At 35.0% G+C, this 41,819-nt stretch carries 31 protein-coding genes and 1 tRNA gene; 15 read left to right on the plus strand and 17 right to left on the minus strand.

Annotated elements, in window-relative coordinates:
- The 5 genes from traM to BUC23_RS16465 form a co-directional block, all read left to right on the plus strand.
- Nucleotides 1–1,336 (plus strand): conjugative transposon protein TraM (gene traM / locus BUC23_RS16440; protein WP_341868415.1); only part of this gene is annotated, 1,336 nt, incomplete at its 5' end.
- 19 nt (nt 1,337–1,355) lie between these two features.
- Entirely contained in the window at nt 1,356–2,201 is an 846-nt protein-coding gene (traN, locus tag BUC23_RS16445; RefSeq protein WP_073211628.1) for a conjugative transposon protein TraN, read from the plus strand.
- 25 nt (nt 2,202–2,226) lie between these two features.
- Nucleotides 2,227–3,030, plus strand: a complete 804-nt coding sequence (locus BUC23_RS16450) for a hypothetical protein (protein WP_073211549.1) — start codon at nt 2,227–2,229, stop codon at nt 3,028–3,030.
- A gap of 329 nt (nt 3,031–3,359) precedes the next feature.
- On the plus strand, nt 3,360–3,797 hold the full coding sequence (locus tag BUC23_RS16460; protein ID WP_073211555.1) for a hypothetical protein: 438 nt from the start codon (nt 3,360–3,362) through the stop codon (nt 3,795–3,797).
- A 55-nt stretch (nt 3,798–3,852) separates the two neighbouring features.
- Nucleotides 3,853–4,143, plus strand: coding sequence for a MerR family transcriptional regulator (locus BUC23_RS16465; RefSeq protein WP_073211558.1), 291 nt, complete (start codon nt 3,853–3,855; stop codon nt 4,141–4,143).
- Between the two features lie 150 nt (nt 4,144–4,293).
- Here the strand turns inward: BUC23_RS16465 and BUC23_RS16470 are convergent, their stop codons facing one another.
- From BUC23_RS16470 to BUC23_RS16535, 14 genes are all read right to left on the minus strand, one after another.
- Nucleotides 4,294–5,514 (minus strand): site-specific integrase, encoded by a 1,221-nt coding sequence (locus BUC23_RS16470; protein WP_073211560.1) that lies wholly within the window; start codon nt 5,512–5,514, stop codon nt 4,294–4,296.
- A 261-nt stretch (nt 5,515–5,775) separates the two neighbouring features.
- A tRNA-Ser gene (locus BUC23_RS16475) sits at nt 5,776–5,863 on the minus strand.
- Between the two features lie 168 nt (nt 5,864–6,031).
- On the minus strand, nt 6,032–7,165 hold the full coding sequence (ribB, locus tag BUC23_RS16480; protein WP_073211563.1) for a 3,4-dihydroxy-2-butanone-4-phosphate synthase: 1,134 nt from the start codon (nt 7,163–7,165) through the stop codon (nt 6,032–6,034).
- Nucleotides 7,166–7,174: 9 nt separating this feature from the next.
- Nucleotides 7,175–8,608, minus strand: coding sequence for an LptF/LptG family permease (locus BUC23_RS16485; protein ID WP_073211565.1), 1,434 nt, complete (start codon nt 8,606–8,608; stop codon nt 7,175–7,177).
- 7 nt (nt 8,609–8,615) lie between these two features.
- A complete protein-coding gene (locus BUC23_RS16490; RefSeq protein WP_279625720.1) occupies nt 8,616–9,326 on the minus strand; it encodes an outer membrane lipoprotein periplasmic chaperone LolA1 in 711 nt (236 codons plus the stop codon).
- Nucleotides 9,310–11,757 carry a DNA translocase FtsK gene (locus BUC23_RS16495; RefSeq protein ID WP_073211568.1) on the minus strand — a complete coding sequence of 816 codons (2,448 nt, stop codon included), beginning with the start codon at nt 11,755–11,757 and terminating at the stop codon, nt 9,310–9,312. The genes BUC23_RS16490 and BUC23_RS16495 overlap by 17 nt, the downstream gene beginning before the upstream one ends.
- Nucleotides 11,758–11,774: 17 nt before the next feature.
- The gene (locus tag BUC23_RS16500) at nt 11,775–12,149 is read right to left on the minus strand and encodes a diacylglycerol kinase family protein (RefSeq protein ID WP_073211571.1); all 375 of its coding nucleotides are present in this window, start codon (nt 12,147–12,149) and stop codon (nt 11,775–11,777) included.
- Nucleotides 12,150–12,158: 9 nt separating this feature from the next.
- The gene (gene tpx, locus BUC23_RS16505) at nt 12,159–12,656 is read right to left on the minus strand and encodes a thiol peroxidase (protein WP_073211574.1); all 498 of its coding nucleotides are present in this window, start codon (nt 12,654–12,656) and stop codon (nt 12,159–12,161) included.
- Between the two features lie 218 nt (nt 12,657–12,874).
- Nucleotides 12,875–13,132 (minus strand): DUF6952 family protein, encoded by a 258-nt coding sequence (locus BUC23_RS16510; RefSeq protein ID WP_073211635.1) that lies wholly within the window; start codon nt 13,130–13,132, stop codon nt 12,875–12,877.
- 132 nt (nt 13,133–13,264) lie between these two features.
- On the minus strand, nt 13,265–13,573 hold the full coding sequence (locus BUC23_RS16515; protein WP_073211577.1) for a thioredoxin family protein: 309 nt from the start codon (nt 13,571–13,573) through the stop codon (nt 13,265–13,267).
- Between the two features lie 83 nt (nt 13,574–13,656).
- On the minus strand, nt 13,657–14,295 hold the full coding sequence (locus tag BUC23_RS16520) for a peroxiredoxin (RefSeq protein WP_073211580.1): 639 nt from the start codon (nt 14,293–14,295) through the stop codon (nt 13,657–13,659).
- A gap of 139 nt (nt 14,296–14,434) precedes the next feature.
- The gene (locus BUC23_RS16525) at nt 14,435–16,045 is read right to left on the minus strand and encodes a glycoside hydrolase family 3 protein (RefSeq protein WP_073211583.1); all 1,611 of its coding nucleotides are present in this window, start codon (nt 16,043–16,045) and stop codon (nt 14,435–14,437) included.
- A gap of 108 nt (nt 16,046–16,153) precedes the next feature.
- Complete coding sequence (locus BUC23_RS16530) at nt 16,154–17,422, minus strand: MFS transporter (RefSeq protein WP_073211586.1); 1,269 nt, start codon at nt 17,420–17,422, stop codon at nt 16,154–16,156.
- A gap of 29 nt (nt 17,423–17,451) precedes the next feature.
- Entirely contained in the window at nt 17,452–18,984 is a 1,533-nt protein-coding gene (locus BUC23_RS16535) for a glycoside hydrolase family 10-like protein (RefSeq protein ID WP_073211589.1), read from the minus strand.
- 249 nt (nt 18,985–19,233) lie between these two features.
- Here BUC23_RS16535 and BUC23_RS16540 point away from each other — a divergent pair, with 249 nt between their 5' ends.
- Both BUC23_RS16540 and BUC23_RS16545 read left to right on the plus strand, forming a co-directional pair.
- Nucleotides 19,234–22,149, plus strand: a complete 2,916-nt coding sequence (locus tag BUC23_RS16540; RefSeq protein ID WP_073211592.1) for an FAD-binding and (Fe-S)-binding domain-containing protein — start codon at nt 19,234–19,236, stop codon at nt 22,147–22,149.
- A 304-nt stretch (nt 22,150–22,453) separates the two neighbouring features.
- Nucleotides 22,454–24,385 carry an amino acid permease gene (locus tag BUC23_RS16545; RefSeq protein WP_073211595.1) on the plus strand — a complete coding sequence of 644 codons (1,932 nt, stop codon included), beginning with the start codon at nt 22,454–22,456 and terminating at the stop codon, nt 24,383–24,385.
- A 136-nt stretch (nt 24,386–24,521) separates the two neighbouring features.
- Here BUC23_RS16545 and BUC23_RS16550 read toward each other — a convergent pair whose 3' ends face one another.
- The gene (locus BUC23_RS16550; protein WP_073211598.1) at nt 24,522–26,678 is read right to left on the minus strand and encodes a prolyl oligopeptidase family serine peptidase; all 2,157 of its coding nucleotides are present in this window, start codon (nt 26,676–26,678) and stop codon (nt 24,522–24,524) included.
- A 362-nt stretch (nt 26,679–27,040) separates the two neighbouring features.
- On the minus strand, nt 27,041–28,267 hold the full coding sequence (locus tag BUC23_RS16555; RefSeq protein ID WP_073211601.1) for an aminotransferase class I/II-fold pyridoxal phosphate-dependent enzyme: 1,227 nt from the start codon (nt 28,265–28,267) through the stop codon (nt 27,041–27,043).
- A gap of 286 nt (nt 28,268–28,553) precedes the next feature.
- Between BUC23_RS16555 and BUC23_RS16560 the strand changes: the two genes are divergently transcribed.
- The 4 genes from BUC23_RS16560 to lpdA all read left to right on the plus strand — a co-directional run bounded on the left by BUC23_RS16560 (nt 28,554) and on the right by lpdA (nt 31,126).
- A complete protein-coding gene (locus tag BUC23_RS16560) occupies nt 28,554–29,012 on the plus strand; it encodes an Lrp/AsnC family transcriptional regulator (protein WP_073211604.1) in 459 nt (152 codons plus the stop codon).
- Nucleotides 29,013–29,068: 56 nt separating this feature from the next.
- Nucleotides 29,069–29,314, plus strand: a complete 246-nt coding sequence (locus BUC23_RS16565; RefSeq protein ID WP_073211606.1) for a hypothetical protein — start codon at nt 29,069–29,071, stop codon at nt 29,312–29,314.
- Nucleotides 29,304–29,594, plus strand: a complete 291-nt coding sequence (locus BUC23_RS16570) for a type II toxin-antitoxin system RelE/ParE family toxin (RefSeq protein WP_073211638.1) — start codon at nt 29,304–29,306, stop codon at nt 29,592–29,594. The genes BUC23_RS16565 and BUC23_RS16570 overlap by 11 nt, the downstream gene beginning before the upstream one ends.
- Before the next feature lie 128 nt (nt 29,595–29,722).
- A complete protein-coding gene (lpdA, locus tag BUC23_RS16575; protein ID WP_073211609.1) occupies nt 29,723–31,126 on the plus strand; it encodes a dihydrolipoyl dehydrogenase in 1,404 nt (467 codons plus the stop codon).
- 79 nt (nt 31,127–31,205) lie between these two features.
- On the opposite strand, the gene BUC23_RS16580 is transcribed toward lpdA, so the two are convergent.
- Nucleotides 31,206–31,583, minus strand: coding sequence for a DoxX family membrane protein (locus BUC23_RS16580; RefSeq protein WP_073211612.1), 378 nt, complete (start codon nt 31,581–31,583; stop codon nt 31,206–31,208).
- A 365-nt stretch (nt 31,584–31,948) separates the two neighbouring features.
- On the opposite strand from BUC23_RS16580, the gene BUC23_RS16585 reads away from it, so the two are divergent.
- From BUC23_RS16585 to BUC23_RS16600, 4 genes are all read left to right on the plus strand, one after another.
- Nucleotides 31,949–33,235: an anthranilate synthase component I family protein gene (locus BUC23_RS16585; protein WP_073211616.1), complete on the plus strand. Its 1,287-nt coding sequence runs from the start codon at nt 31,949–31,951 to the stop codon at nt 33,233–33,235.
- Nucleotides 33,236–33,262: 27 nt separating this feature from the next.
- A complete protein-coding gene (gene tilS, locus BUC23_RS16590; protein WP_073211619.1) occupies nt 33,263–34,573 on the plus strand; it encodes a tRNA lysidine(34) synthetase TilS in 1,311 nt (436 codons plus the stop codon).
- Entirely contained in the window at nt 34,573–36,591 is a 2,019-nt protein-coding gene (locus tag BUC23_RS16595; RefSeq protein WP_073211622.1) for a protein-disulfide reductase DsbD family protein, read from the plus strand. The genes tilS and BUC23_RS16595 overlap by 1 nt, the downstream gene beginning before the upstream one ends.
- 648 nt (nt 36,592–37,239) lie before the next feature.
- The coding region (locus BUC23_RS16600; RefSeq protein ID WP_139259965.1) for a beta strand repeat-containing protein at nt 37,240–41,819 on the plus strand (4,580 nt) is incomplete at its 3' end.

Raw genomic sequence — 41,819 nt, forward strand, 5'->3', positions numbered from 1 at the left:
TATTATCACTCACAATTTAAAAAATAATATCATGGAAGAAAAAAAGAAATCACCAAAAATGTTGAGACAACGCAAAATACTTTTAGTGATGCCATTAGTAGTGTTGCCCTTTATTACAATTTTGTTTTGGGTCTTGGGGGGAGGAAAAATGGATGCAGCGAATGCTTCGGTTGTGGAGGAAAAAGGATTTAATATAAAACTTCCGGACGCAAACTTGAAAGAAGGCCCTAATTTGGATAAAATGCATTACTATGATCAGGCAGCACTTGACTCAATTAAACTAGAAGAGCTAATTAAGAAGGATCCCAACTATTTCAGTCAGACTTTTCAAGAAGATTCAACAGAAACGGGCGCCATCTCTACTAATCGAATCCCTTCCGGAAAAGGCGCTACAGGCTTAAATGCCCTTATGTATCGTGATCCTAATGAAGTGAAAGTACATCAAAAGCTGGAAGCGTTACAAAGAGTAATAAATGCTCCCATTGCGCCCGTACCAAGTCGAAATTCAAAAAATTTTGCCAGTAGAAATGCAAATGCGTTGGAGTCTGAAGATGTTGACAAAATGGAAGAAATGATGAAATCGATGAATACTCAAAATAATGAGCCAGACCCTGAATTGAAGCAACTCAGCGGCATGTTGGAAAGTATATTAGATATTCAGCATCCTGACAGAGTACAGGAAAAATTGCGAAAAGTTTCCGAATCCAAACGGGGACAGGTATTTTCCATTACTACTTCAGCAACGGAAGACTATATTTCTTCCTTGCAAACTACTTCTTCAAATGGTGCCGTATCTAGTAAGAAGCTGAAAGGAAATACCTTTTATGCTTTGGATGACCCAGCAACAGCGGATTATGTTCAAAATGCAATAACTGCTGTAATGCATGAAACGCAAACTATTGTAAACGGTTCCACAATAAAGCTGAGGCTGAGTCATGCTATTTTTATTAATGGAGTTGAAATCCCAAAGAATAATTTTTTATTCGGAATAGCATCCTTACAAGGGGAAAGACTCCAAATAAAGATCAATAGTATTCGATATGAGAATTCGCTATTCCCTGTTGATCTCACCGTTTACGATTTGGATGGACTCATCGGTATTTACATACCAGGAGCAATTAATCGTGAAGTGGCTAAAGCATCTGCAGACCGCGCTGTTCAAGCACTAGGCGTTGCATCTCTGGACAATTCATGGGGAGCACAAGCAGCTGGGGTAGGGATCGAGGCGACTAAAACACTTTTCAGTAAAAAAGCAAAGCTTATCAAAGTAGTGGTCAAGGCAGGCTATGAGGTATTGCTTCGGGATGAAAATCAAAAACAAAAGGATTCTAATTAAAAACCAAAAAATATTAACTATGAAGAACTTAAAAACAGTGGTAATGATCTTTACTGTACTCTTTACCATCGGTGCATTTGCACAGCAGACAAACAGAAATCGTTTAACTAAAATTGAGTCAGATTCTGTAGCTATTGGGTATTCAAAAACAACCAATATTGTATTTCCCTATGCTATTAAGAGTGTTGATCGCGGTAGTCAGGATATATTGGTTCAAAAAGCCAAGGGACTTGAGAATATACTTCAGATTAAGGCTGCACAACGGGGGTTCATTCAAACCAATCTTACCGTAGTTACAGCAGATGGAAAATTGTATTCTTTTGTTCTAAATTATAATGAGCAATCCCCTCAACTGAATCTCTCTGTGAATAAAATAGAACTGGAGCGACAGGAAATTTATTTTTCAGAGGAAAGTGGTAACAAGGAGGAGATACAAGAATATTCCAAGTTAGCTTTCTATGAAAAGAACAAGATACGAGGTGGAAAGGAAAATAGACATGAAATCAAATTTCAATTAAATGGAATTTTTATCCAGAACGATATAATGTATTTCAGGCTAATAGTCGAAAACAGTTCTAAAATAAAGTATGATATTGACCAGCTCCGTTTTTTTATTCGGGATAGTAAAAGAGTAAAACGAACCGCCACACAGGAAATCGAAATTAAACCTACTTATATTCTCAATGATGTTGCAGCTATTGAGGGAGAGTCAGAAAATACATTTGTGTTTGCGCTATCTAAATTTACGATTCCAGAGGATAAATACTTGGCAATCCAGCTGATGGAAAAGAATGGAGGTAGACATATGGAATTGGATGTAAAGAACAAAAAAATTGAAAAAGTCATAGTCTTACCGACTTTGTAGTTAGTAATCATTTAAATAAAGAGTCATGAACGAGAAAAATTTTGAATACTTAAAAGACCAAATTAAGTACACCGGTTTCGGTGAAGCACTGGAAAATGAGTTAAAGGAAAAAATGCAGCAACAAACTTCGAGTTTTACGTTGAATCACGATGCTCATTACGGAAACGATATTGCAGTAGCAACATTGAATTTTAAGAAGTCGGATCAAAGTGATATGTATTTCTTTAATTCCTATAAGGTGGATTTGCAAAAAGACAATTCTAAGGAGTCATTGGAGCAGACCTTTTATATCAATAAGGGTAGTAATATTACTATGAAGGAAGCTTATAACCTTATGGAAGGAAGAGCAGTGTATAAGGACCTGACAAGTAAAGAAGGTCAGGTTTATAATTCTTGGGTTCAAATTGACTTTAAGGAATCTGACACTTCGGGCAATTTCAAACTGAATCAGTACCATCAGAACTATGGCTACGATCTGGAGTCAGCACTGTCCAAACATCCAATCAAAGAATTAGAAAATGCTAAATTTAAAGAAGATTTGATGGATTCCCTAAAAAAAGGAAACCTGCAATCAGCTACTTTCTTACAGGATGGTAAAGAAGTCAAGCATTATATTGAAGCCAATCCTCAATTCAAAACCATCAATGCATACGATGGGAATCTGAAACGTATTGATAACCGTCAAACTAAAGAGGAAAAGCAATCTGAAGGGCAAAGTACAGCAATGAAGCATGATAATAAAAGACAGAGCCAAAGTAGCGATGATGATGGGCCTGCCGCTCCGCAGGAAGCTAAAAAACGAAAAAAAAAGCAGTCTAATTCAATGTAGATTCTTATGGAAGTATTAAAACCCTTATCCGATTTTTTTAATGCAATAGAGAATGATTACCGAATTAGCATCACGCATATCGGTATATATGTCGCTCTATTGCAGTTTAGAGCAGGTAAGGGTTTTATTAATCCAATACGGGCTTACAGATACGAGATTATGGACATAGCCAAAATTTCTTCCCCTAAAACATATTATAAATGCATGCGAGAATTAAGCGAATATGGTTATATCAAGTATGAGTCAACTCGTAAACGAAACCAGGGGAGTACCATTTATTTCCTTTAACCTATATCTAATATACGAAGTCAAATTTAAGATTTAGAAAGATGAAAAAGTTAACAATTGCGGAACTTCCCAATGCAGTGGAAACGTTATATGGAAAGATGGAATCTATCGAAAAATTGTTAAATGAAAGAAATCATATTTATGGGCATAATGATAGGAAAAAAAGATGTTTCATACAGGAAAAATGCAGTACAAACTTTAATAAAAGTGATTTGGCACAATTCTTCTACATTCTTATGGATGAAGAAATTTTATTTTTTAGAGCTAAAGGTCGAAACTGCAATCGGAGCAAAATGCAGCATTTTATACAAACAAACTTTACCTATAGCGGGGATTCTAATTTACAAGTCGAAATCGACACTATCAGCAAACAATTTTCTGAATCTAAAGGCTTTACTTATCGAGATAAACAGTTGCGATTTCTAGATAAAATTATTGCTATTTTACAAGAAAGAAAGCATAAACTAACTAAAAGGTAGTTTTTTATAGTTTTGTTATCCCATTGCATCTTCATTCATCATAAAAAAATGTCTTATGTCAAAACAAGGAAAAGAAAACAAATTCTCTTATTTAGCGGCAATCAAGCAATTGTTAGATCCTTTGTATACTCGATTGGAGAAAATTGATGGTAAGATTAAAGCCGAGAAAATCAACGAATCTAATCGCTACTACAGGAATGAGGATTTGAAAAAACTATTCGGATTATCAAATAATACTATTATCAAATACCGACAGACCGGAGTACTTCCTTTTACCAAACTGGGTGATATATATTTGTATGAATCTACTAAAATTAAAAAAATATTATCCGAAAACGAGAAATAAGAGGCAAATTAAATCTGTTTTTTGGCAGGTAAATAGTAAGTCTTTCTTCATTTTTTTGATGGATGTACACTTAGAAATAACAAAAGGATTCCAATTGGAGTCCTTTTGTTATTTAATTGAATTTTCTTTTAAGTATCTTGTATCTGGTGATCAGCTGTATTTTTGTTTTAGCTTAGTCATATCCTCCATCACATTTACATCTAATACTTTTGCGTAATGTTGTGTCTGCTTAATATTAGTATGACCCATCATTGATGAAACATTTTCAATCCTCACTCCATTCCCAAGCGTTACCGTTGTTGCAAAGGTATGCCTGGCCACGTACCACGTTAAATTTTTAGTTATACCGCACAAGTCAGCAATCTCCTTGAGATAAGCATTCATTTTTTGATTGGAAATCTGAGGTATAAGTCCAATTTGAAGATTTTTGTATTTATTAATGATCTTCAGGGTGGGAGGTAGAATAGGGACGTTAGCTCTGATTGCTGTTTTGGCTCTATTAGTCATAATCCAAAGTGAATCACTGCTATCTTGGAATATATTACTAGCCGTAAGATTAGAGGCATCAACGGGGGCATAACCCGTGTAGCAGCTAAAAAGGAATACATCCTTAACCCGTTCCAAACGTTCCACTGAAAATTTCTTATTTTCTATTCGATCTAATTCTTCTTGGGTTAGAAAAACAGCGTCTTTAATACTTAACTTTCCATCGTAAAGATTAAATGGATTCTTCTCCAGTAATCCCATTCTGATGCAATAATTACATGCAGTTTTGTACATTCTCATATATTTTACCATTGAGTTGTTTCTAATGCCGATTCGTCCTTTAAAATTGCTTTCATACTTTAGATACGATTCGAGATTGAAAACAAAAGCGCTGGAAACCTCATTTGAAGGAAAATCTTCGACGCCGTACTGCTGTTTCATAAAGTTTACGAGTAATTCCTTAGAACGTCCATACTTTTGGAATGAAGCTTTAGATCGCTCTCCAGCCGTTACTTTTTTTTCAAAGTAAACATTATGCTTATCCATAATTTCTACAATGCTTGCTCCTTTTGTTTGACTAGTAGTTTTACCGTTAAACTCATTTTTAACCTGCACCAATGAAATATCGGGACTTACTTTGGTTAATTCATTAAATTTCTTTTCGAGATTCAATTGAAAAAGATCTAAACTGTGTTTTAAAACCTTTTCTTTTTCAAGTTTTAGCACTGTTCTTAGGTTTTTGGTAAATAGCCACCGTTCTTTTAGGATTGATTTGCCGGTAGTCATCGTGATTGACTGCTGGTTGTAAGATACACGGGCAAAAATAGGAGATTCTCCTTTTTTGTTGGCCTTTCCGGCCTTGAGGTAAAAAATTACTTTTAACATAACTTCTTGTTTTTAAATTAATAATCAAATTGATTTAAAAACTTTGAAAGTTACTAGTGGTGGCGGGGAATTCCCGGGGAATTCTTCCGATTTAGTGACCCTATTTTCTCTAAAAAGGCAGAAAATGAAATAGGGTCACCAATAGGGTCACTGTTCTTTGATTCTATATGTGCTTTTTGACACATTATAAAAAACGAAAAAGCCTTTAAATACTACTATTTAAAGGCTTTTGATTTTTAAAGTTTCTTTTGAAACCTTATGTGGCGGAGAAAGAGGGATTCGAACCCCCGGACCTGTTACAGTCAACAGTTTTCAAGACTGCCGCATTCGACCGCTCTGCCATTTCTCCAGTATGTCGCTTTCATTACCTGATTGCGAGTGCAAATATAAGAACCTTTTTTGGTTATGCAAATGTATTTTTATAAAAAAAGCATCTATTTTTAGGACTATTTTTTAAATGTTTCATTTACTTGGCTTTACAATAAAATTATTTAAAAAAAAATAATGCAAAACGGGTTTAATACTTTACATATTCGGTTATTTCTAGCCCGTAACCTATCATTCCAACACGTTTGGTTTGCTCAGCATTCGATACTAATCTGATTTTTGAGATATCAATATCATGCAGTATTTGAGCTCCAATTCCAAAATCTTTACTATCGATAACAATTTTAGGTGCTTTCATTGTGCCTTCAGCCTGTAAATTCTTTAATTCAGAAATGCGGCTAAGAAGATTTACAGACTGCATATCCTGATTGATGAAAATAACAGCGCCTTTTCCTTGCTCGTTAATCACTTTAAACATATCATCAAGTTGCTGGTCGGCATTATTCGTTAAAGTACCCAATAAATCATTATTGACCTGAGATGAATTTATTCGGGTTAAAATAGACTCTCCCAAATTCCAGGTTCCTTTTGTTAACGCAATATGTATTTGCTTGTTGGTTGTTTGTTGATAAGCTCTTAATCTGAAAGTACCAAAACGAGTTTCCAAATCAAAATCCTCTTTTTTAATAATTAAACTATCATGTTGCATTCTGTAGGCAACTAAATCTTCGATTGAAACTAATTTCAAATCGAATTTTTTAGCCACTTTTACTAATTGTGGTAAGCGAGCCATCGAACCATCTTCGTTCATGATTTCTACAATAACTCCCGCCGATTTAAAACCTGCTAATCGAGCAAAATCAATAGCAGCTTCAGTATGTCCTGTTCTTCGTAATACGCCTCCTTGTTTAGCGATAAGAGGAAAAATATGTCCTGGTCGCGCTAAATCATGTGGTTTGGTTTTCGAATCTACCAGCGATAAAATAGTTTTTGCTCTGTCAGCTGCTGATATTCCTGTTGTAACTCCATTTCCTCTTAAATCAACCGAAACCGTAAAAGCAGTTTCCATAGGATCTGTGTTATTACTAACCATAACATGCAAACCTAATTCTTTACAACGGCTTTCGGTCAATGGCGCACAAATTAATCCGCGTCCGTGGGTTGCCATGAAATTAATCATTTCAGGTGTTACTTTTTCGGCTGCAGCTAAAAAATCACCTTCGTTTTCTCGATCTTCATCATCAACAACTATAATAATTTTACCTTGTCGAATATCTTCAATGGCTTCTTCTATAGTGTTGAGTTGTATTTTATTTGTAACCATGATTGGTATTTATTTTTGAGATGGAAATAGTTTTTTTACTAGTTTTTGAAATGGTGCTAAAATAACATCCATGTTTATTAATCCGATATCATTTGTAGCTCGATAGGACAGAAGGACGGCTAATGGTGTTAAAATAAAAGAAGACATCCATGCACCCATAAATGGAGACAAGCTATTTTCCTGAGAAATTCTTTTACCAAAAGTATTTATAAAATGAAAGGTGATGAATATCAAAACTGCAAAAATGATAGGAAGTCCTAATCCGCCTTTTCTGATAATAGCTCCTAAAGGTGCTCCGATAAAAAACATTAAAAAGCAGGCAAATGCAATTACAAACTTATCATAAAACGCCAATATGTGATTGTTTATGTTTTTTTGCTTCAGTCTGAATTCAGTATTACTGGCATCAATTGAATATTTTGTACTCGCTAGATTACTGATAGCTATATCCAGTATTTTTATTTTTTTATCATTTGTGTATAAAGACAATATGTTATCAGGAAGCTTTTTATTTTTTTTAGCAGATTGTAACTTGTTATCTTTTGGAATTCCAATTCGTTGATTTATGTTTTCCGAGAACGAAATAACATCTGTCTTGAATGTTTTGTGAAGCGAATCCAGCGTGTAGTTTAATTCGCTAACATTCAACATCGTGTTGGTGTTAGCGATACTTTCATCATTAGTATCCGTTTTATTCAATTTTGATAAATCGATATTAATGATATACTTTTTGAAGGTGCTTTTTGCAAAAGGCATTTTGCTGCGATCTTCATATTTTTTTGGAGTAATATCTTCATAATAGTACCCATTATTCAATACCAATTGTAGAATACTGGACTTTTCATTGCTAATCAATAGGCCGTCTTTGGCTTTAATCACCGTTTTGCTACCATCGCCAAAATTAGATTTTTTATGAATAGTAATTCCGGTAAGCGTGTTACCATTCTCACCGGATTTTTTATTGACTTTAATATTATAAAAGCCAACATCGCTAAATTGGCCTTCTGTTATTGCAAGAGCAGGTTTAGCTTGTGCTATGTTTTTTCTGAAATTGATGAACTTATATTCAGCAAATGGAATTACATTATTAGAAAAGAAAAAAGCAATAATACTCAATAAGAGGATAAAAACAGTCAAGCTTTGCATCGCTCTTTTTAGCGAAACACCAGCAGATTTCATTGCTGCTAATTCATAATTCTCTGACAAATCTCCAAAAGTCATTATAGATGCCAATAAAACAGACAACGGTAATACTAACGGAATAATCCTTGGCATCGAAAAAGCTAAAAACTTGATAATCATTGGAAAATCCAAATCTTTACCAGCCAATTCAGATATAAACAGCCAAATGGTTTGAAGTATGAATATGAAAAAAAGGATTACAAATACAGTAGTAAATGTAGTCAGAAATGTTTTTAATAAGTATTTGTCAAGAATTTTCACCTAAGAATTAATCTAATTTATTGATGTAGTAATTTGGATATTTGCTTTGGGTAAAGGTAAATTGATTTTTTGACAATGGTTGGTTCGTTTTAAAAGAATTAACCGTTAAAGTGGTTTTAGTACCTTTTTTACCCGTTTCAATCAAATTATAGATGTGTTTTGTTTGTACATCAATACCTAATAATACTTCTTTTCGTTGGTCTTTACCGCTAGTAGGAATAAGTTTGATGTATTGAATTTTTCTACCTTTTATATCTTGTAAAATATCCATAGAATATCTGTACCCAGTGTTGAAAAAAGTAAGCATTTTTGAAGGTGTGATTGCATTATCATCTTTTTCATTTACCTTAGAAATGGTGATTTCTTCGTCTTCCGGTACAATTGTATAAGTTTTATTTCCGTCAAAAATTTTAGTAATGCCCATAAAATTCAATACATATTGATTGCCCTTCATGGTTACATTTCCTTTACTGTCTTGATTGATATTTTCTTTAGCATTGTTTAAAGAATATTTAAAATCAATTATTATTGAGTCGTAGCTTTTAACTTTAGCAGTAACCTGATCTAAAAGGTCTTTCGCTTTTTTATCTTGAGCTTGGGCCAAAAAGGTGAAAAAGAGTAGGGCTGTGATTAATACGTACTTTTTAGTCATGTTTTTTATATTGTTGTTTTTGAATTCTGAATTCTTTGATTTCATGGTATTAATTGTTTTGTTCATTGTTGAAAAATTGATCAAGAGAACTCATGTCTAGGATATTTACACTACGTGCTTTACTTCCTTCAAAAGGGCCTACGATTCCTGCAGCTTCGAGTTGATCGATCAATCTGCCTGCTCTGTTGTAGCCTAATTTTAGTTTTCTTTGTAACAATGAAGCCGATCCCTGTTGTGCATTTACAATTATTTCAGCGGCTTCTCTAAACAAAGTATCTCTGTCGGAGATATCCATATCAAGATTAATGCCACTTTCCTCCCCAACAAATTCCGGAAGTAAATAAGCGGTTGCGTATGCTTTTTGAGATCCAATGAATTCCGTGATTTTTTCAACTTCGGGCGTGTCTATAAAAGCACATTGTACACGCACCACATCATTCCCGTTTGTGTAAAGCATATCACCACGTCCTATTAATTGATCCGCGCCTTGAGTGTCAAGAATAGTTCTTGAATCAATTTTTGACGTAACTCTAAAGGCAATTCTGGCTGGGAAATTGGCTTTTATCAAACCTGTAATTACGTTTACAGAAGGTCTCTGTGTGGCAATAATTAAGTGAATTCCAATGGCACGTGCTAATTGTGCTAAACGGGCAATAGGAACTTCTACTTCTTTTCCAGCAGTCATTATTAAATCGGCAAACTCATCTACCACAAGAACGATATAGGGTAAAAAACGATGTCCGTTTTCAGGATTTAATTTTCTAGCCTTAAATTTATCATTGTATTCTTTGATGTTACGCACCATTGCATCTTTCAATAAAGAATAACGATTATCCATTTCTACACAAAGGGAATTCAACGTATTGACTACTTTTGCGTTATCAGTGATAATAGCGTCATCCATATCTGGAAGTTTGGCTAAATAATGTCTTTCAATTTTATTAAAAAGCGTCAGTTCTACTTTTTTAGGGTCAACCAAAACAAATTTAACTTCGGCAGGATGTTTTTTGTATAATAGGGAAGTCAGAACGGCATTCAAACCAACTGATTTTCCTTGTCCAGTTGCTCCCGCCATTAGTAAGTGAGGCATTTTGGCTAGATCGACAACAAAAGTTTCGTTCGAAATTGTTTTTCCAAGAGCGATTGGTAATTCCATTTCGGCTTCTTGAAATTTGGCTGAGCCAATAACACTTTTCATAGAAACCATCGTTGGGTTCTTATTAGGAACCTCAATACCTATCGTTCCTTTTCCTGGAATAGGAGCGATGATACGAATTCCTAATGCCGAAAGAGACAATGCAATATCATCTTCTAAACTTTTGATTTTTGAAATACGAATTCCCGCTTCCGGTACAATTTCATATAAAGTAACCGATGGACCAACGGTCGCTTTTATTTGAGCGATTTCAATTTTATAATTGCGAAGCGTATCTACAATTCGGTTTTTGTTTTCTTCTAATTCTTCTTGATTTATGGTAATTCCTCCAGTTGAATATTCTTTTAATAAATCAATTGTAGGGAATTTATAATTGGATAAATCCAAAGTTGGATCAAATAATCCAAAATCAGCAACCAATCTTGAAGCTAAATTTTCTTCTATAATATCTTCTTCAGGTGCTGTTTCGATTACAAATTCCTCTTTGTGAGTTGCAATAACTTCAGGGAACGGCGGTGGCGTAACCATCATAGTTAATGGTTTTGCAACAGGATCCAAATTGATTTCCGAAGAATTACTTATGGTTGGTTTTAATGCTTCTTTGTTAATTTCGAATTGAGAACCATTTGTTTTTAAATGTATTTCATCTAGTTCCTCTTCAGCAACTGCAAATTCTTCTAAATTGTAAGCGTTTTTGCCATTCGAGATCGAATTAGTAGCTAATTCAGCTCTGATTTCTTTTTTAGTAGAATCAAAAAAGGATTGGATATTTTCAGGAGAAATTTTCAGTTTAAAAATTACGTAAATAATTAATCCAAAAAATAAAATTAACAGAGTCCCTGTCTTTCCGATGTAATCCTGTGAAAAGGAATTTAATTCATATCCAATAGTACCGCCTAACTCCGGAACTGAAGTTGCAAAAAATCCAAATAAAACAGACAGGATAATAATTACAAACAAATCCCAGAACCAAATGTTTTTTAACTTTTTTAAAGGCAATCCAAGAACCATATATATTCCAGTCAGAAAAAACAAACGGACGAATATAAATGCAGCGAGACCAAAGCCTTTGTATACAATTAAATCAGCTAAAAAAGCACCGAATTTCCCCAACCAATTACGAACAATTTCAGATCTGTCATTCAATTCAACAACTGCGCTTTGATCTTGTTGTCCATAAATATAAAAGGAAACAAATGCGAGTAATAAAGCAATTGAAAACAATACCAAAAGACAACCCAAAACGATTTTGTGTTGTTTGGTTAATATCAAAGGATTATTTACCCCCGTTTTAGAAATGTTTTTTTTATCTAAAGGTTCTTTTTTTGTTGTTTTTGCCATTCTTGTTTTTTTGATACCTAGAAGAATAGTGGTATATATATAATTAAACCGATTGCGATTGCCGTCATCGCAGCAAAAAATACTGCTCCTGCAGCAATATCTTTAATGAAACCAATTCTTTCGTGGTAATTTGGATGAATGAAATCTGCCATTTTTTCTACAGCAGTATTTAATCCTTCAATACTCATTACTAAACCGATTGCAAAAGTTTGAAAAAGCCATTCCGTTTTAGAAATACCAAAATAAAAGCCAGCAATAGCCATCAATATTCCTAAGGAAAATTGCACCATTACGCTGTGTTCTGTGGTGATTAATTTTACTGCTCCTTTAAAAGCATAAGTGACACTTTTTAATCTTCCGCTAAAGAAAGTATTATCTTTTTGAAATTCCATCCGTAAGTATTAAAGTACCGCTAAAGCAGCTTCGTAATTTGGCTCATCTGCAATTTCAGTAACTTGCTCCGTATGGGTAATTATTCCGTTTTCATCAACAACAATTATTGCTCTTGAATGCAATCCTGCCAAAGGTCCGTCAGTGATTTCCAGCCCATTTGCTTTACCAAAACTACCTTCTGGAAAATCAGATAAATTAACTACATTATCAAGTCCTTCAGCACCACAAAAACGTTTTTGGGCAAAAGGTAAATCTCTGGAAATACATAATACATTTGTATTTTTTAGATTGCTGGCACTTTCGTTAAATTTTCTAACAGAAGCTGCGCAAGTTCCTGTATCGACGCTTGGGAAAATATTAAGGACTAATTTTTTACCGGCAAAGTCGCCTAAGGTTGCAACTGAAAGATCAGTTTTAATTAATTTAAAATCAGATAGTTTTGTACCAACTTGTGGCAATTCTCCTGTTGTATGTATTGGATTTCCGCCTAATGTTATTGAAGCCATAATAGATGTTTTTTAATGAGGTTCAAAAGTATGAAAATTATTTAAGATTTGGTCCCGAAAATTCGGGATAAAGTTTGTCGTTTTAGTACAAAAAACGAAAATAGCCGAATGTCTTTTTTATTTATGTCGCATAAAAAAACGTAGCCATTACGGACTACGTTTCCTTAATTTTATTTTAGATACGAATAATTCCATTTCTAAATTTTTTATGTCCAAAACTATTTGTCAATAGAGCCTAAAACTCGTTTCATGAAAGTATTCAAAGCTTCTTTTTTATCCGTTCCGTTTTTTACCAGTTTGTTAACTTCCAATGCGCCATACATATTAGAAATCAATTCACCTATTACATCTAATTCCTCGTCTTTCAAGGAAGAAATTTCGGTCATTGCTTCCAGAACTTCGATCGCTTCTATCACATAATCTTGATCATTATCTTCTATAAACTGTGTTAAATGCTTGATTACGGGTAATTTCATATTAAGACTTCTTAGATTTTTAGACATTTTAGATTTTTAGACTTCTTAAATGTTTTAAAATTTTAGATCAAAAGATTCGAGGAATCTGTTAAACTGAGAAATCTAAAAATCTAAGTGAGTCTAGTAATCTAATTAAACTATTTCGTTTACTAATTCAATTAAAACTTCTTGTTTGTTAGTTTGTGTTTCGTTCACTAATTTTCCGTTTACGAAAGTAGCAAAGGTTGGTAAATTACTCACATTAGCTAATTTTCTAGATTCTGGAGAATTTTCTGCATCCACAAAAGCGAAAGTAATTGTTTCGTTTTCTGAAGCCAATTTTTTGAATTTTGGTTTCATAATACGACAGTTTCCACACCATGATGCCGAAAACTGAACTACAACTTTTTCGTCTTTTGCAATTAAGTCTGCTAATGTATCTTCGTTTAATTCGATTAACATAGTTTTATTTTTTAAAATTCAATAACAAAATCCAATGGCAATTTTAAAATATTGAAATTGCCATTGCTATTGAAATTGTCTTATTAGTTTAGCGTTAAGTATTCTGCAGTACTTTTTCTGTCAGCACTCATCGCTTCTTTTCCAGCTTCCCAGTTTGCAGGACAAACTTCTCCTTTTTCCTGAATGTGTGTATAAGCATCAACCATACGTAAATACTCATTTACATTACGACCTAAAGGCATATCGTTTACACTTTCGTGGAAAATTTTCCCTGTTTCGTCGATAAGGTAAGTAGCTCTGTATGTTACATTAGATCCTTCGATAATGATAGAATCTGTTTCTTCGCTATAACCTGTTTCTTCAATATCAAGAATTCCTAAAATGTTAGATAAATTTCTGTTAGTGTCAGCAAGGATTGGATAAGTAACTCCTTCGATTCCACCATTGTTTTTAGGAGTGTTTAACCATGCAAAATGTACTTCATTAGTATCGCATGACGCACCTATAACAATTGTGTTTCTTTTTTCGAATTCAGGTAAAGCTGCTTGAAAAGCATGCAATTCAGTTGGACAAACGAATGTAAAATCTTTAGGGTACCAAAACAAAAGTACTTTTTTGTTGTTTTTTGTAGCTTCTTCGAAAATGTTGATTTTTAAATTATCACCCATTTCTGAAATAGCATCAACTGCAATACTTGGGAATTTTTTTCCTACTAATGACATATTTATTATTTTAAGTTATTTTTTTTTGATGGTGCAAAAGTAACTTAAACAATAGGTTTGTTGTAATCAGTTTTGATTATAAATGTTTATTTATAAATAAATTTTTCTTATCGAATGTGTCTATGATTCTGATATTTAATTAAATACCGTTTAAAAGTACCGGTAAAGTGCCTTTGCATTCGCTGTTTTCTAATAGTTGAGATGCCGCTACTTCTTGAAATTCTTCGAAATCCTGGTACATTTGAATGATTCCTGATGTGTATTCTAAATTAGGTATAACCTGCAAGGCATATGGATTTCCAAAAACATATAAAATGCACCTTTTTGAAATAAACAAGTTGCCTAAAAATTGACGTACACTTTCTTCTATTTCAAAATTATTTAATGGTTTTGCTTTTGGAACAAACAAGGAAATAATAACAGTTTCATATTGGCTTAATTTTTTACCTAATTCATTTATTGCTACATCAGTACCGTTTTCATAAGCGAATTCAGGAGATGGTAATTGGTTATTTAGCGATTTAAAAAAAGCATTATTAGTGCTTTTATAAAGGCTCAATTTGGCAAGTTTGCCGCTATTTTTTGCCTCTAAAATTGTTTCCGTATTGCTATTGTCTTTAATTTTTGTAATACAGCTTTCCGCTATTTTTTGGTTAAGAATAGAAGTGGTTTCAAAATCAAAATTGTTTGCAGACAGGATTTTCATAGGAACTTTAGAATCTAGAATCCCTGCTTTTTGTTTGCTTTGCGTTAAACGGTTAAAGCTTGCATCAATGCGTTCTGGAGTTGCATTTTTAAGGATTTCCTGAATTCCTTCGGGAACATTTTCAGCAAAGCATAATACGTCATTTCCGGCGTTAAAAGCTTCCCATTCCAATTGCCCTTTTTTATCATATAAGCTCGAAACACTGCGCATATTCAATGCATCCGAAATTACTAAACCGTCGTAGCCCAACTGCTTACGCAAAAGTGTTTCAATAATGGGTTTTGATAATGTTGCCGAGGTATTTTTGCCATTATTCAAAGCAGGAACAGCTAAATGTCCAATCATAATCGAATCGACATTGTTTTCGATTCCTTTAATAAAAGGATACAATTCGTTTTCAAGTAATTGTTCTAAATTTTCTTCTAAAACTGGTAACCCCAAATGCGAATCGACATTTGTATTGCCATGTCCCGGAAAATGTTTCAAACATCCCAATATGCCTGCGTCTGACATTCCTCTTAAGTATTTGATAGCAAAATCAGCTACTTTTTCTTTATTTTCACCAAAAGAACGATACCCAATTACCGGATTATTTGGGTTGTTGTTGATATCCGCCAATGGCGCTAAATTATAATGAATTCCAACTGATTTTAAGTCCAAACCTATTTGTTTCCCTACTTCGTAAACCAAATGTTTTTCACTGTATGGTAATGCCCCAAGTGTAATGGCATACGGATATTGCGGTGTTTTTTCGACACGCATGGCTAATCCCCATTCCGCATCAATGCTCATTAACAATGGAGTGGATGCGCACTTTTGATAACGTACAATAAGTTCTTTTAACTTTTGACAACTACCATCGTTTAGAATAACTTTATTCTTACTTTCATAATTGGTTGCGGCACTCGCTCTGCTATGGAAAAAAGTAAGCCCTCCTATATTGTATTCTCGTATTAATCGTTCAGTAGCTTGAATGTTCTCTTCAGTATCGTTTATGAAAACAGCCGGAAAGAAAAATTGTCCTATTTTTTGTTCTAATGTCATTTAAGAATAATTTTTAACCATTTAAGGAATATAAGTTCATGTAAACAGTGTAAAAGAGTATTGTTTAATGCTTACACATTTATTACAGATATTATGAAATCGTTGCTTTTATTCTATTTCAGATTTCTTGCCAAAATCAGCCGGGTAGATTAGAAATCTGGAAAGGATTAATCCCGGTATAGTTGCTAAAAATACCCAGATAAAGAAATTCCCATAACCCAAATATTCCTGAATGAATCCGCTCAACATTCCTGGAAGCATCATTCCCAAAGCCATAAATCCAGTGGCGATAGAGTAGTGGGAAGTTTTCGATTCGCCGTCGGCAACATAAATTAAATACATCATAAAGGCAGCAAAACCAAAACCATATCCAAATTGTTCAGCAATCACAGTCGCATAAACATAGTAAACAGATTCAGGATGAAAATAGGAAAGAAAAATGAATCCAATAATAGGTAAATGCATGGCTAAAAACATAGGTAACATCCATTTGCGAAGACCTCCTTTTGAAATTGCTATTCCGCCCAGAATTCCTCCGACTACCAATGATGCAACTCCAAATGTACCATAAATTATACCCACATCTTCGGTGGTTAATCCCATGCCGCCTTTGATTTTTTCATCTATTAAAAAAGGGGTTAGCATTTTTAGTAATTGGGATTCCCCTAATCTGAAAAGTAATATAAAGGCTAATACAAGCCCTATTTGTTTCTTTTGAAAAAAGGTTTTAAAAACAACTCCGAAACTTTGTTTGTTTTCTGCTTCAGTTGTAAGTTTAGTTTCTTCTACTTTTGGAGTGGTAAAAAAGTTATAGATGGTTAGAAAAGCCATAACCAATGCTACGATTATCATCGTATAAGACCAAGCTTTACTTTTGTCTCCGTATTTCTGTTCTAAAAAACCACCTAGAATCACGATTAAGCCATTGGCGGTAAGCATGGAAAGTCTGTAAAATGTACTTCTAATTCCTAAGAAGAAGGATTGCTGTTCTTTGGCTAAAGCCAACATATAAAAACCATCGCTAGCCACATCATTTGAAGCTGAAGCAAATGCCGCTACCCAAAATATGGCCAAACTCAGTACAAAAAAATTACTCATAGGAATGGTTAGTCCTACAATTAAAAAGGCAATGGCAATTACCAATTGCATGGCGAGAAACCACTTCCTTTTGGTCGCATATAGATCTATAAACGGGCTCCATAACGGCTTAATAACCCAAGGTGAGTATAATAAACTCGTATAAACTCCGATTTCTTCATTACTGATGCCTAAACTTTTGTACATAATCACCGAAACGCTGATGATAATGGCATACGGAAATCCCGATGCAAAATTTAATAACGGAATCCAATACCAAGGGCTGTTGTCTTTTCTCATTTAAGATGGGGTAATATTCAATTCAAATTTTATAGCGTAAAGTTCACTAAAGTTGGTTCGCTTTCATTACCATAAAAATCGATGAAAGTAATGGCACAACAGGTGTTTTTATATAATTTGTTGTTAGGTATGATAACTGCAACGGTATCGTTATTCTCTTTAAAAGCTACTTTATCAATAATTTGACTTGGATCTTTGATGTCGATTTTCGAGTTGCTTTTGCTGCCATAAACCATTACATAGCGGACTTTACTGTATAAAGGATATTTGACATTAAAGCTTGAAGAAATTGGGTTGGTAAGGATATTGTTTGCTGTTGGAACTATAACCATCTTCTTCACAGAATTAGGCACAACATTAGGAAGCGCAGGATATTTGTATTGATTCTCCATCAATAATTTAGTGACATTTTGATTTTTATTCAAAAATGATTTGGCACTAAAAAAAGCATTTCCCTGTACATTTTTATAGGTTCTGGTGATGTTGATCTGATCTGGAATTTCATTGGGATTACTCCATTTTTTATCTGAATCGGCATTTATTTTATAAGAACCATTTCCAATATAGATTGCCGTGTTCTTTGAGTTTTCTGACCACCAACGCAACAGTTTTGAGTACGAAGCTTTCGGATGATTGACACTCCAATACAGTTGTGGAACAAGATAATCAATCCATTTATTGTCCATCCACGCTATTGGATCGGCAAACAAATCATCATAATTAGTTTGACCAGCCTCTGTCTCAGAACCTTTTGGATCTACAGATTTGTTTCTCCAAACACCAAATGGACTAATGCCAAATTGTACCCAGGGTTTTATTTTTTTTATGGAAATTGAAATGTTTTTCACTAAATTATTTACATTGGATCGTCTAAAGTTTTCGATACTTAACCCATTTCCATATTTTTGGTAGGATTCAATGTCATTAAAAACTTCTCCTTTTATTCTGTAGGGATAAAAATAATCATCAAAATGAATGGCATCAATGTCATAATTTTTAACCACTTCATCAACTACTGCTATCAAACGGTCGCTAACTTCAGGAAGAGCCGGATTATAATAATATTTATCACCATATTTAATCATCCATTCCGGATGCTTGAAATAATCATGTTGTGGACTCAAAATAGCGGTGTTTAAATCCATTGTGGCACGATACGGATTTAACCAGGCATGAAATTCGAAACCTCTGGTATGAGATTCAGCAATCATCCAGGCTAAAGGATCAAAATAAGGTTTTGGCGCATTTCCTTCTTTACCGGTTAAAAATCGCGACCAAGGCGCATATTGCGAAGGATAAAAAGCATCTCCAACACTTCGAATCTGAACAATTACAGCATTATAATTTAATTTTTTATAGGTGTCTAATATTTCTATAAAATCAGCTTTTTGCTTTGCGACATTATCGATACTGCTTTTGGGCCAGTCAATATTGACAACGGTAGCAATCCAAACGGCTCTAAATTCATTTTTAGGATTTGTAACCTGCATTTGTGCTTTTACATTCAAAACCGAAAGTAAAAGAAACAAAATTAACAATCCTATATGCTTGTAATTCTTCATTATTATAGTGTTTATAAAGTATTCAAAAATAGTTTTTTTAGTGAAATTACCCCGTTAAAATCCAGATAAAATTTGACTTATTTTACTGCTGCAATTTCTTTGCCGTTTTTTTTGAATTTTCATTTAGATCGATGTACTTTTTAAAAATGTGGATTTTTCTTATTTGAATTTTAAAATTCTAATCCGTTATATATTTATATTTGTCGCAGAAAGCTGTAATAACAGTTTTTTTTAAATAATATACCAGCCATGTTGACCGCTCTTCAATTACAGCATTTGTCAGAGTCATTAGAAGGAACACTTTTATACGACGAACTTCACAAAACGATTTATGCAACGGATGCCTCCGCTTATAGAATTATGCCTCTTGCTGTAGCACTTCCTAAAAACGAAGGTGATATCATTAAACTGATTCGGTTTGCCAATGAAAATAAAATTTCGCTTACGCCCAGAACTGCCGGGACTTCATTAGCAGGACAAACTGTGGGTAATGGAATTATTGTAGATGTTTCAAAATATTTTACCAAAATTGTTTCTTTTGATGCAGAAAAAAAGACAATAACCGTTCAGCCGGGAGTGATTCGGGATGAACTGAATTTGTACTTAAAGCCTTATGGTTTGTTTTTTGGCCCTAATACTTCGACCTCAAATCGATGCATGATAGGAGGAATGGTAGGGAATAATTCCTCTGGAACTACATCTATTCGTTATGGAGTTACCCGTGATAAAATAGTGGAGATTAAAGCTATTTTGAGTGATGGATCGAAAGCGGAATTTAAGGAACTTTCTTCGGCAGAATTTATAGAGAAAACAAAAGGCGATTCACTGGAAAGTAAAATTTATAAATCAATTTATGAGGAACTTTCGAATGGAGAAAACCAAAAAGAAATCTACAACCAGTTTCCAAAACCAGAAATTCACCGAAGAAATACAGGATATGCCGTCGATTTATTATTGAAATCCGAATTATTTTCAGGTACAGAAAAAACAATAAATCTGGGAAAACTCCTTTGCGGAAGCGAAGGAACTCTAGCCTTTACAACTGAAGTTATCCTGAAAGTGGATGTTTTGCCGCCTACGAATAATATTATGGTCGTGGCGCATTTTCATTCCATCCAAGAAAGTTTAGAAGCGGTGGTTACAGCGATGAAACATCATTTGTATACCTGCGAAATGATGGATGACACTATTTTGAATTGTACCAAAACTAATAGGGAACAAGCCAAAAACAGATTTTTCATACAAGGAGAACCAAAGGCAGTTATCATGCTCGAAGTGGCTTCTTCCATTAGTATGGATGATGCTGAATTACAAGCCAACGCTTTGATTGCTGATCTTGAAAATAATAATTTTGGATATGCTTTGCCAAAAATTTACGGATCAGATATTGATAAAATAAATGAGTTACGAAAAGCGGGTCTTGGACTTTTAGGAAGTATTGTTGGAGATGATAAAGCAGCCGATTCTATTGAGGATACTGCTGTTGAGTTAAGTGATTTGCCTAATTATATTGCTGATTTTTCGGCAATGATGAAAAGTCATGGGCAGGACGCGATATATTATGCTCATGCTGGTGCTGGGGAAATTCACTTGCGTCCCATATTAAACCTAAAAACAAAAGAAGGACTATACCAATTTAGAGCCATTGCTACAGAAGTGGCACATCTGGTAAAAAAATACAGAGGTTCATTAAGTGGAGAACACGGTGACGGAATAGTTCGTGGCGAGTTTTTACCGTTCATGATTGGAGAAAAGAATTATGAATTACTAAAACGAATAAAAGCCGCTTTCGATCCCAATACTATTTTGAATGAAGGAAAAATAGTTAACGCGTTGAAAATGGATGAAAATCTAAGGGTGGAAGCGGGTAGAGTAGAACCGGATATTCAAACGATTCAGGATTTCTCAGACAGTATGGGGATTTTGAGATTGGCTGAAAAATGCAACGGTTCGGGTGATTGCAGGAAATTGCCTTCTGCAGGCGGCACTTTATGTCCAAGTTATCGCGCTACACGCAATGAAAAAGATACGACAAGGGCTCGAGCCAATGCGCTGAGAGAATACTTAACGCATTCAGAAAAAGACAATAAGTTTAATCACGAAGAATTGTATAAAGTATTTGAACTCTGTGTAAGTTGCAAAGCCTGCGCCAGTGAGTGTCCAAGTAATGTAGATGTAGCCGCTTTGAAGGCGGAGTTTTTATACCAATACCAAAAAGCAAACGGATTCTCTTTGCGAAACAAAATATTTGCTTACAATTCTAAATTGAATCAGCTGGGAAGTATTGCTCCATCCGTAACTAATTTTATAGTAAATCTTCCAATGATAAAAAGTGTAATGGGAATTGCACCAAAAAGAGAAGTTCCATTATTAGCAAAAACGACCCTTCGAAAATGGATTGAGAAAAATAAGTCAAAGCAATTACCTACTTCTTTTATAAATGGAAAACTCTATTTATTTTGTGACGAGTTTACAAATTATTACGATGTTTCAGTTGGTATAGATGCCTATGAATTATTGACAAATTTGGGTTACGAAGTACTCTTGATTGACCATGAGGAAAGCGGAAGGGCTTTTATATCCAAAGGTTTTCTGGAGGAGGCAAAAACAATTGCCAATAAAAACGTTACTATTTTTTCGACTATTATTACTGCCGACGTTCCTTTAATAGGTATTGAGCCATCCGCGATATTGACTTTCAGAGATGAGTATTTGCGTTTGGCAGATGACAAAGAAACTGCCGAACAATTATCGAAAAACGTTTATACTATCGAAGAGTTTTTTAAGAAGGAAATAACAAAAAATAAAATCCATTCCGGGCAATTTTCAGATATCCAAAAAACGATAAAAATTCACGGACACTGTCATCAAAAATCATTGAGTTCTGTTGAAGCGACTTTTGCAATGTTGAACTTACCAAAAAACAGCTCGGTTACCATTTATAACTCGGGATGTTGTGGGATGGCAGGTTCTTTTGGTTATGAAAAAGAGCATTATGATATTAGTATGCAAATGGGCGAAGATACTTTATTTCCAAAAATAAGAGCTACTGATGAGACTATTTCAATTGCTGCTGCTGGTACAAGTTGTCGTCATCAGATTTTTGATGGGACAAATAGAAAAGCCTTGCATCCGGTTACAATTTTGAAAACTTGTTTGAAGTAATTTGATAAGGAATTAGTGAATAATTTTTTTTTCGAAAAAAATAAAAATTGCAATTGATTATTTTTAAATAAGATTACATTTGAAAATGTTATTTTCAAACAATTTGTTTACAATGTTTTGACTTTTTGGTAATGTCAAATTTCTGAATTAGCATTAAAGTTAAAATCAAATTAAAAAACAGCACATTTTTATTCATCAATTATAATTGTTTATTGTTTTTGATTTTTGAATAAAATTTACATTATTTGCAAAATAAAAGCTCAAAAATTACGGTATATTAATATTTAATGATAAAATTTACAATATGGCATTGAAGGGTTTATTCAGAAAGAAAACAGTACAAGACATTTTAAAACAAGTTGAAAAGAATAATGCGGATGGACATAATGCGTTAGGAAAACATTTGACAGCTCGCGATTTGACCGCTTTTGGAATCGCAGCAATTGTTGGTGCCGGTATTTTTAGTACAATTGGTAAAGCAAGTGCTGATGGAGGTCCTGCTGTTATCTTCTTATTCTTGTTTACCGCCATAGCGTGTAGCTTTGCAGCCTTTGCTTATGCCGAATTTGCTTCGATGGTGCCCGTATCCGGAAGTGCTTATACTTATTCCTACGTTGCTTTTGGAGAAATTATAGCCTGGATTATAGGTTGGGCATTAATAATGGAATATGCCGTAGGAAATATAACGGTCGCCATATCCTGGAGCGATTATTTTACTGGATTGCTCGATAGTATGGGAATTCACCTGCCGCAATATGCCCAAATGGATTATTTATCTGCTTCCAATGGTTTTAAAGATGCTACTGCTTTAATGCAAGGAGGGAAAACATTTGAAAACTTAAGTTTAGCAACACAAGGGGCTTATACAGCATGGACTACTTCGCCGGTTATTGGTTCTTTTCACCTAGTGGCTGATTTACCTGCTTTGTTGATCATTGTATTGATTACTGCTTTAGTATATCGTGGGATGAAAGAATCTCGTAATGCCAGTAATATAATGGTTGTTGTAAAATTATGTATTGTACTTTTAGTAATAGCAGTAGGGATTTTTTATGTAGATGTTGATAACTGGCATCCGTTTGCGCCTAATGGAGCAGCGGGAGTTTTAAAAGGAGTTTCGGCGGTATTCTTTGCCTATATTGGCTTTGATGCTATTTCGACAACTGCCGAAGAATGTAAAGATCCACAGCGTGATTTACCAAAAGGAATGATGTGGGCCATTATTATTTGTACCCTATTATATATAGCAATTGCTTTAGTCTTAACTGGAATGGTAAGTTACAACGAATTGAATGTTGGAGATCCGTTAGCATTCGTATTTGATAAATTGCATTTAAAATGGATGTCGGGAATTATTGCAGTAAGTGCAGTAATTGCTATGGCGAGTGTTTTATTAGTATTTCAAATGGGACAACCGCGTATCTGGATGAGTATGAGTCGTGATGGGTTATTGCCAAAACGTTTTTCTAAAGTGCATCCTAAATTCAAAACTCCCTCTTATGCTACAATCGTTACCGGTTTTGTAGTGGCAATTCCTGCTTTGTTTTTGAATCTAACTATGGTTACGGATTTATGTAGTATAGGAACTTTATTTGCCTTTGTATTGGTTTGTGCGGGAGTTTTGGCTTTACAAAACAGAACAGATATTCCTCGTGGGAAATTCAAAACACCTTACGTGAATTCAAAATTCATCATGCCCGTTTTATTGATTATGGGATTGGTTTTTTCTTTTGGATACAACAAAAAAAATACTATGGATTTCATTACTAATGAAACTCAAATCAATAATTCAGCTGATATTATTACGTCTTTAAATAAAGAAGAAACTCAAAAAGTATATGATTATTTAGTAAGTGTTGATGCTAAAAATGCGACGACAGGAACGCCGGATTTAGAAGTTTTATTGAGCCAGTACCAACAAGATGATGCCAAATATGCTTCCGTAATTTCTGATTTACCAGTTGCGGATTCCATTAAATATGAAAGTGGTTTTGGTTTGTTTAAACACAAAATTCCAATGTGGATTTTTCTACTTGTTTTGGTTGGATTGTCCGTTTGGTCTTTCAAAGAAAATTTATCATTGATTCCATTATTAGGATTGATCTGCTGTTTGTATATGATGGCTGAATTAAGTGTTTGGAACTGGATTTACTTTACGATATGGTTACTAATAGGTCTGGTAATTTATTTTGGCTTCAGCCGTAATAACAGTAAATTGAATTCGATAGAAGCTTAATTTTTAAGTTACAAGTATAAAAAAAGCGTTTTGGAAATATGTTTCAAAACGCTTTTTTATTTTTATAATCAATTGTTTTTATTGAAAGGATAGTTTGCTAGTAAATTGCATTTAATATACCAAAAAAACTATCAATTTATTTCTTCTGCTGAAAATCAGGATGTCCGCATTGCCATAATGCAAAAGCAAATTGGTCAGCAAAATTAGCAAATGTAACATCTTTATCCTCTGTGAAATGCCCGTTATCATAATTCACTTTCATTAATACGGGTTTGCCGGATGTAGAAGCATTTTGAACTGCAGCTGCAAATTTCCCCAGCTGCCATGCTATAACTCGTGGGTCATTCCATCCAGCAACACACATAACGGCAGGATATTTAACACCAGTTTTTACATGTTGCATTCCATCCATCTCATATAACGCTTTGCATTCGGATTCGTCTTTCACAGTACCGAATTCGGGTATGTTAACTGGGCCATTTGAAGAAAATTCTGCGCGCATCGCATTAGCAACACCGACATTACATATAGCGGCGGCAAATAAATCAGGTCTTTCGGTAATAGCTCTTGAAATTAATATTCCTCCGGCGCTCGTGCCGGTTCCAGCCAATTTGTTTGATGATGTATATCCCTTCGCTACTAAATAATCTCCGCAACTAATAAAATCTTTCCAAGTATTGGGTTTTGTAGTTTTGTATCCTGCCTTGTACCAATCTTGACCTTTTTCACTGCCTCCACGTACATGGGGAATGGCAATCACTACGCCTTTTACAGCTAATGAATTTTCAAAAACATTAAACCAAGGAGACATGCTGATGCCATAAGCCCCATAACTATCCATTAGACAAACGTTAGAACCGTCTTTTTTTGACCCTTTTTTATAAATAATTGAAAGTGGTATCATTACGCCATCGTGTCCTTTTACTTCTACTTCTTCGACTACCAAATTTTTGTAGGAATTTGGATAAACTGCCGGTTTGTTGAATGGACTTTCAGTAAAGGTATTCGTACTGGCATTGTACAAGAATTCAGTATAGGGTTTGTTCCAGGAAGTAATGGATATAAAACAATCATTGGTTTTAGTATCGACGCAAGAAATATTTATTAAACCAGTATAAGGTAACTTTATTTCGGTCGTTGTTTGGTCTTTAATATTGTACTTATATGCATGGTTGTTGATACCATCACTATAATTGAGTAATAGGAAATCCTTGCAACGGGTAAAATATTCTAGTGTTTGAGATTCTTTCTCACTTCCGATTGTTTTAGCTGTAGCCCAATTTGGATTTTTTAAATTGGTAGCAATAAGTTTATAGTTTTTTGCATCTTTATATGTTATAGAATATATGTTGTCACCATCCATATCTACACTGCGTACTAATTTATCATCTAAAGCACTAAGTGATTTCCACTGAATGTTTCCAGAATACAATTGAGCGATAGGAGCATAGTAAAATTTCATTTCTCTTTGCACTGTACCTTCTCCTGCAAAAATATAGTCTTTTGAGTCTTTGACAAAAAAGGCAAAAGGATAGGCTTTAGCTTCAATGTTTAAAGCAGGGTAGCTTTCATTACTAAAAAAATCAATATCAGTTTTTACATCCGTACCCAATTTATGTAATTTAGTTTTTGGGTTTAAACGGCCTGTAGGGTCTGCATTATCGGCAGATTTAATCCACATATACATGAAAGCATTATTATCAAAAGTCCAACTTCCCGGTCCGGCAGTGGCGGGTATAATATCAGGGAGAAATTGCTTGGTGTCTACATTCATAACTTGTATTGTTGATACTTCTGCACCACTCTCAGAATAGGCTATCACTAATTTTGTAGCATCATAACTAGGTATGATTTGCTGTACTGATAACGTTTTTCCAGGGATAAAAGTTAGCGGGTCAAAAAGCAACTGTTCTTTTCCTTGCATTCCTTCTCGGTAATATACTTTGCTTACTTTTTCTCCGGGAATTCTTTTTTGATAAAAGATTCTCCCATTTTCTTTTATTGGATAATAGTAGACTGGCGGCTGAAGTTTGTCTAGTTTTTTCCATTCTGCAATAAGTTCATCTCTACCGGAAATTTTACTCATTATATTGTTCGTAAGATCTGCCTGTTCTTTAAACCAGGAGATGACATCTGGGCTTTTTAAATCTTCTAACCAACGATAGGGATCGTTGTAAGTCATTCCAAAATAAGTATCAGTAGTATCACCTGTTTTCGTTTTTGGATAATTCCATTGAGCAAAAAGTGTCGAGCTCAACATTAATAACAACAAAGAGGAAGCAATTTTTTTCATAATAATATTAATTTTATGGTTAAAAATAGAATTCTAAGGTGTTTTAGTTATTAACTTCTTTTTTGGGATGGGAAGTTATCGACTAATTGTAGATTCGTGCATAGCTACTTTCGTAACAATACTTAAAATTTGGATTTGTTTGATTTTGAGGGTTTTATATGTGGTGTAGGGTAATCAAATATACTAAAATTTAGGAAGAATAATCGTGTTTTTGAAAAAAAATAACGATGCATATTTTTGGTATTCTTGTTGTTAAAATTAGATGTCATGCACTTTTAATCGGGAACATCTGAGTTTTAAATAAAAAAAAAACCGTTCGAAATGGCTTTCAAACGGCTCTTAACAAAAAAACTAAAAAAATATTATGCTGTCAAAACTGCTTCTGACGTTAGTATTTCCAATTCCATCATACATGATTTCATCATTTTATAGGTTCTTTCGATGTCGTTGTCTAAACCAATAGAAAAACGGATTAAACCGTCAGTCAATCCCATTTCTATTTGTTCATCCATTGGAATTTCACTAGATGTTGAAGTTCCCGGTGCGCTAAATAAGGTTTTGTAAAATCCTAAACTCACAGCAAGGTAACCCAGATTTTTTGCTTGCATCAATTCCATTAATTCATTGGCTTTTGCCAAAGTCCCTACGTCTAATGTCATCATTCCGCCAAAACCATATTCAGGATTAATCATCGTTTTATAGATTTCGTGGCTTGGATGACTTGCTAATCCGGGATAAACTGTTTTTAGTCCGTCTTTTTCAAAACGTTGGGCAAGATACATCGCATTGTGGCTGTGTTGTTTCATTCGAATATGTAGTGTGCGTAAGTTTTTCATCACACTCGCCGAACGTAAACTATCCATTGTGGGACCAAGTAACATGCTGGCTCCACTATTTACATTTTTTAAGCTGTCAATAAATTCTTGTGACGCACAAGTTACACCACCCACCGTATCACTGCTTCCGTTGATGTATTTTGTCAAACTGTGAATCACAATATCAGCGCCTAATCTTGCCGGAGAAACGGATAATGGTGAAAAAGTATTGTCAACCACAAGCGTTAAATTATGTCTTTTTGCAATTTTTGCTAAACCTTCAATGTCAGCAACTTCCAGTAAAGGATTACTCACCGTTTCACAGTACAAAACTTTAGTTTCAGGAGTAATTGCAGCTTCTACAATATCTAATTTCGTGATATCAACGAATGTTGTTTTAATGCCTAATCTCGGAGTGAAATTTTTCAGGAAAGCGTATGTTCCGCCATATATTGTTCTGCTGGAAACAATGTGATCACCAGTTCCACATAATTGCAATAGAGTAGGAGTGATCGCACCCATTCCTGAAGCCGAAACATTTGCAGATTCTGTTCCTTCCATTGCTGCCAATGCTTTGTCCAAATATAAATTACTTGGTGAAGAATGACGCGAGTACAAGTAGCACCCTTCCATGTTGCCTTCAAAAGTATCAAACATCGTCTTTGCCGAAAGGAAAGTATAGGTTGATGAATCAGAAATTGATGGATTTACACCACCAAATTCGCCAAAATACTGTAAATCCTGAATGTTGTCTGCGGGATTGAAATTTTTCATAGTTTATGTTTAATCGTTTGTTTAGGAGCTATTTCCAGCTATTCGTTTCAATCTTTTCTTTTTTAAAGAAAAAAAGAAAAGGATTTTCACTGCTATCTGGGCTAGAAATCTCGGATGCAACAAGAAATCTAATTCAAAATAACAGTGTTCTAGATTAATAATCAACACTATCATTTAATATTGGATTTTAAAACTATAAAATTATTTATATGTAAATTAATTTTCTAAATTAGCTTTCTAAATAGGATTTATATAGATTTTATTTCACTTCAAATACTTCAAAATAATGACACTAGACGCCATCGATAAAAAACTGCTTTTTTTATTACAATCCGATAGTAAAAAAACAACCAAAGAACTTTCTTTAAAACTCAATCTTTCGGTTACTGCCGTTTACGAACGAATCAAAAAACTGGAAAGAGAAGGAATTATCGATAAATACGTCGTGTTAGTGAATCGTTCGAAAGTCGAGAAAGGATTTGTGGTTTTCTGTCATCTTAAATTGATACAGCACACCAAAGAGTTTCTTACGAAGTTCGAAAGTGAAGTGGTGAAACTAAAGGAAGTTTTAGAATGCCATCATGTGAGCGGTGATTACGATTATATCCTGAAAATAGTGGTAAAAGATATGGAAGCCTATCGGGAATTTTTGGTTACAAAACTGACCACTTTGCAGCATATAGGTAGCACGCACAGTACTTTTATGATTAGTGAAGTGAAAAACACTACCGTTGTTGATATATAAATGTCGCTTGTTTTATTGCCTTTAAATAATTAAATTTGGAATAAATCAGTTGTCCCATGAAAACTAAGGAAATTAGACAGAAGCTTATTGTGAATTTTGGAAAACTTATCCAGGATGATTCAAAATTAGTCGTTTTGGAAGGAATATTTGACGCTATTTTAAACGAAGAAAAAGCTTCTATAGTTTCGGATAACCAGTATCAAAAAGTGGAAGAAGCCAGAGCCGACTATCATTCCGGAAATAGTTTTGCAACTTCTTGGGAAGATTTGGAAAAGCAATTAAATGCTAAATATGGTTTTTAAAATTGTTATTTCAAAATTAGCAGAAATTGAAATAATCGAGGCTATTGAATTTTATGAAAGTAGAAAAAAGGGATTAGGGAAAGATTTTTTTGTTTATCTGAAAGGATATTTAAAAATATTAAAAATGAATCCTGAACTATTCCCACTAAAAAAAGAACCGTTTTTCAGAGAATTATCCCTTAAAAAATTCCCTTTTGTAATTATTTATGAAGTATTTAATGATGAAATTATAATTTACTCTGTTTTCCACACTTATAGAGATCCTTCTAAAAAGCCATAAATAATTTTTCGGCGAATATTTGGTTATGTCATTTTCATAACAAAAAACCTTCTGAATTAAACTTTAAACAAAACTTAATTCCTTAATTTTGTGCAACATTTTATAAAAACATCATAAAAAAATATACTATGAGTTCATTTGACGTAGTCATTATAGGTTCTGGACCAGGCGGATATGTATCAGCAATTCGTTGTGCACAGTTGGGTTTCAAAACAGCAATTATCGAAAAATATTCCACTCTTGGAGGAACTTGCTTGAATGTAGGTTGTATCCCTTCAAAAGCATTGCTTGCTTCTTCTCATCATTACAGCGAAATTGCTCATTTTGCAGACCACGGAATTGAAGTTTCAGGTGAAGTAAAAGTGAACCTTGAAAAAATGATTGCGCGCAAACAAGCTGTTGTTGATCAAACTTCAGGTGGAGTGAAATTTTTAATGGACAAAAATAAAATTACCGTTCTCGAAGGATTGGGTTCTTTTGTAGATGCTACGCACGTTGCTGTTGCAAAAGCAGATGGAACTTCTGAAACTATCGAAGCTAAAAATATCATTATTGCTACAGGTTCAAAACCATCTTCTTTGCCATTTATCAAAATCGATAAAGAAAGAATCATTACTTCAACTGAAGCGTTGAAATTGCCTGAAGTACCAAAACATTTGGTGATTATTGGTGGTGGAGTTATTGGAATCGAATTAGGTCAAGTGTACTTGAGATTGGGAGCGCAAGTTTCTGTAGTAGAATTCATGGACCGAATCATTCCAGGAATGGATGCTTCATTGTCTAAAGAATTGACGAAAGTATTGAAAAAACAAGGCATGAAATTCTACGTTTCACACAAAGTGAAGTCGGTAGAAAGAAATGGCGACATCGTTGCTGTTCAAGCTGAAAATGCAAAAGGAGAAACGATTACACTTGAAGGAAACTATGCATTGGTTTCTGTAGGCCGTCGTCCGTACACTGATGGATTGAATGCGGATAAAGCAGGAGTGAAAATCTCAGACAGAGGGATGGTCGAAGTGAATGATCATTTGCAAACGAACATTCCCAATATCTATGCTATCGGAGATGTGGTTCGTGGAGCAATGTTAGCGCACAAAGCGGAAGAAGAAGGAACTATGGTTGCTGAAATATTAGCCGGTCAAAAACCACATATTGACTATAACTTGATTCCTGGTGTGGTTTACACTTGGCCAGAAGTGGCTGCAGTTGGGCAAACAGAAGAGCAATTGAAAGCCGCTGGAGTAGATTTCAAGTCAGGAAGTTTCCCTTTCAAAGCTTTAGGTCGTGCTCGTGCTGGTGGAGATTTAGACGGATTTGTAAAAATTCTTGCTGATGCAAAAACAGATGAAGTTCTTGGAGTTCACATGATTGGTGCTCGTTGTGCTGATTTAATTGCTGAAGCAGTGACGGCAATGGAATTCAAAGCATCTGCCGAAGATATTTCCAGAATGTCTCATGCTCATCCAACATTTGCAGAAGCGATAAAAGAAGCAGCACTTGCCGCAACAGATAATAGAGCGTTGCACGTGTAAGCAGAAAAATATATTTTAATATAAAGAAACCCGTCTCCTTTTAATAGAAGACGGGTTTTTTCAATATATAGGACTAAAATTATTTAGCTACAAATAGGCTTTTGTAATTTTCCCAATGGCTAAAGATTAAGAAGATATTTCCAAAAAATACAAATAAAGCAATTGGCAAGTTATCTGGCGTTAGGAAAAAATTAATCAATAATATATTTAAAGTAACGGGCAAAATGATAAGGTTAGCAAGCGTTACATATCGACCGGTAATAAATGAAATTCCGCAAAGAAATTCTAAAGATTTTGCTAAAGGCATCAAATAAGTAGACGCCATTAAACCGACATTAAAAGCTTTGAAGTTTCCGGTTGTTTCAGCCTCAGGAGATAGGTGTAAAAAGAAACTGATTGAGGTGTAGAGAAATAATAGGCCAAGTAAAGATCGAATAATGATGATTGCAATTTTCATGATATATGGTTTTATTGGTTACACATTAAAAATATACTATTATCACATAGCACTTTTATTCCTGTACAAAACTGACCAGTGGAATCCGTCTAAATCAGCAAACTATGCCTTCAATTTAGACACCCTATTGCCGTTTCCTATAAATTGCACCACTAATATCAATTGCATTTTAACCATTTCATCTACCTTTTCTTTGCTCTCAGCATCAATGGTAATAAAGACTTTCGTCTTTTTATGGGTATTATAATTGTATTCAAAATCAATCTACTATAACAAATTTACAAAAAAAGAAGCTAATTTATACAGTAATCTCTTATTGAAGGATATATTTTATTGTAATTTTGAATTTTAAAGATATATAGTAATTGAGAACTTCAATTTTTAAGCAAATTTCGGATCCAAAGTTGTTTAAACAGCAACTTTTATTTTGGGGACAGCAATTTCGTGAAATCGTTTTTATGGATAGCAATGAATATCCGCAACAGTATTCCAGTTATGATTGTATTCTTGCTGTAGATGCTTTTACTGCTATTAAAACCGACTATCATAACGCTTTCGAAGATTTAAAACAATACCAGCAAATTACCAAAGATTGGCTTTTTGGCTATTTGTCGTACGATTTAAAAAACGATGTGGAACATTTAAAATCCAATAATTTTGATGGGTTGGGTTTTCCCGATTTGTTTTTCTTTCAGCCCAAAAAAATATTTTTATTGAAAGGGAATGATCTCGAAATTCAATACCTCAATATGTGTGATGATGAAGCGGAGGAAGATTTTGAAGAAATAAGTGTTCAGTGTTCAGTGTTCAGTAATCAGAATTCACAAATAGAGATTCAACAACGAATCCCGAAGGAAAATTATCTTCAAAAAGTTTCGAAATTATTAGAACACATTCATCAAGGCGATATTTATGAGGTTAATTTTTGTATGGAGTTTTTTGCTGAAAATACAACGATTGATCCTATCGAAAAATTCACAAAACTCAACGAAATTTCTCGGCCACCATTCGCCGTTTTTTTTAAAAACAACAACTATTTTTTACTCTCGGCGACACCGGAACGTTATCTGAGGAAAGAAGGAGAAGTATTAATTTCACAACCTATTAAAGGAACAAGCAAACGATTTTCTGACCCAATTGAAGATGAAAAATCAAAAATGCAATTGGCTTCAGACCCAAAAGAACGTGCCGAAAATATTATGATTACTGATTTAGTTCGGAATGATTTGTCCCGAACCGCTCAAAAAGGTTCTGTTGAAGTTACTGAATTGTGTGCTATTTATTCTTTTATGCAAGTGCACCAGATGATTTCTACAGTTACTGCAAAATTAGATCATCAGTACTCCGCTGTGGATGTTATAAAAACTACTTTTCCTATGGGAAGTATGACTGGAGCGCCAAAAATTTCGGCATTAAAAATTATTGAAGAAATGGAAGAAACAAAACGTGGTTTGTATAGCGGCGCCGTAGGTTATTTTACGCCAAGTGGCGATTTTGATTTCAATGTGGTTATCCGCAGTATTTTGTACAATGCCGAAAAGAAATACGTTTCGTTTTCAGTAGGAAGTGCGATTACTTCGCAATCCATTCCTGAAAAGGAATATGAGGAATGTTTGCTTAAAGCCAAAGCAATGCTTGAAGTTTTAAGCTAAATCGGAATGAATTAATTACTTTTGAAAATGATGCAAAAAATACTAGATCATCTGAACCAAAATTTCCAGTTTTTAAAAGGGAAAAAGTTGCTTCTTGCCACAAGCGGAGGATTAGACAGTATGGTTATGGCACATTTGTTCCATAAGCTAAATTATGAAATAGCCATAGCGCATTGCAATTTTCAACTTCGGGGAATAGAAAGTTTTGACGATCAAAAATTTGTTCAGGAATATGCTGATGCGAATACGATTCCTATTTTTGTAACACAATTTGACACTACTGCTTTTGCCCAAGACTATAAATTATCTACTCAAGTTGCCGCACGGGAATTGCGATACAACTGGTTTTATGAGCTTTTGGAAACAGAAAAGTACGACTATATTCTGACCGCACATCACGCTGATGATAATTTAGAAACCTTTCTTATTAATCTTAGTCGAGGTACCGGATTAGAAGGTCTGACGGGAATTCCGGAGCAAAATGAAAATATAATTCGGCCGCTATTGCTGTTTTCAAGACAAGAAATTGAAAATTATGCGAAAGAAAACAAGATAGAATGGAGGGAAGACAGCAGCAACGCTTCCGATAAATACCTTCGAAATAAAATTCGGCATTATTTAGTTCCGATGCTAAAAGAGTTAAATCCAAATTTCATCACCTCTTTTCAAAAGACACAAACTTATTTGCAGGAAGCGCAAGACATGGTTGAAGATGCTTCAATTATGGTTTATCAGCAAGTCGCGAAGAAAGATGGGGATGATATTCATTTTGATTTGAAGCAGTTAAAGAAACTGCCTAATTTCAAATCGTATTTGTACCAGTGGCTGAATGAATTTGGATTTGCGGCCTGGGACGATATTTATGATTTGGTCGAAAGCCAATCTGGCAAACAGGTTTTTTCTTCGGAGTTTCGATTATTGAAAGACAGGGATTCCTTAATCCTTAGCCCGATAAATTTCGTAGATAAAGAGGAAGAATATTTCATTGATGAAAATCAGCAAGACGTTAAGATTCCCTTAAATATTTCGTTTTGTAAAGTAGCCGACATAAGTTTAGTTTCAAATACGACTATATTTGTTGATGCGGATAAATTACAATTCCCGTTGGTTTTGCGCCATTGGAATGAAGGAGCTATTTTTCAGCCGTTTGGGATGGAAGGCAAATCCAAGAAAGTCAGTAAGCTCTTTAAAGACGAAAAATTGTCATTGATCGATAAAGAAAATAAGTGGCTTTTATATTCCAATAATGAAATAGTCTGGGTAATTGGAATTCGTCAGGATGAACGCTTTAGAATAGAAAATACAACAAAAAATATACTTAAAATACAATTAGAATAATGAGGAAGATTATCTTTTTACTACTTGTTTTTTTGGCTTTCGCCAAAGGAAATGCACAGATTCTGGATCCTGCAAAATGGACCACCAAAATTGAGAAAAAATCCGAGAATACGTATCTATTGACTTTTAATGCTGTCATTGAAAAAGACTGGCATATGTATTCGCAGTTTACTCCAGATGGAGGACCGCTGGCATTAGAAGTTATTTTCAAAAATCAAAAAGGCAATTATAACTTAGTTGGCAAAGCCAAAGAAAGCAAAACGACCACCACTTTTAATGATGTTTTTGGTGTAAATGAAACTTATTTTCATGATAAGGCCCAAATTCAGCAACAGGTTACCATCACCAATCCAAAGCTTACTACAATTGAAGTCGATTTGAATTATCAGGTTTGTAAAGAAGCGTGTATTAATTTAGAGAAAAAATTCACTTTTGTAATTCCTTCATCTTTAAAAACGGCAGTTGATGCAACAAAAAAAGATATTACTGCTATAGATACTGTAAAAATAGATACAACAGTCGCAAAACCGGAAGTAGAAAAAGCGACCGTAATTCCTGCAAAAGTTAGTATGCCGGATGCTAATCCAGTGACCGAACGGGGTTTGTGGTCTATATTTTTCATCGCTTTTTTCTCAGGATTTGCCGCGTTGCTTACGCCTTGTGTTTTCCCTATGATTCCCATGACGGTAAGTTTCTTTACCAAGCAAAGTAAATCAAGAGCCAAAGGAATTAAAAATGCGCTTATTTACGGGGTTTCAATTATATTAATTTATGTAGTACTAGGGTTTTTAGTTACCTGGATTTTTGGTGCGGGTGCTCTGAATGCTTTGTCTACCAATGTTTGGTTTAATATCATTTTCTTCCTTTTATTGATTGTTTTTGCATTTTCATTTCTGGGTGCATTCGAAATCATGTTGCCGCAATCGTGGGCTAATAAAGTAGACAGTCAGGCAGACAGGGGAGGAATAGTCGGAATTTTATTTATGGCATTGGCACTTGCAATTGTATCTTTTTCCTGTACGGGACCTATTGTAGGGACACTATTGGTTGAAGCTGCTTCCAAGGGAGGTATCGCGCCAATTATAGGAATGTTCGGTTTTTCATTGGCATTAGCCTTACCATTTATGCTGTTTGCCATGTTCCCGGGTTGGTTGCATTCTTTACCAAAATCAGGTGGATGGCTTAACACCGTAAAAGTAGTTTTGGGTTTTCTGGAATTGGCTTTGGCTTTCAAATTTTTGTCGAATGCTGATTTAGTTTTGCAATTGCATTTATTGGAAAGAGAAGTTTTCTTGGCCATTTGGATTGCTATTTTTGGAGTTTTGGCCTTTTATTTATTCGGAAAAATTACTTTGCCGCACGATAGTCCTTTACCACATATTTCTGTGGGTAGATTATCTTTTGGACTAGTTGTTTTAATGTTTACCATTTATTTAATACCTGGACTTTGGGGAGCACCGTTAAAATTAATCAATGCTTTTCCGCCGCCAATGGAATATAGCGAAAGCCCAATGGGTTTTGGAGGTTCTGGAGTAACGGAATCGTCTGTTGCTTTACCGGATGGAGCCAAAAGTGGACCACACGGTCTGGTTGTTTTTGATGATTATGAAAAAGGCTTGGCTTACGCCAAAACGGTAAATAAACCCATAATGCTTGATTTTACGGGTTATGCCTGTGTGAATTGTAGAAAAATGGAAAACAATGTTTGGTCTGATGCTCGTGTTTTATCCCAATTGAAAAATGAAGTAGTTTTAATTTCATTGTACGTGGATGATAAACGGGAATTGCCTAAAGAAGAACAATCTGTTTCCAAAACTACTGGAGCCGAAATCACAACTACAGGGGATAAATGGACTGATTTTATGATTTTGAAATATAAAACCAATACCCAGCCATTGTATGTTTTAACCGATTTAGAAGGGAATAGTTTAAATGAAAACAAACCAACTATTAGTTATGTAGGAGTGGATGAATATGCCAATTGGTTAAAAACCGGAATATCCAAATTCAAAAAATAGAATCTCAAAATATTTTTTTAAAATATTCAAACCTGTTCAATTCTTTGGGCAGGTTTTTTTTATGCAGTGTATCTAATTACACACCGTATTTTAAATGTTATTTAAACGATTTAAAGTACCACAACAACTTTATTACAGCTATTGTTCATGACATTGTTCGTATTTTAAAATAAAGTCTTCCTTTTATTTTACAGCATTACTCCATATTATTTTTTGATTGAATAGTTCTAAATTAAATATAGATTTTAATAAGAAAGCAATTCATTTTTAGTTGAGAAAGTAGTTTTGATTTTAGCGTCAAATTAGATTTCTATTTTTTTTGAATCAAAATAAGGAATGCAAATGTTGATAAATTCCTGTTTGCTTTTCTTTTATTCTTCTAAAAAATACAAAATAGGTAGTTCGTAGTTTTTTTTATTCTGTTAATCGGAAATGTATAAAAAATAATACTAATGTATTCTTAATTATTTAACTTAGTCTGTAAGTATTTGAAATTTAAGTGATTATTGTAAGATTTTTTGTTTTAAAAAGGCATAAATTTTATAAAATTATGTTAATTGGTACAACTTCCAAAAAGTTCCTTCAGAATATAGATTTCTAAGTAAAGCAGCTCTAATTCGTTATTTTATTATTTTAATTCAATTAGTTATGAAGACATTTTTACACAAATCTCATTTTTTATCGATTGTTTTTTTAATAGCCAATTTGATTTTTGCAAGTGTATCTTTTGGTCAGGCAACTGTTTCAACTGATTTACTGGATTATCCGCCCGGATCAACAGCTATGATTACGGGTTCTGGATTTCAGGATGGTGAGTATGTTGAATTACATGTGCATCATGCAGACGGAGATCCTTTAGGAACCGATCCCCAATATCATCAACCTTTTTATGCGACCGCAGATGCTTCAGGTAACTTCACTACATCTTGGTATGTGCCAACTGAAGCAGAAGGTGATGCCGCTGGAGCAACATTAAATTTGGAGGCGCATGGTAACATGGGGTCAGTAGCTGATTGGGTGTTTTCGGATAGTGTGACTTCAGTTAATATTACGTCTCCAACTACTGCAAGTCCTGTAAGTGTTCCTGCTGGATGTGATGTCACTATTAACTACAGTTACACGGGATCTAATGCAGGGGCAAATGGTACTGCTACAATAAGCGTAAAATCAGGTGCAACTGTAATTGTTAGTGGAACTCAAGATGCACCAAAAGGAAACAATTCTAATTCTATTATTTTAACAATTCCATCAGGTACTACAGTTGGAAACTACAATGTTGAGGTTAATGTAAACCAAGTTGGATCAGTAACAACTTCACAGACCAATGCTATCAATGTGACTGCAGCACTAACTGCTGCAGCTGCAGGAGCTGATCAAACAGTTTGTGCTACTACTGCAATACTTGCTGGTAATACTGCAACCGTGGGTACAGGTACTTGGACATTAATAAGTGGTTCTGGAACTATAACAACAGCTGGCTCTCCAACATCTGGCATAACTGCACTTGGTGTAGGTGCAAACACTTTCCGTTGGACTATTGCAAGCGGAGCTTGTTCGAATTTTGATGAAGTAGTGATTACGGTTCGCCCAACACCTACAGCAACTGTCAGTGGAACGACCACGGTTTGTCAAAATGCAACAGCACCGAATATCACATTTACTAATCCGCAAACTTTATCAATAACTGTAACCTACAATATTAATGGAGGAACAAATACAACTGTTAATGTAGGAGCAAGCACGACAGCAACGATAGCAGCACCAACAACAACTGCAGGTACATTTAATTATAACCTTGTAAGTGTAGTTTATCAAACCGCACCAAGTTGTACCAATTCGGTTTCAGGAACAGCAACTGTAACAGTTCGTCCAACACCAACGGCAACTATCAGTGGGACGACAACAGTTTGTCAAAATGCAACTGCTCCAAACGTAACATTTACCAATCCACAAAGCATTGCTGTAACAGTTACCTATAAAATAAATGCAGGATCAAATCTTACAATAAATGTTCCTGCAAGTTCAACAGCTACAGTAGCAGCACCAACAGGCAGTGCAGGTGCATTTGCGTATACGCTGGTAAGTGTTGCTTACCAGGATGCGACACCCGGATGCTCCAATCCTATTTCTGGAACAGCAACTGTAACAGTTCGTGCAACACCGACAGCAACTATAAGTGGAGCAACCACAGTATGCCAGAATGGTAGTGCACCAAACATAACATTTACTAATCCGCAAACATTACCGATCACCATTACTTATAATATAAATGGAGGAACAAATACTACAATTGATGTAGCTGCCAGTACAACAGCAACGGTAGCAGCACCAACAGGCACTGCAGGTTCATTTGCTTACAACCTTGTAAGTATAATCTACCAGGATGCAACACCTTCCTGTTCTAATACTATATCAGGATCAGCAACTGTTACAGTTCGTCCAACACCTACTGCAACTATTAGTGTAACAACAACAGTATGCCAGGGTGGAACTGCTCCTAATATAACTTTCACAAACCCGCAGGCTTTACCAATAACTGTTACATATAATATTAACGGGGGAACAAATACAACAGTTAATGTTGCAGCAAGTACAACAACAACGGTGGCAGCGCCAACAGGTACTGCCGGTTCATTTGCTTATAATCTTGTAAGTGTAGTTTATCAAACTGCACCAACTTGTTCAAACCCGGTTTCAGGAACAGCAACTGTTACAGTAAGACCAACACCAACAGCAAGCATTAGTGGAACAACAACAGTTTGTCAAAGTGCAATTGCACCAAATATAACTTTCACTAACCCGCAGGCTTTACCAATAACTGTTACATATAATATTAATGGAGGAACAAATACAACAGTAAATGTTGGAGCAAGTACAACTGCGACTGTTACAGCGCCAACCGGTACAGCAGGTGCATTTGCCTATAACCTTGTAAGTGTAATTTACCAGGATACAACTGCATCTTGTTCCAATACAATTTCTGGGTCAGCAACAGTAACTGTAACTGCAACTGTTGGAACGCCGACTACACCAACACCATCGGCTTCAACTATCTGCCAGGGCAGTGCAAATACTATATATATTAGTTCAGCTACGAATGCTACCAGTTATAATTGGTCAGTGACAGGAATTGGTAATACTATTTCAGGAACAGGTACTACAGGAACTGTAAGTTGGAATCCAGCTTTTACAGGCACTGCAACCATTAGTGTAACAGCAAATGGATGTAAAAGTCCAACTGCACCAAATATAACTTTCACTAACCCGCAGGCTTTACCAATAACTGTTACATATAATATTAATGGAGGAACAAATACAACAGTAAATGTTGGAGCAAGTACAACTGCGACTGTTACAGCGCCAACCGTTACAGCAGGTGCATTTGCCTATAACCTTGTAAGTGTAATTTATCAGGATGCAACTCCATCTTGTTCCAATACAATTTCTGGGTCAGCAACAGTAACTGTAACTGCAACTGTTGGAACGCCGACTACACCAACACCATCGGCTTCAACTATTTGCCAGGGCAGTGCAAATACTACATATACTAGTTCAGCTACGAATGCTACCAGTTATAATTGGTCAGTGACAGGAACTGGTAATACTATTTCAGGAACAGGTACTACAGGAACTGTAAGTTGGAATCCAGCTTTTACAGGTATTGCAACCATTAGTGTAACAGCAAATGGATGTAACGGTCCATCTGCTTCTGCTTCCACGACAGTAACAGTTCGTCCAACACCTACTGCATCTGTTAGCGGAATAACAACAGTTTGCCAGGGAGCTACTGCACCAAATATAACATTCACTAATCCGCAAACATTACCAGTAACAGTTACTTATAATATTAATGGAGGAACAAATACAACAGTAAATGTTGGTGCAAGTACAACTGCGACTGTTGCTTCGTCAACAGCAACAGCAGGAACTTTTACATATAACCTGGTTAGTGTAGTTTATCAAGCGGCACCAAGTTGTTCTAATATAATTTCAGGAACAGCAACAGTAACTGTGAATCCAAGACCAACCGGCGTTATTAGTGGAACACAAACTATATGTGCAGGAAGTAGTACTACATTAAGTATCGCTGTAACCGGAACAGGTCCATGGAGCGGAACATTATCAAACGGTGATCCATTCAGTGGCAGCAGCAGCCCAATCAGTGTGTCAGTCAATGTTGCTGGAACATACACGATTGCTACATTAAGTGATGCTAATTGTACTGCAAGTGTGGGGGATAAAAAAGGTAGCGCAGCTGTAACAGTTCGTTCAACACCAACGGCTACAATTTCAATTAATGGCGCTAGTCCAATTTGTTCAGGTTCTTCTTCCTCAATAAAGTTTAGTGGTCCCAATAATGGAATAGTGACATATAATATCAACGGAGGTGGCAATCTGAGTGCAAGTCTTAATAATGGAGGAAACTTTATTTTAACAACAGCGGCTCTTACTTCCGATACAACTTATAATCTTGTTAGTGTCGCTTATGGGGATGCGCCAAACTGCAGTACTGTTGAAAGTGGTAGTGTAACAATAACGGTGAATCAACCACCAACCTTTACGGCTTGTCCTTCTAATTTTTCACAAAATACAGACGTAGGTGTTTGTACTGCAGTTGTTAACTATACTGCAACAGCATCCGGTACACCTGCACCAACATATACATATTCTTTAAGTGGCGCAACAACAGTAGCAACAACAAGTGGTACCGGAAGCGGCGCAACTTTCAATAAAGGAGTAACAACAGTTACTATTACTGCTACTAATACATGTGGAAATGCTATATGTGTATTTACGGTGACTGTTAATGATAGCCAAAACCCAACAATTACAGCTCCCGCAGCAGTAAGCGTAAGTTCTGATGCTGGAATATGTACTTATGCAAGTTCACAGTTAACAGCTCCAACAGCGGCAGATAATTGCAGCGTGGCAAGTGTTGTAGCTTCTCCTGCTACTTTAGCTTTGGGAAGCAACACAGTAACCTGGACAGTAACAGACGGATCAGGCTTAACAGCAACATCAACACAATCAGTAACGGTTGTAGATAATCAAAATCCAACGATAGCAACAGCAGCAGCGATCAGCGTAAATGCAGATGCGGGTGTATGTAGTTATGCAAGTTCACAATTAACTGCACCAACATCAGCAGATAATTGCAGTGTTGCAAGTGTTGTTGCTACTCCGGCTATTTTAGTTGCTGGAGCCAATACGGTAACTTGGACAGTAAC

The organism is Flavobacterium xinjiangense (assembly GCF_900142885.1).
Classification (GTDB): Bacteria; Bacteroidota; Bacteroidia; order Flavobacteriales; family Flavobacteriaceae; genus Flavobacterium; species Flavobacterium xinjiangense.

What these genes read in the sequence shown, in the direction of transcription:
- traN (WP_073211628.1), top strand. Translation starts at nt 1,356, where the DNA reads ATGAAGAACTTAAAAACAGTGGTAATGATCTTTACTGTACTCTTTACC.
- BUC23_RS16450 (WP_073211549.1), top strand. Translation starts at nt 2,227, where the DNA reads ATGAACGAGAAAAATTTTGAATACTTAAAAGACCAAATTAAGTACACC.
- BUC23_RS16460 (WP_073211555.1), top strand. Translation starts at nt 3,360, where the DNA reads ATGAAAAAGTTAACAATTGCGGAACTTCCCAATGCAGTGGAAACGTTA.
- BUC23_RS16465 (WP_073211558.1), top strand. Translation starts at nt 3,853, where the DNA reads ATGTCAAAACAAGGAAAAGAAAACAAATTCTCTTATTTAGCGGCAATC.
- BUC23_RS16470 (WP_073211560.1), bottom strand. Translation starts at nt 5,514, where the DNA reads ATGTTAAAAGTAATTTTTTACCTCAAGGCCGGAAAGGCCAACAAAAAA.
- ribB (WP_073211563.1), bottom strand. Translation starts at nt 7,165, where the DNA reads ATGGTTACAAATAAAATACAACTCAACACTATAGAAGAAGCCATTGAA.
- BUC23_RS16490 (WP_279625720.1), bottom strand. Translation starts at nt 9,326, where the DNA reads ATGAACAAAACAATTAATACCATGAAATCAAAGAATTCAGAATTCAAA.
- BUC23_RS16495 (WP_073211568.1), bottom strand. Translation starts at nt 11,757, where the DNA reads ATGGCAAAAACAACAAAAAAAGAACCTTTAGATAAAAAAAACATTTCT.
- BUC23_RS16500 (WP_073211571.1), bottom strand. Translation starts at nt 12,149, where the DNA reads ATGGAATTTCAAAAAGATAATACTTTCTTTAGCGGAAGATTAAAAAGT.
- tpx (WP_073211574.1), bottom strand. Translation starts at nt 12,656, where the DNA reads ATGGCTTCAATAACATTAGGCGGAAATCCAATACATACAACAGGAGAA.
- BUC23_RS16510 (WP_073211635.1), bottom strand. Translation starts at nt 13,132, where the DNA reads ATGAAATTACCCGTAATCAAGCATTTAACACAGTTTATAGAAGATAAT.
- BUC23_RS16515 (WP_073211577.1), bottom strand. Translation starts at nt 13,573, where the DNA reads ATGTTAATCGAATTAAACGAAGATACATTAGCAGACTTAATTGCAAAA.
- BUC23_RS16520 (WP_073211580.1), bottom strand. Translation starts at nt 14,295, where the DNA reads ATGTCATTAGTAGGAAAAAAATTCCCAAGTATTGCAGTTGATGCTATT.
- BUC23_RS16525 (WP_073211583.1), bottom strand. Translation starts at nt 16,045, where the DNA reads ATGACATTAGAACAAAAAATAGGACAATTTTTCTTTCCGGCTGTTTTC.
- BUC23_RS16530 (WP_073211586.1), bottom strand. Translation starts at nt 17,422, where the DNA reads ATGAGAAAAGACAACAGCCCTTGGTATTGGATTCCGTTATTAAATTTT.
- BUC23_RS16535 (WP_073211589.1), bottom strand. Translation starts at nt 18,984, where the DNA reads ATGAAGAATTACAAGCATATAGGATTGTTAATTTTGTTTCTTTTACTT.
- BUC23_RS16540 (WP_073211592.1), top strand. Translation starts at nt 19,234, where the DNA reads ATGTTGACCGCTCTTCAATTACAGCATTTGTCAGAGTCATTAGAAGGA.
- BUC23_RS16545 (WP_073211595.1), top strand. Translation starts at nt 22,454, where the DNA reads ATGGCATTGAAGGGTTTATTCAGAAAGAAAACAGTACAAGACATTTTA.
- BUC23_RS16550 (WP_073211598.1), bottom strand. Translation starts at nt 26,678, where the DNA reads ATGAAAAAAATTGCTTCCTCTTTGTTGTTATTAATGTTGAGCTCGACA.
- BUC23_RS16555 (WP_073211601.1), bottom strand. Translation starts at nt 28,267, where the DNA reads ATGAAAAATTTCAATCCCGCAGACAACATTCAGGATTTACAGTATTTT.
- BUC23_RS16560 (WP_073211604.1), top strand. Translation starts at nt 28,554, where the DNA reads ATGACACTAGACGCCATCGATAAAAAACTGCTTTTTTTATTACAATCC.
- BUC23_RS16565 (WP_073211606.1), top strand. Translation starts at nt 29,069, where the DNA reads ATGAAAACTAAGGAAATTAGACAGAAGCTTATTGTGAATTTTGGAAAA.
- BUC23_RS16570 (WP_073211638.1), top strand. Translation starts at nt 29,304, where the DNA reads ATGGTTTTTAAAATTGTTATTTCAAAATTAGCAGAAATTGAAATAATC.
- lpdA (WP_073211609.1), top strand. Translation starts at nt 29,723, where the DNA reads ATGAGTTCATTTGACGTAGTCATTATAGGTTCTGGACCAGGCGGATAT.
- BUC23_RS16580 (WP_073211612.1), bottom strand. Translation starts at nt 31,583, where the DNA reads ATGAAAATTGCAATCATCATTATTCGATCTTTACTTGGCCTATTATTT.
- tilS (WP_073211619.1), top strand. Translation starts at nt 33,263, where the DNA reads ATGATGCAAAAAATACTAGATCATCTGAACCAAAATTTCCAGTTTTTA.
- BUC23_RS16595 (WP_073211622.1), top strand. Translation starts at nt 34,573, where the DNA reads ATGAGGAAGATTATCTTTTTACTACTTGTTTTTTTGGCTTTCGCCAAA.